General features: G+C 60.5%; 51 protein-coding genes, 1 pseudogene and 1 riboswitch (1 of these 53 only partly in view). Of the genes and pseudogenes, 21 read left to right on the top strand and 31 right to left on the bottom strand.

What is annotated here, in order from left to right; all coding sequences use genetic code 11:
- Positions 1-32: 32 nt before the first annotated feature.
- Complete coding sequence (locus tag ACK3SD_RS18895) at positions 33-200, bottom strand: con-10 family general stress protein (protein ID WP_137765566.1); 168 nt, start codon at positions 198-200, stop codon at positions 33-35.
- 422 nt (positions 201-622) lie between these two features.
- Between ACK3SD_RS18895 and ACK3SD_RS18890 the strand changes: the two genes are divergently transcribed.
- Complete coding sequence (locus tag ACK3SD_RS18890) at positions 623-820, top strand: BTB/POZ domain-containing protein (protein ID WP_481127652.1); 198 nt, start codon at positions 623-625, stop codon at positions 818-820.
- Here ACK3SD_RS18890 and ACK3SD_RS18885 read toward each other — a convergent pair whose 3' ends face one another.
- From ACK3SD_RS18885 to ACK3SD_RS18875, 3 genes are all read right to left on the bottom strand, one after another.
- Positions 821-1696 carry a PhzF family phenazine biosynthesis protein gene (locus tag ACK3SD_RS18885; RefSeq protein WP_481127651.1) on the bottom strand — a complete coding sequence of 292 codons (876 nt, stop codon included), beginning with the start codon at positions 1694-1696 and terminating at the stop codon, positions 821-823.
- A gap of 65 nt (positions 1697-1761) precedes the next feature.
- Positions 1762-4140 carry a phosphoketolase family protein gene (locus ACK3SD_RS18880; protein ID WP_481127650.1) on the bottom strand — a complete coding sequence of 793 codons (2379 nt, stop codon included), beginning with the start codon at positions 4138-4140 and terminating at the stop codon, positions 1762-1764.
- A 79-nt stretch (positions 4141-4219) separates the two neighbouring features.
- Positions 4220-4957: an SDR family oxidoreductase gene (locus ACK3SD_RS18875; protein WP_481127649.1), complete on the bottom strand. Its 738-nt coding sequence runs from the start codon at positions 4955-4957 to the stop codon at positions 4220-4222.
- Positions 4958-5119: 162 nt separating this feature from the next.
- Here ACK3SD_RS18875 and ACK3SD_RS18870 point away from each other — a divergent pair, with 162 nt between their 5' ends.
- From ACK3SD_RS18870 to msrA, 3 genes are all read left to right on the top strand, one after another.
- Positions 5120-5446, top strand: a complete 327-nt coding sequence (locus tag ACK3SD_RS18870; protein WP_481127831.1) for a winged helix-turn-helix transcriptional regulator — start codon at positions 5120-5122, stop codon at positions 5444-5446.
- Between the two features lie 42 nt (positions 5447-5488).
- On the top strand, positions 5489-7057 hold the full coding sequence (locus ACK3SD_RS18865) for a sensor domain-containing diguanylate cyclase (RefSeq protein WP_481127648.1): 1569 nt from the start codon (positions 5489-5491) through the stop codon (positions 7055-7057).
- Positions 7058-7188: 131 nt separating this feature from the next.
- The gene (msrA, locus tag ACK3SD_RS18860; protein ID WP_137765559.1) at positions 7189-7731 is read left to right on the top strand and encodes a peptide-methionine (S)-S-oxide reductase MsrA; all 543 of its coding nucleotides are present in this window, start codon (positions 7189-7191) and stop codon (positions 7729-7731) included.
- 57 nt (positions 7732-7788) lie between these two features.
- Here the strand turns inward: msrA and ACK3SD_RS18855 are convergent, their stop codons facing one another.
- Entirely contained in the window at positions 7789-10098 is a 2310-nt protein-coding gene (locus ACK3SD_RS18855; RefSeq protein ID WP_481127647.1) for a TonB-dependent siderophore receptor, read from the bottom strand.
- Between the two features lie 312 nt (positions 10099-10410).
- On the opposite strand from ACK3SD_RS18855, the gene ACK3SD_RS18850 reads away from it, so the two are divergent.
- The gene (locus ACK3SD_RS18850) at positions 10411-10803 is read left to right on the top strand and encodes an ASCH domain-containing protein (RefSeq protein ID WP_137765557.1); all 393 of its coding nucleotides are present in this window, start codon (positions 10411-10413) and stop codon (positions 10801-10803) included.
- A gap of 36 nt (positions 10804-10839) precedes the next feature.
- Here ACK3SD_RS18850 and ACK3SD_RS18845 read toward each other — a convergent pair whose 3' ends face one another.
- The gene (locus tag ACK3SD_RS18845) at positions 10840-11697 is read right to left on the bottom strand and encodes an oxidoreductase (RefSeq protein ID WP_481127646.1); all 858 of its coding nucleotides are present in this window, start codon (positions 11695-11697) and stop codon (positions 10840-10842) included.
- 151 nt (positions 11698-11848) lie between these two features.
- On the opposite strand from ACK3SD_RS18845, the gene ACK3SD_RS18840 reads away from it, so the two are divergent.
- Positions 11849-12376 (top strand): GNAT family N-acetyltransferase, encoded by a 528-nt coding sequence (locus ACK3SD_RS18840; RefSeq protein ID WP_481127645.1) that lies wholly within the window; start codon positions 11849-11851, stop codon positions 12374-12376.
- Here ACK3SD_RS18840 and ACK3SD_RS18835 read toward each other — a convergent pair whose 3' ends face one another.
- The 5 genes from ACK3SD_RS18835 to ACK3SD_RS18815 all read right to left on the bottom strand — a co-directional run bounded on the left by ACK3SD_RS18835 (position 12377) and on the right by ACK3SD_RS18815 (position 17331).
- Positions 12377-13090 (bottom strand): ABC transporter ATP-binding protein, encoded by a 714-nt coding sequence (locus tag ACK3SD_RS18835; protein WP_481127644.1) that lies wholly within the window; start codon positions 13088-13090, stop codon positions 12377-12379.
- A complete protein-coding gene (locus tag ACK3SD_RS18830; protein WP_481127643.1) occupies positions 13087-13959 on the bottom strand; it encodes an ATP-binding cassette domain-containing protein in 873 nt (290 codons plus the stop codon). Before ACK3SD_RS18830 ends, ACK3SD_RS18835 begins: the two co-directional genes overlap by 4 nt.
- Entirely contained in the window at positions 13956-15242 is a 1287-nt protein-coding gene (gene livM, locus ACK3SD_RS18825; RefSeq protein WP_481127642.1) for a high-affinity branched-chain amino acid ABC transporter permease LivM, read from the bottom strand. Before livM ends, ACK3SD_RS18830 begins: the two co-directional genes overlap by 4 nt.
- Before the next feature lie 9 nt (positions 15243-15251).
- Positions 15252-16166 carry an ABC transporter permease subunit gene (locus ACK3SD_RS18820; RefSeq protein ID WP_137765553.1) on the bottom strand — a complete coding sequence of 305 codons (915 nt, stop codon included), beginning with the start codon at positions 16164-16166 and terminating at the stop codon, positions 15252-15254.
- An 85-nt stretch (positions 16167-16251) separates the two neighbouring features.
- Positions 16252-17331 carry a branched-chain amino acid ABC transporter substrate-binding protein gene (locus ACK3SD_RS18815; protein ID WP_481127830.1) on the bottom strand — a complete coding sequence of 360 codons (1080 nt, stop codon included), beginning with the start codon at positions 17329-17331 and terminating at the stop codon, positions 16252-16254.
- Positions 17332-18120: 789 nt separating this feature from the next.
- Between ACK3SD_RS18815 and ACK3SD_RS18810 the strand changes: the two genes are divergently transcribed.
- From ACK3SD_RS18810 to ACK3SD_RS18790, 5 genes are all read left to right on the top strand, one after another.
- A complete protein-coding gene (locus tag ACK3SD_RS18810; protein WP_137765674.1) occupies positions 18121-18543 on the top strand; it encodes a YsnF/AvaK domain-containing protein in 423 nt (140 codons plus the stop codon).
- Between the two features lie 48 nt (positions 18544-18591).
- On the top strand, positions 18592-19677 hold the full coding sequence (locus ACK3SD_RS18805; protein WP_481127641.1) for a YsnF/AvaK domain-containing protein: 1086 nt from the start codon (positions 18592-18594) through the stop codon (positions 19675-19677).
- Between the two features lie 505 nt (positions 19678-20182).
- The gene (locus tag ACK3SD_RS18800; RefSeq protein ID WP_481127640.1) at positions 20183-21271 is read left to right on the top strand and encodes a hypothetical protein; all 1089 of its coding nucleotides are present in this window, start codon (positions 20183-20185) and stop codon (positions 21269-21271) included.
- A 184-nt stretch (positions 21272-21455) separates the two neighbouring features.
- Positions 21456-22160: a class I SAM-dependent methyltransferase gene (locus ACK3SD_RS18795; protein ID WP_481127639.1), complete on the top strand. Its 705-nt coding sequence runs from the start codon at positions 21456-21458 to the stop codon at positions 22158-22160.
- Positions 22161-22473: 313 nt separating this feature from the next.
- A complete protein-coding gene (locus ACK3SD_RS18790; protein ID WP_481127638.1) occupies positions 22474-24867 on the top strand; it encodes a glucose/quinate/shikimate family membrane-bound PQQ-dependent dehydrogenase in 2394 nt (797 codons plus the stop codon).
- 83 nt (positions 24868-24950) lie between these two features.
- Here ACK3SD_RS18790 and ACK3SD_RS18785 read toward each other — a convergent pair.
- Positions 24951-25165: pseudogene (locus ACK3SD_RS18785) on the bottom strand (oxidoreductase); the annotation flags it as partial.
- Positions 25166-25197: 32 nt separating this feature from the next.
- On the opposite strand from ACK3SD_RS18785, the gene ACK3SD_RS18780 reads away from it, so the two are divergent.
- Together ACK3SD_RS18780 and ACK3SD_RS18775 are read left to right on the top strand one after the other, a co-directional pair.
- Entirely contained in the window at positions 25198-25323 is a 126-nt protein-coding gene (locus tag ACK3SD_RS18780) for a winged helix-turn-helix transcriptional regulator (RefSeq protein ID WP_481127637.1), read from the top strand.
- 116 nt (positions 25324-25439) lie between these two features.
- Positions 25440-25964, top strand: a complete 525-nt coding sequence (locus ACK3SD_RS18775) for a 5' nucleotidase, NT5C type (protein ID WP_481127636.1) — start codon at positions 25440-25442, stop codon at positions 25962-25964.
- 402 nt (positions 25965-26366) lie between these two features.
- Here the strand turns inward: ACK3SD_RS18775 and ACK3SD_RS18770 are convergent, their stop codons facing one another.
- On the bottom strand, positions 26367-27791 hold the full coding sequence (locus tag ACK3SD_RS18770) for an MFS transporter (protein WP_481127829.1): 1425 nt from the start codon (positions 27789-27791) through the stop codon (positions 26367-26369).
- A 230-nt stretch (positions 27792-28021) separates the two neighbouring features.
- Between ACK3SD_RS18770 and ACK3SD_RS18765 the strand changes: the two genes are divergently transcribed.
- The gene (locus tag ACK3SD_RS18765) at positions 28022-28558 is read left to right on the top strand and encodes a helix-turn-helix transcriptional regulator (RefSeq protein WP_481127635.1); all 537 of its coding nucleotides are present in this window, start codon (positions 28022-28024) and stop codon (positions 28556-28558) included.
- Between the two features lie 72 nt (positions 28559-28630).
- On the opposite strand, the gene ACK3SD_RS18760 is transcribed toward ACK3SD_RS18765, so the two are convergent.
- The gene (locus ACK3SD_RS18760) at positions 28631-28906 is read right to left on the bottom strand and encodes a hypothetical protein (RefSeq protein WP_481127634.1); all 276 of its coding nucleotides are present in this window, start codon (positions 28904-28906) and stop codon (positions 28631-28633) included.
- Between the two features lie 2 nt (positions 28907-28908).
- Here ACK3SD_RS18760 and ACK3SD_RS18755 point away from each other — a divergent pair, with 2 nt between their 5' ends.
- Positions 28909-29238: an SDR family NAD(P)-dependent oxidoreductase gene (locus ACK3SD_RS18755; protein WP_481127633.1), complete on the top strand. Its 330-nt coding sequence runs from the start codon at positions 28909-28911 to the stop codon at positions 29236-29238.
- A gap of 140 nt (positions 29239-29378) precedes the next feature.
- On the opposite strand, the gene ACK3SD_RS18750 is transcribed toward ACK3SD_RS18755, so the two are convergent.
- The 7 genes from ACK3SD_RS18750 to ACK3SD_RS18720 form a co-directional block, all read right to left on the bottom strand.
- Positions 29379-30098, bottom strand: coding sequence for a dienelactone hydrolase family protein (locus ACK3SD_RS18750; RefSeq protein ID WP_481127632.1), 720 nt, complete (start codon positions 30096-30098; stop codon positions 29379-29381).
- Between the two features lie 120 nt (positions 30099-30218).
- Positions 30219-33824, bottom strand: a complete 3606-nt coding sequence (gene uca, locus ACK3SD_RS18745) for an urea carboxylase (RefSeq protein WP_481127631.1) — start codon at positions 33822-33824, stop codon at positions 30219-30221.
- Between the two features lie 212 nt (positions 33825-34036).
- A complete protein-coding gene (locus ACK3SD_RS18740) occupies positions 34037-34672 on the bottom strand; it encodes an urea amidolyase associated protein UAAP2 (RefSeq protein ID WP_137765527.1) in 636 nt (211 codons plus the stop codon).
- 12 nt (positions 34673-34684) lie between these two features.
- Positions 34685-35410: an urea amidolyase associated protein UAAP1 gene (locus ACK3SD_RS18735; protein WP_481127630.1), complete on the bottom strand. Its 726-nt coding sequence runs from the start codon at positions 35408-35410 to the stop codon at positions 34685-34687.
- Positions 35407-36213, bottom strand: coding sequence for an ABC transporter ATP-binding protein (locus ACK3SD_RS18730; RefSeq protein ID WP_481127629.1), 807 nt, complete (start codon positions 36211-36213; stop codon positions 35407-35409). Before ACK3SD_RS18730 ends, ACK3SD_RS18735 begins: the two co-directional genes overlap by 4 nt.
- Entirely contained in the window at positions 36210-37025 is an 816-nt protein-coding gene (locus ACK3SD_RS18725) for an ABC transporter permease (protein WP_481127628.1), read from the bottom strand. The genes ACK3SD_RS18730 and ACK3SD_RS18725 overlap by 4 nt, the downstream gene beginning before the upstream one ends.
- 23 nt (positions 37026-37048) lie before the next feature.
- A complete protein-coding gene (locus ACK3SD_RS18720; protein WP_481127627.1) occupies positions 37049-38107 on the bottom strand; it encodes a putative urea ABC transporter substrate-binding protein in 1059 nt (352 codons plus the stop codon).
- Between the two features lie 56 nt (positions 38108-38163).
- A riboswitch (guanidine-I (ykkC/yxkD leader) is annotated at positions 38164-38263 on the bottom strand.
- Between the two features lie 408 nt (positions 38264-38671).
- Here ACK3SD_RS18720 and ACK3SD_RS18715 point away from each other — a divergent pair.
- The gene (locus ACK3SD_RS18715; protein ID WP_481127626.1) at positions 38672-40732 is read left to right on the top strand and encodes an FUSC family protein; all 2061 of its coding nucleotides are present in this window, start codon (positions 38672-38674) and stop codon (positions 40730-40732) included.
- A 35-nt stretch (positions 40733-40767) separates the two neighbouring features.
- On the opposite strand, the gene adhP is transcribed toward ACK3SD_RS18715, so the two are convergent.
- On the bottom strand, positions 40768-41784 hold the full coding sequence (gene adhP / locus ACK3SD_RS18710; RefSeq protein ID WP_481127625.1) for an alcohol dehydrogenase AdhP: 1017 nt from the start codon (positions 41782-41784) through the stop codon (positions 40768-40770).
- Between the two features lie 258 nt (positions 41785-42042).
- On the opposite strand from adhP, the gene ACK3SD_RS18705 reads away from it, so the two are divergent.
- The 3 genes from ACK3SD_RS18705 (at position 42043) to ACK3SD_RS18695 (ending at position 45397) form a co-directional block, all read left to right on the top strand.
- Positions 42043-43284, top strand: coding sequence for an MFS transporter (locus ACK3SD_RS18705; protein WP_481127624.1), 1242 nt, complete (start codon positions 42043-42045; stop codon positions 43282-43284).
- A gap of 13 nt (positions 43285-43297) precedes the next feature.
- Entirely contained in the window at positions 43298-44353 is a 1056-nt protein-coding gene (locus ACK3SD_RS18700; protein ID WP_481127623.1) for a sugar phosphate isomerase/epimerase family protein, read from the top strand.
- 63 nt (positions 44354-44416) lie between these two features.
- Positions 44417-45397, top strand: coding sequence for a LacI family DNA-binding transcriptional regulator (locus ACK3SD_RS18695; RefSeq protein WP_481127622.1), 981 nt, complete (start codon positions 44417-44419; stop codon positions 45395-45397).
- Between the two features lie 4 nt (positions 45398-45401).
- Here ACK3SD_RS18695 and ACK3SD_RS18690 read toward each other — a convergent pair whose 3' ends face one another.
- The 7 genes from ACK3SD_RS18690 to ACK3SD_RS18660 all read right to left on the bottom strand — a co-directional run bounded on the left by ACK3SD_RS18690 (position 45402) and on the right by ACK3SD_RS18660 (position 51576).
- Positions 45402-45911, bottom strand: a complete 510-nt coding sequence (locus ACK3SD_RS18690) for an SRPBCC family protein (RefSeq protein ID WP_481127844.1) — start codon at positions 45909-45911, stop codon at positions 45402-45404.
- 153 nt (positions 45912-46064) lie between these two features.
- Positions 46065-46868, bottom strand: a complete 804-nt coding sequence (locus tag ACK3SD_RS18685) for an SDR family NAD(P)-dependent oxidoreductase (RefSeq protein WP_481127621.1) — start codon at positions 46866-46868, stop codon at positions 46065-46067.
- A gap of 135 nt (positions 46869-47003) precedes the next feature.
- Entirely contained in the window at positions 47004-47432 is a 429-nt protein-coding gene (locus tag ACK3SD_RS18680; protein WP_137765520.1) for a TOBE domain-containing protein, read from the bottom strand.
- A gap of 82 nt (positions 47433-47514) precedes the next feature.
- Complete coding sequence (locus tag ACK3SD_RS18675; RefSeq protein WP_137765519.1) at positions 47515-48447, bottom strand: nucleoside recognition domain-containing protein; 933 nt, start codon at positions 48445-48447, stop codon at positions 47515-47517.
- Positions 48448-48616: 169 nt separating this feature from the next.
- Entirely contained in the window at positions 48617-49909 is a 1293-nt protein-coding gene (locus tag ACK3SD_RS18670) for an NAD(P)/FAD-dependent oxidoreductase (protein WP_481127620.1), read from the bottom strand.
- A 26-nt stretch (positions 49910-49935) separates the two neighbouring features.
- Complete coding sequence (locus ACK3SD_RS18665; RefSeq protein ID WP_481127619.1) at positions 49936-50358, bottom strand: RidA family protein; 423 nt, start codon at positions 50356-50358, stop codon at positions 49936-49938.
- Positions 50359-50439: 81 nt separating this feature from the next.
- Positions 50440-51576 carry an ornithine cyclodeaminase family protein gene (locus ACK3SD_RS18660; RefSeq protein WP_481127618.1) on the bottom strand — a complete coding sequence of 379 codons (1137 nt, stop codon included), beginning with the start codon at positions 51574-51576 and terminating at the stop codon, positions 50440-50442.
- Positions 51577-51767: 191 nt separating this feature from the next.
- Between ACK3SD_RS18660 and ACK3SD_RS18655 the strand changes: the two genes are divergently transcribed.
- Both ACK3SD_RS18655 and ACK3SD_RS18650 read left to right on the top strand, forming a co-directional pair.
- Positions 51768-52598 carry an AraC family transcriptional regulator gene (locus tag ACK3SD_RS18655; RefSeq protein WP_481127617.1) on the top strand — a complete coding sequence of 277 codons (831 nt, stop codon included), beginning with the start codon at positions 51768-51770 and terminating at the stop codon, positions 52596-52598.
- Positions 52599-52750: 152 nt separating this feature from the next.
- Entirely contained in the window at positions 52751-54136 is a 1386-nt protein-coding gene (locus tag ACK3SD_RS18650; RefSeq protein ID WP_481127616.1) for an APC family permease, read from the top strand.
- 30 nt (positions 54137-54166) lie between these two features.
- Here the strand turns inward: ACK3SD_RS18650 and ACK3SD_RS18645 are convergent, their stop codons facing one another.
- Both ACK3SD_RS18645 and ACK3SD_RS18640 read right to left on the bottom strand, forming a co-directional pair.
- On the bottom strand, positions 54167-55255 hold the full coding sequence (locus ACK3SD_RS18645; RefSeq protein WP_481127615.1) for a tartrate dehydrogenase: 1089 nt from the start codon (positions 55253-55255) through the stop codon (positions 54167-54169).
- Between the two features lie 17 nt (positions 55256-55272).
- Positions 55273-56229, bottom strand: partial view of an MFS transporter gene (locus ACK3SD_RS18640; RefSeq protein WP_481127614.1) — the 3' portion only. It continues 351 nt past the right edge of the window; 957 of the gene's 1308 nt are visible here — the last part of the coding sequence; the start codon falls outside the window, past its right edge; the stop codon is at positions 55273-55275.

The following is a 56229-nucleotide window of genomic DNA, read 5'->3' as shown; positions in this document are numbered from 1 at the left end:
AGTGAGGTGGTGCCGCAGTATAGGGGCATGGTCTAGTCAGCCTGATTGCGGTGCAGGCCACCTTTTCGTCCAGCTTCGGACGCGCGAGCCGGGTCATTTTTAAAATTCCCGCCGCTGCGCTGTCCACCCTTTCTACCTGCTTCTGATGCTTTCTCTCTGTTTTCCGCAAAGTTTCCCGAACCTCCACGATGCTCGGCCATGACACCTCCTATCAGTGAGTGAGAACCAGGGAGCGGGCGAGTGGATGCTGTCATGGATACAGCAGAACCCAACAATATGCCCACCCCTTGAGCTTAGCCAATCACTTAATATTCACAAGCGGAGCGGTATGAAAAAAGCGCAGCTATTTTTCTTACCGAGGGGGATGAATAATATTTTTTATCAAGGGGGGTATCGGTTCAAGGGGTTAGCGGCAGGCGGGTTGTACCAGATTATTTCTCTGTACAACTCTGATGATAAGAAAAATAACAGGGAAAATGAAAGGCCTGACGCATCCAGAATTCTCCTAATAGTTATTTCTACTTAACCATCCTGTACCAGTGACTATTATGAATAAATTGGCGCGCCCGCTCTCATGAACTATATATAGAGGATTAAATAATAACGTGAGCAGGAGCAGATGATGTTTAAGGCCCTAATCGGCATTTTCAAAAGTCCAGACAGCTTTCTTACGATGATCTCTGGCCGCAATTTGGATGAGGATCTGGATGACAAGGGGCGCATTTTCATTGATGAGAATGGCACCGCCTTTGTTAATCCGCACAACGAGGAGGTGCAGCAGGATTTTGCGCGCCACATCGAAGTGATGCGCAAAATCTGACTACAGGGTCAGCTGGCCGTCAATCAGGGTGTGGCACTGCCCACCCACCCAGGCGGCACCGTTGCGGAAGGTGACCTCAACCCGCCCATCCCGCTGTTTGCAGGTGCCCTGCCGCACCCGGTAACCGTGGCGCAGTGCCTCATCCAAAGCGAAATCGTGGTGTTTTAGCCACTGCGCCAGACAGGCATTCGCGCTGCCCGTTACCGGATCTTCCATCAACGCGCCCTGTTCAATGACCAGCGCCCGCAGCTCAACGTGGGCCGGCTGGTCATTTGGGTGACGGCCAAAGAGCGTCACGCCGCTGGCTCCGCTCTGGGCGAGCACGTCCGCCAACGCCGAGGGATCAGCGCTCACGGCCAGGCAGGCTTCGGCGTTCGCCATATTGACCAACAGCCATTTGATGCCCATCTCCACCACCTGTGGCGCGATGGTGGTCATCTGTCCGCCGGGCAGGGCCGCGGCCAGTGCTGGCTTGATCCCCTCTGGCAGGTCACGGAACTGCGCTTCCGGCGAACGGAAGGCCAGCTGGTTGCCCTTGACCTCAATCTCCACTAATCCCACGCCGCACTCCTGCACCACCCGGCCACTTTTCGGCGCGATCACCCCTGCCTCGAGCAGCGCAAAGGCGGTGCCAAGGGTAGGGTGGCCAGCAAAGGGAAACTCGGTGTCGGGAGTAAAAATACGCACCCGGTAGTCTGCCGCCGCATCCGTCGGCGGCAGGACAAAGGTGGTCTCGGACAGGTTCGTCCAGCGGGCGATGGCGCGCATCTGCCCATCACTCAGCCCCTCCGCATTCATGATCACCGCCAGCGGATTGCCGCTCAGTGGCGCGGAGCCAAATACATCAACCTGTTTAAAACGCCGTGGGGTTGCCATGCCTGATCCTTCCGATAGTGGAAAATCAACACATTAGCCTGTTTCTTCCCCCACGGCCAGCCGCATCAGGTCACCTTGCGCCACTTCCACGCCTGCACGTCTGGCAGGTCAACGCCATGCTCGCGCACATAGTGGTAGTGCTCCTCCAGCTTGTCATTGAACAGTTTCAGCGCCTCGCCAGCCTGTGCCTCCAGCCCCGGCACCCGCTCAATGGCGGCAATCGCCAGGTGGTAGCGATCCATCTGGTTTAGCACCGTCATATCAAAGGGCGTGGTGGTGGTTCCCTCCTCCATAAAGCCATGGACGTGGAACTGATCATGGTTGGCGTGTTTATAGATCAGGCGGTGAATCATATAGGGATAGCCGTGGTAGGCGAAAATCACCGGCTTATCGCGGGTAAAGAGATCCGCGAAGAAGGCGTCGCTGTGGCCATGCGGGTGCTGATCCTCCGATTGCAGCGCCAGCAGATCCACCACGTTCACCACCCGGATGCGCAGTTCAGGCAGGTGGGTGCGCAGCAGATCCACCGCCGCCAGCGTCTCCATGGTTGGCACGTCACCGGCGCAGGCCATCACTACATCGGGTTCGCCCCCCTGTTCCGAGCCGGCCCACTCCCAAATGCCCATGCCGGCCTCACAGTGGGCAATCGCCTCCTCCATGCTTAGCCACTGCGGCTCTGGCTGTTTGCCGGCGATGATCACATTGATGCGGTCATAGGTCTTCAGGCAGTGGTCACCGACCCACAGCAGGGTATTGGCATCAGGCGGCAGGTAGACGCGCACCACGTCGGCCTTTTTGTTCGCCACCACATCGACAAAGCCAGGATCCTGATGGCTGTAGCCATTGTGATCCTGCCGCCAGACGTGGGAGGAGAGCAGATAGTTCAGTGAAGAGACCGGCTGACGCCACGGCAGGGTGCGGGCCACCTTCAGCCACTTGGCGTGCTGGTTGAACATGGAGTCGACGATATGGATAAAGGCCTCGTAGCAGGAGAACAGCCCGTGGCGGCCGGTCAGCAGGTAGCCCTCCAGCCAACCCTGACAGAGATGCTCACTCAGCACCTCCATCACCCGGCCATCATTGGCAAGCTGCTCGTCGTAGGATTTGATCTCCTCCATCCACACCCGATTGGTCGCCTCGAATACGCTGCCCAGCCGGTTGGAGGCGGTTTCATCCGGGCCAAAGAGGCGGAAATGTTTCTCCTCTTCATTCAGCCGGAAAACATCGCGCAGGTAGTCCCCGTAGATGGCGGTGGATTGCGCTGCCGTCGCGCCGCGCTCGCCAATCTCCACCGCATAGTCGCGGATGTCTGGCGTCTTCAGCGCCTTGCGCAACAGGCCACCATTGGCGAACGGCGTCGCGCCCATCCGTTTTTCGCCTTGCGGCGCCAGCTGGCGTAGCTCCTCTTTCAGCCGCCCCTGTTCATCGAACAGCTCCTCCGGGCGGTAACTGCGCAGCCACTGCTCCAGAATGCGGCGGTGGCCCTCATCATCACGGCAGTTCGCCACTGGCACCTGGTGGGCGCGCCAGAATCCCTCGGTCTTTTTGCCATCCACCTCTTTCGGCCCTGTCCAGCCCTTAGGGCTACGGAAGATCACCAGCGGCCAGTGCGGCACGCCCTGTTCCGAGGTGCCATTGCGTGCCTGCTGTTGGATGTCACGGATGCGCGCCATCGCCTGTTCCAGCACGGCGGCGGTTTGCTGGTGCATGTCGGCTGGCTCATGCCCCTCAATAAACAGCGGATGGTAGCCGTAGCCCTTGAACAGCTGCGCCAGATCCTCATCGGTGCAGCGCGCCAGCAGGGTCGGGTTGGCAATCTTGTAGCCGTTAAGGTGCAAAATCGGCAGTACCGCGCCATCGCGCGCCGGGTTGATGAACTTGTTGGAGTGCCAGCTGGCCGCCAGCGGGCCGGTCTCCGCCTCGCCATCACCAATCACGCAGGCAGCGATCAGATCCGGGTTATCGAACACCGCGCCATAGGCGTGTACCAGCGAGTAGCCCAGTTCGCCACCCTCATGGATTGAGCCGGGCGTTTCCGGCGCAGCGTGGCTGGGAATGCCGCCGGGAAACGAAAACTGCTTGAACAGTTTGCGCATCCCGTCTGCATCCTCGGTGATCTCCGGGTAGATCTCGCTGTAGGTGCCCTCAAGATAGGTGTTCGCCACCATACCCGGCCCGCCGTGGCCTGGCCCACAGATGTAGATCATATTCACATCCTGCTCGCGGATGATGCGGTTCAGGTGGGCATAGAGGAAGTTCAGGCCGGGTGTGGTGCCCCAGTGGCCCAGCAGGCGTGACTTGATGTGTTCGGCTGCAAGCGGCTGGCGCAGCAGCGGGTTATCCATCAGGTAGATCTGGCCGACGGAGAGGTAGTTGGCGGCGCGCCAGTAGCGATCGATCAGCGACAGGGTTTGCTCGTCCAGAACGGGCGAAGGGTGTTCCATGGCAAGGCTCCTCCAGGGTAGGCTTCAGGAAAGATTGCCCTAAGTCTAGTGAAGGAGCCGGTTTTATGCCTGCCGCGCCTCAGAGGTTGGCGACGCCACCATCCACTTGCAACTCCGTGCCGACCACAAAAGAGGACTCTTCCGATGCCAGAAAGAGCGCGGCATCGGCCACTTCACGCGATGTGCCGAGACGGCCCAGCGGCACCAGCGCGTTGACCTGCTCAAAGAAGCCCGCATTCGCCTGCGCCAGGTTCTCCAACGCCGGGGTGTGGATCGGGCCAGGACTGAGGCCATTGCAGCGGATGCCTCGCGCCAGTAGCTCACCAGACAGCGTGCGCGCCAATGAGAGCAGCCCGGATTTGCTGGCCGCGTAGGCACTGCTCTGCGGCAGGCCAATCCGGCTGCTGACGGAGCCGCACAGGATGATGGAGGAGGGGTTGGCCAGCAGCGGCAGCAGCGCCTGGATCAGGAAAAACGGCCCTTTCAGGTTGGTGTCCATCAGCCGGTCATAGTGGGCTTCATCCCACTCCTCAAGCGGCAGGTGCGTGACATCGCCAACATTGACGAACAGGACATCCAATTGCGGCCATCGGGTGGCGAGCTGCGCTGCCAATGCCCGCTGCCCAGCGATGTCGCCAGCATGGTGCTCCACAACCCAGGCTTCCGGCAATTGCCGCGCCGCCTCCGCCAATTTCTCGGGCGAACGGCCTGTGACGGCCACCTGCGCCCCCTCCTGTAGAAAGCGCCGGGCGGTCTCCAACCCAATGCCGCTAGTACCGCCGGTGATCAGTGCATATTTTCCTGTCAGACGTGCCATAACGCTTCTCCTCTTGGGTGGTTTAGCGGCATTATCTGAAGGAGAGTAGGCTTTGGCTAGCAGGCACCTTTTGGATACCAATGGACAAACAGGAGCGTAATAGTGAGTTTACCGGCTTCAGCGCACAAAAATAATTTTCACCCAGCGGGGCAAGCCTGCCCAATGCTGGATTTCGTCAACCTGATCGCCGGCAAATGGGCCATCCCCATCCTCTACCGGCTGATAGTGACTAATGCCCCGGTGCGCTTCAAAACGCTGCAACGTGCCGTCGCGCCCATTACCCAGAAAGAGCTGACGCGCCAGTTGCGCCAGTTTGAGCAGCGTGGGCTGGTGACCCGTACCATCTATGCCGAGGTGCCGCCGCGCGTGGAGTACCAGATCACGCCGCTGGGGCAGAGTTTGCAGCCTGCGCTCGATTCGCTGGCGGAGTGGATATGCGCGCACCGCGACCAGCTGGCCTACTCGCTGCCCACCGCAGAAAATGATTAGCTATGCTTTACTAAACGTCTTACACAGGGATGCCATCACCCTATGAGCTCAATCAACGACGCCTCACCCTCTGTTTTCCGCTCATCCTTGGGACGCTCCATCATTGTGTTTTTGGCGATCATGAGCGTCGCGGTGATTGCGATTAATGGTTGGACGCTCTGGGACTCCTACAACCGCACCCTGCGCGCCACCCACGATCAGGCCAAAAACCTCTCCCTCTCGCTGGCACGTCAGGCAGAAGACACCTTTTTGCAGGTGGAGATTTCGCTGAGTGACATTGCCCGCGAGATCAACGATCACGGCGTTGACGGGCAGAACATGGAGAGCCTGAGCAGCCTGCTGCGTGGCCGGCGGGCCGTGTTGCCGCAGTTGCAGGGGCTGTTCGTTTATGACGCCGAGGGCAACTGGTTGGCCACCTCCAACACCTACACCCCGGCACTAGCCAACAATGCCGATCGCGAGTATTTCATCTGGCACCGCACCCACGGTGACAATGAAATCCACATCGGCAAGGTGATTCGCAGCCGCTCCAGCGGCAATCTGGTCATCCCGGTCTCCATGCGGCTCACCAATCCTGATGGGCGTTTTAGCGGCGTGGTGCTGGCGACCGTCAGCGTGGACTACTTCCGCCAGCACTACAGCTACTATGTAATGAGCGAACGCAGCCTGCTGGGGCTGTTTATGGCGGATGGCACCATCCTTTACGTGCGTCCTTTCCCTGATTCGGTGATCAACACCAGCCTGTCCAATAGCCCGCTCTTCACGCGGATCTTAAGAACCTCTGACAGCGGCAGTGAGACCTGGCGCTCAGCGATGGACAATGAGGTGCGCATCTTTGGCTATGCACGGTTGAAACGCTATCCGCTGATTGTCGCGGCCGGTTACGACAAGTCTGACATTCAGGCCCAGTGGCGCAGCGATAACCTGCTGGACGTGATCCTGAGCACCCTGCTGCTGTTGGCGCTGTTTGTGCTCGGGTTCTTTGTGATGCGGCAGGTGCGGGTCAGTATGCGTAACCATCTGGAGATGACCCAACTGCGGGACAACCTGACCACTATCAACCACACTTTGCAGGCGTTGGCGCTGGTGGATGGGCTAACTGGGCTGGCGAACCGTCGCCAGTTCGACATTTTCTTGGAGCAGAGCCTGCAACGTTCGGCCCGTACGCGGGAGCCGGTTTCACTGATCATGATGGATATTGATTTCTTCAAGCGCTACAACGACGCCTACGGCCACGTTGCCGGGGATGAGTGCTTGAAGAAGGTGGGTGAGGCGCTGCTGTCGCTCTCCCATCGCCAATCCGATCTGGTGGCGCGCTATGGCGGTGAGGAGTTCGCGATGGTGCTGCCCTACACCAGCAAGGCCGACGCCGCCCGGCTGGCGCAGCGGGCGGTAGACACTGTCCGGGCGATGGGCCTGCGCCATCAGGATACCGAGATCGCGGAGCAGGTCGTGACGATCAGCGCTGGCAGCTACACCTGCATCGCCAGCGCCTCCAGCCCCGACGCCCGCACGTTCAAGGAGTCCGCCGATCAAGCGCTCTATCAAGCCAAACGCGACGGCCGCAACCGCGTCGTCTGCCGCGAGGGGGGATATGGCGGGCGAGGGTGAAACCCATTAGACCTTCGTGCCCTTTGCAGGTTAGGGGCTGGCGCTCTGTGCCATAAACGGCCACTATTAATGGTTAAGAAAATCGTTGTGCCGCCTATGGGCGGAGTGATGAACCAAGCCGAGGAGACCTTATGGCAATTGAATACGCAACACTGGGTGGTGGCTGCTTCTGGTGTACTGAGGCAGTCTTCAAAGATGTGATTGGCGTGGTGTCCGTGGAGAGCGGGTATACCGGCGGGCAGGTGGAGAATCCAACCTATCGCCAGGTCTGCTCCGGTGAGACCGGCCATGCAGAAGCGATTCGCATCGGTTTCGACCCAGAGCAGGTCAGCTATGGCGATATCCTCGACATCAGCTTTGCCACCCATGATCCTACCCAGCTCAACCGGCAGGGCAATGATATCGGCACCCAGTACCGCTCCGTTATCTTCCCGGCGACGCCAGAGCAGGAGCAGGAGGCACGCGCCGCCATCCAGCGCGCGCAGGCTAATCATGAGCAGCCGGTGGTGACCACCATCGAGCCGCCTGCCACCTGGTATCCGGCGGAGGCGTACCATCAGGATTACTGGGATGGCGAGGGCCGCCAGAACCTCTACTGCATGGCAGTGATCCCGCCGAAGCTGCAAAAGTTGCGCAAAAGCTTTGCCAACCGCACCAAATCGCTCCAGCAGTAATCGCGCGCGCATAAAAAAGGCCGGCATCATGCCGGCCTTGTGCTTTATGCCTGTCCGTCAGAAGTGGGTGTTCAGGCTCATGTAGTAGGTGCGCCCCGACTCGTTGTAGGTGTACGCGCCCGCCCCGTAGAGGTAGGACTGGGTATTGTCGTTGCCCGTGGTCTGCGCATTGCCCTCGCGGAAGTGGCGCTTGTCGAACAGGTTGTCGATGCCCAGCGTCACGCTGACGTATTTGTTCACGTCATAGGTACTGCTCATCCCCAACAGGGAGTAGGGGCTGACCTTCCACGTCTCGCTGCCCGTCACCGCTTCCCCTTTGTAGTTGTACTTCTTCGGCGTCTGCGTGCCGTACCAGGTCAGGGTGGTCTGCAAGGAGAGTTGCGGTGTGGCCTGCCAACTCAGTGTAGAGTTAAGGGTGTACTCCGGGATGATCGACAAGCGATCGCCGGTCTCCTTGTTTTTGCTTTGCAGCATGTAGGTCAGGTTGTTGTTCCACTGCAAGGTGTCAGTGAAGGGGATATTGACCGTACCCTCTAACCCCTCTACCACCGCTTTCGGCACGTTCTGCCACTTGTAAATGTCCGTTGTGCCGTTGGTCGTGGTGCCCACTGGCTGGTAGCCCGCCTCAATCTTGTTGCGGTAGTCATTGCGGAACCAGGTGATGCCCGCCTGATAGCCGTCACGCTTCCACTCCAGCCCAATCTCTTTGTTGATGCTGGTCTCAGCTTTCAACTCCTCATTGCCCAACAGATAGCAGGCACCGGTACTGGCCGCGCAGCCCTGCCCACGGCTGTAGAGGATGTAGTTCGGGTTGGTCTGGTAGAGGCTCGGTGCCTTGTAGGCGCGGGCAATCCCCAGCTTGAGCGTCACTTCATCGCCCAGCTCCTGCGACAGGTTCAGCGATGGGCTCCAGTTGTTGCCGACGATGGTATGGTGGTCAAAACGCAGTCCCGGCGTCAGCATGGTGCTGTCGGTCAGCTCAATGTTGTCCTCGGCGAACAGTGAGAAGATCTCTGCTGAGGAGTAGGGGCTGCGGCCACTGCTGGAGATGCCGGGGATCGCGCCGCCCGAAAGCGCCTGGCTGTTGGAGATGCCATCTTTCATGCGCTGCTGGTCCCACTCAGTGCCGAGGGTGAGCACTTGGTTGACGCCAAGATCCAGCGGCAAACTCACTTCGCTGTGCAGCAAGATGTCATCCAGCTGGATGCTGGAGAAGCCATCGTCGGAGAAGATCCCCTCGGTGCCGCCGGCCAGACCTTCGTTCAGGCGGGTGTTGCGGGTGTTCTCATACTGCGCGTAGCTCTTGGTGCTGATGCCGTTCTCCCAAGCGCCGTCCCACTTCACCGCAAAATTCTGGCGGTAGAGACGGTTGGTCTCCTTGCCATAGTACGCCTTCACCAGCGCGTTGGAGTTGGTGTTCTGGGTATCGCCCGCGTAGAGGTTGCCCTGGCGGCTGTAGCCAGCGCGAAACTCCAGTGACTGCATCGGCGCGAAGGCCCAGCGCAGCAGGGCGTTGACGTCCTTGTTCTCCACCCCCTCACGTCCGGCAGGCACCGATCCCGCATAAGTGCCGGTACGCGCGGCCTCATGGCCAGCGTTGATGTACTGGTCATCGGCATCGGTTTTGTTCAGGCCACCATAGAGGCGGAAGGTGAGAGTGTCAGCCAGCGGGCCGGAGAGGCTGAAGTTGGTGCGCTTGGTGGATCCCTCCTGCTTGTGCTGCGGCACGTTGAAGTAGGTGTTCCAGGAGCCGTGCCACTCTGGCGTGTCTTTTTTGGTGATGATGTTCACCACGCCGCCGGCCGCGCCGTTGCCGTATCGTGCGGCCGCCGGGCCACGGATCACTTCGATATGGTCGATGATCTCTGGCGGCACCCAGTTGCTGTCGCCGCGGGTGTCGCGCTCGCCACGCCAGCCAAGGCGCACCGAGTTGCGGCTGGTGACCGGCAGGTCATCAATCAGGATCAGGGTGTTCTCTGGCCCCATGCCACGGATGTCGATCTGGCGGCCATTGCCACGCTGGCCGCTGGTGGAGTTGCCGGTCAGGTTAACGCCCGGCATGGTGCGGATCAGCTCTGAGACATCGCGCGCGGGTGGGTGCTTGCGGATCTCTTCAGCGGTGATGGAGGAGACGCCCGGTGCCTGAAGGGTCTGGACGGCGGCGGTGACCAGCAAGGTGTCGCCGCTGTCGGTATGCTCGCCGGAGGCGCTCGCCTCGGCAGTGGCCTCTGCCTTGGCGGCCTGTCGGGTGCTGTTTTGCGTATCCGGCTTGGGGGTTTCTGCCGCCTGTGTGTTCCCTGCCAAAACCATCGAGCCAATGCCCAGTTTGATGAGCATGGCTAATGAGTGACGCGATATCGTTTGCATTGTGCTGTCCTGCCTAAATATGTCCTGACCGGCAAAAAGATCCTGCACTGGAACGGGCCGGTTCTCGCTGTTTATAAGAGTCGTGGTTTCCCGGTTAACCGGGGAGACGCTGCACCCGTGCCATTGGCCCATAGACCAACAAATTCACAGGCCGCAATACATTATTGCAAATACGAATAGTTATCAATGATGTTATTATTTACTGGCATTCACTATTTCAGAGAAAACGGAGAGCCTTTTCCGCGCCATTTCCCTACACTCTTCAGGATTATGACGGCATGATTTCAACTGGTTGACAGTAGAGAGACGAGCATGGGCGATGAGCAGTACCAGCAGGCCAACCAATGGCAATTTGGTGATTCAGCAGAGATGGCGGATGCGCTGCTGGCGCTGGTGATTGATGGTCAGAAACGCGCGACCTGTGGTTCGCTGCAATCCTATTACGATGACAATGAGCCGCTGCCGCAGGTGGATGAGATCAACATCATCCTGGATGGCCGTGGCCGCCGCGCTTGCGCCATCCGCATCACCGAGGTGGCGCTCTGGCGCTTCTGTGACGTGCCGGAGGAGTTTGCACTGGCCGAGGGCGAAGGGACGTTTGAGGAGTGGAAGCAGGAGCACCGCCGCTTTTTCAGTCGTAACGGAGAGTTCAGCGAGGAGATGAAGCTGGTCTGTTTTCGCTTCGAGCTGGTGGAAGAGTTCTAGTGAAACAGAGGGGCGTGACGCCCCTCGCAACATGTATTAGCGCAAGCCGTTAAGCCTATCCAGCGCCTCCTCCGGTAACAACAACTGGGCGCTCGCCAAATTCTCCTGCAAGTGGCGCGGTGAGGAGGTGCCGGGGATCAGCAAAATATTGGGAGAGCGCTGCAACAGCCAGGCCAGTGCCACCTGCCTTGGCGTCGCGCCCAGCGACTGCGCCACCTCGGTCAACTGGCTGGACTGCAACGGCGTAAAGCCGCCTAGCGGGAAGAAGGGCACAAAGGCGATGCCCTGCGCGTTGAGTGGATCAATCAGCCCCTCGTCCTGCCGCTGCGCCAGATTGTAGAGATTCTGCACGCAGACAATCGGCGTCATCTGTTGCGCGTCGGCGATCTGTTGGGCTGTGACGTTGCTCAGGCCAATGTGACGAACCAGTCCCCGCTCCTTAAGCTTGATCAGCGCCTCCAGGGGGGCCTCCAACGAGCCTTCCTCCGGGCGGTTCGCGTTGAACATGCTGCGCAGGTTTACCACCTCCAGCGCCTCCAGACCCAGATGGCGCAAATTGTCCTCCACCGCCTGCTCTATCTCCTCCGCGCCCAGCGCCGGCAGCCAGCCGCCACGGGCATCGCGCCGCGCGCCGATTTTAGTGACAATGCAGAGATCGTCGGGGTAGGGATAGAGCGCCTTTTTGATCAGCTTATTGGTGACGTGTGGGCCATAGAAGTCGCTGGTGTCGATATGGCGCACGCCGGCCTCTACCGCGTCACGCAATACCTGAATCGCCTGCGCCTCATCGGCGGGTGGGCCAAAAACGCCACGGCCAGCCAGTTGCATCGCGCCATAGCCAATGCGGCCAAGCGTGCGGTCACCAAGGCGATAACTCAAAGTGGGTTGGGTCATGGGCACCTCCGGGGTATGTGAGTTTCAATTGTAACGCCATTGCGGCTATGCAACGATGAAACTGCCAGGCGACGTGATGCCGCCAACGCAAATTATCACTATGCAATTATTTAGTTCCAACATACTTAGCGATGAAATAATAGGAGTTCACATGGAAAACAGTGTCCCGGTCATCACAACTGACAGGCTGATTTTGCGCGGCCACACGCTCGAGGATATGCCAGCGCTGACGCGGCTGTGGGGTGATGCGCAGGTCACCCGCTATATTGGCGGCGCGCCCAGTGGCAGGGAGGAGAGCTGGTCACGCCTGTTGCGCCATGCCGGGCATTGGCAGTTGCTGGGGTTTGGCTACTGGGCAGTGGAATCGCGGGAGAGCGGGGAGTACCTCGGTTGTATCGGCTTTGCGGATTACCAGCGGGCGCTGGAAACCGATGTTAGCAACATGGCGGAGATGGGTTGGACTTTCCTGCCCGCGTTCCACGGCAAGGGCTACGCCACGGAGGCGGTCGCGGCGGCGCTGGCCTGGGCAGCCAGCAACCTGACGCGCCCCATCTGGTGCATGATCAACCCAGAGAATGCCGCCTCACACCGGCTGGCGCTGAAAATGGGCTTTGAGCAGCAGGGTTATGACCGCTACCACGACAAGCCGGTGGTGCTCTACCGCCACCGGCCAACCTAATCAGCCGCCGCCGAGGTAAGCTTTCCGCACCTCCTCATTCTGCAATAGCTCTGAGCCGCTGCCGGTCAGCCGGATGCGGCCGTTGGCCATCACATAGCCACGGTCAGAGAGCTTCAGCGCATGGTTGGCGTTCTGCTCCACCAGAAACAGCGTCATGCCGCCCTGCGTCAGTTCTCGCAGGATGCTGAAGATTTGGCGTACCACAATCGGCGCCAGCCCGAGGCTTGGCTCATCGAGCAACAGCAGGCGCGGGCGGCCCATCAGCGCCCGCGCAATCGCCAGCATCTGCTGCTCACCGCCGGAGAGCGTCATCGCCCGCTGGGCGCGGCGCTCCTCCAGCCGCGGGAACAGCCCATACATACGCGCCAGATCCTCTTTCATATGGCGGTTGCCGATGGGGATGGTGCCCATCAGCAAATTCTCCTCCACCGTCATATCCGGGAAGATGCGCCGCCCCTCCGGCGCCTGCGCAATGCCGTTGCTGGCGATGAAGTGGGTGGAGCGATGGCTAATCGGCTCGCCCCGGTAGTAAATCTCCCCGCCGGCAATGCGCGGCTGGCCGAAAATCGACATCAACAGTGTCGATTTGCCCGCGCCATTCGCGCCAATCAGCGCCACCGTCTCGCCCTCCTGAACGGTCAACGACACCTCCTGCAACGCCTGAATCGGGCCGTAAAACACATCCACATTGCGGAACTCCAGCATCGGCGTCATGCCGCATCCTCCTCGTCAGCGCCCAGATAGGCGGCAATCACCCGGTCATCATGCTGAATCTCGCGCGGCGTGCCTTGGGCAATCACATTGCCGTGGTCCAGCACGATGACCCGGTCAGAGATCTCCATCACCATGCCCATGTCGTGCTCAATCAGCAGCACCGTGGTGCCGTGCCGCTCGCGCAAGGCGCGGATGATGCGGCTCAGCGCCAGCGTCTCCACCGGGTTGAGGCCAGCGGCCGGTTCATCCAGACAGAGGATCTCCGGCAGGGTGCACATGGCGCGGGCAATCTCCAGCCGCCGTTGCTGGCCGTAGGAGAGGGTGCCGGCCAGCCGGTTGGCGCACTCCACCAAATCCACCACCTCCAGCCAGTAGAACGCCTGATCGATCGCCCGACTCTCGGCCCGCCGGTAGCCGGGCGTATTGAATACCCCGGCCAGCAGGTTGCGGTTGACGCGCATGTGCTGCGCCACCAGCAAGTTCTCCACCACCGATAGCTCACGGAACAGGCGAATATTTTGGAAGGTACGCGCTAGCCCGGCGCGGTTCACCAGATGGGTGCCGCCGAACATTTTGTACCAGATACGCTTCCCGAGCTGGGTGGGGTGCAGCAGGTCAGCCGGGTACAGTTTCGCCCCGAGCACCTGGATCACGTCCGTAGTGCGGGCGTGGGTATGCAGCCGGATCGCGCCGCCGGTGGCGCGGTAGAAGCCGGTCAGGCAGTTGAACACCGTGGTCTTGCCCGCACCGTTCGGCCCAATCAGTGCGGTAATGGAGCCGCGCCCCACCTCGAGGCTGACGTCATTCAGCGCGCGGATGCCGCCAAAGTGCATCATTAGCCGCTCGACCTGCAAAATGGCATCACTCATGGCGCCACCCCCTTGCGGATGGCATAGCCGCTGCGGCTGGTGCGCACCAGCCCGCGTGGCCGCCACATCATCATCATCACCATCAATACGCCAAACAGCAGCACGCGGTACTCGGCGAAGCTGCGCAGCAGTTCCGGTGCCACCGTCAGCACAAAGGCCGCCAGCACCACCCCGAGGGTCGAACCCATTCCGCCGAGCACTACAATCGCCAGGATCAGCGCCGACTCAAAGAAGGTGAAGGAGGTGGGATTGACGAAGCCCTGATAGCTGGCGAAAAACACCCCGGCAATGCCAGCGGTGGAAGCGCCGAGCATAAAGGCGGAGAGCTTCACTAGCACATGGTTAAGCCCTAGCGAGCGGCAGGCGATCTCATCCTCGCGTAGCGCCTCCCATGCCCGGCCAATTGGCATCCGCGTCAGCCGGTGCTTGATATAGAGCACCAGCAGCACCACCAGACAGAGTACGGCGTAGATAAAGATAAACTTCAGGTTGGGGTTGTAGCTGATGTTGAGGAACTCATGGATTGGCGTGCCGCCCTCGCGCGCGCGGCGGCCAAACTCCAGGCCAAGGAACGTCGGGGAGGGCACCGAGATGCCATTCGGCCCGCCGGTCACTGCCAGCCAGTTGTTCAGCACCAGCCGGATAATCTCCCCAAAGCCCAGCGTGACAATCGCCAGATAGTCGCCGTGCATCCGCAATACCGGGAAGCCAAGCAGCGCCCCGGCGGCGGCAGCCATCAGCGCGCCGAGCGGCAGCATTGACCAGAAGCCCAGCCCTAGGTGCTGGTAGCCGAGCGCCAACCCATATGCGCCAATCGCATAGAAGGCGACGTAACCCAGATCAAGCAGGCCAGCCAGCCCCACCACGATATTCAGCCCCAGCCCCAGCAGCACATAGATCAGCCCCAGTATCGCCACCGTCAGCAGGTATTTGGTGGCGACGAACGGGAACAGCGCCGCCAGAAGCACCAGCAGTGGGATGATCCAGCGCAGCCGCGAGCGGTAACCCACCTGCCGCACATAGACCCCATCGCCCTCGCCCTCAAACCTGGTGAGGAAACGCCTACCACGGCGGGTCTGTAACAGCAGGCTGAGCAGCAGGCGGCCCAGCGCCACCACGGCCACAATCAGTGCCACCCGCCGTGGCTCGGTGTGGTAGCTATAGCCATCCAGCACCACGCCCACTACCGGGCCGAATACCACCAGCGCAATCACCCCGGCGACCACCGCGTCCAGCACACTCTGTTTGATGTCCACGCCTTCGGCGCGTTGATTCTGTGTCATGGCGGCTCCTTACACCTTGGCGACCAACGGCCGCCCCAGCAAACCCTGTGGACGGAAGATCAAAATCACCACCAACAGCGAGAAGGAGAAGACATCCTTGTAGTCGGAGTTGACCAGCCCGGCGAACTGCGCTTCTGACACGCCAAGCAGCAACCCGCCCAGCATCGCGCCCGGCAGTGAGCCAATGCCGCCCAGCACCGCCGCCGTAAAGGCCTTGATGCCGATGATGAAGCCCGCATAGAAATCAAAGGTGCCGTAGTTGAGGGTGATCAGCACGCCTGCCAGACCGGCCATCGCCGCGCCAATCACAAACACCAGCGAGATGACGCGATCAGTGTTGATGCCCAGAATGGAGGCCATTTTGCGATCCTGCTGGGTGGCGCGACAGATGCGCCCCAGCCGGGTATAGCGGATCACCCAGGTCAAGATCGCCATCCCGGCCAGCGAGGCGACCAGAATAAACACCTTGGTGTAGGTGAGCTGCACCACGCCATCCCCCAGTTGCAGGCGGAACACGCCGCTCAGTAGGGTCGGGATACCCTGCTGGTTCGGCCCTTGGCTAAGCTGGGCGTAGTTTTGCAGGATCAACGACATGCCGATCGCCGAGATGAGCGGTGCCAGCCGGGTGGAGTTGCGCAGCGGCCGGTAGGCGATACGTTCAATCACCCAGCCATAGACGGCGGTCACCCCCAGCGTGAAGACCAGCGTGCCAAGCATCAGCAGTGGGAAGGAGTGCAGGCCGAAAGAGCTGAGCAGCGCCAGTGCGATGGCGCACAGGTAGGCGGAGATCATATAGACCTCGCCGTGGGCAAAGTTGATCATGCCGATGATGCCGTAAACCATGGTGTAGCCGATGGCGATCAGGCCATACACCGCACCGAGCGTCAGGCCATTCAGCAACTGTTGTACAAAGAGAGCATCCATAGGGATCAGTCCGCCAGTTCAGGCAGGCCGCACGGCGCGGCCTTGAGAGGGGGGAGGCCCCGGCGGCTCGCCGGGGCGTGGCGCATCAGAGCTGGTGATAGTGGCCCTTGTCATCCCACTGGTAGACCACGTAATCCGACACCTTGAGGTCACCCTTGCCATCCCAGGCTTTTTTGCCCATCACCGTGTCAACGCTGTTGGCCTTCAGCCACTCGACGGCCTTGGCGCTGTCCTCACTGCCGACCGCATTAAACGCGGCGGCGATCGCCTGTACTGAGGCGTAGGCATAGAGCGTGTAGCCCTCCGGCTCAAAACCGCTGGCGCGGAATTTGTCGATCACTGCCTTGCCCTCGGGCAGGGTGCGTGGGTCGTTGCCGAAGGTCATCAGCACGCCATTGGTAAATTGCGGGCCGCCGGCGGCGGTGACCATCTCCTCTGTCACCACGCAGTCGCCGGAGAAGAATTTCGCCTCCACGCCCTGTTCACGCATCTGGCGAACCAGCGGGCCAGCCTCGGGATGGCAGCCGCCAAAGTAGACCACGTCCGGCTTCAGCGCGCCCATCTTGGTCACCAGCGCATTGAAGTCCTTCTCGCCACGCGACAACCCCTCATACATCACCGCCTTGACGCCGCGCTTGTCCAGCGCCGCGCGGGTGGCATCCGCCAGCCCCTGCCCGTAGGTGTCTTTGTCATGGATCACCGCCACCCGCTTCGCCTTCAGGGTATCGAGGATATAGTTGGCGGCAATCGCGCCCTGCTGGTCATCGCGCCCGCACATACGGAACATGCCGGTCATGCCGCGCTCGGTGATCTGCGGGTTGGTGGAACCGGGGGTAATGCTGATGATGCCAGCCTCGTCATAGACCTCGGAGGCGGGCATGGTGGAGGAGGAGCAGAAGTGGCCCACCACCGCCGCGACATGGGATTGATCCACTAACCGGTTGGCGACCGCCACGGCTTGCTTCGGTTCACAGGCATCATCACCCTGCACCAGCGTGATCTTCTCACCTTTGATGCCACCGGCGGCATTGATGTCTGCCGCCGCCTGCGAGGCACCTTTCCAGTATTGTGCGCCATAGGTGGCGTTTGGCCCGGAGAAGGGGCCAGCGACGCCGATGACAATATCGGCATGGGCAGGGAGTGCGCTAACTGCGGCAGAGACCATCATCACCAGGGAGAGTTTTTTTAGGGTATGGGACATTGTTGAATTCCTTAGCTCTGAAAAAAGCGGAACGCCGGAGTGCGGCGCGGAAACGTACTAATGCCATAACGCGTGCGTTGCGAGATTACGGTGAAGCGCAACGGTGAGTAAGCAAAAAGCCCGCCACCTCGTGAGCCGGGCATCACATTGCCGCCATGCAGGGCAGCAGGATGGGGCTGGAAGCAGAGGGGAAGAGTCCTGGATGCAGGAGAAGATGACCGCGTCCGTCGCAGTCCTGCCGTGGTGTCACGCCACCACAGCCTAGCCGAGTGCTGCAAAATTGTGCACTGAATAAAAACAAAAGCTTGAAGCAGGTAAAAAAACCGCTTTATTTTGGTGCGTTTTGCTACCCGCGTGACATAAAAGGGAAAAGCTGTTCCGTCATTGTAAATATAACGTCAATTTCTGCGCCGATAATGTAACCACCTTTTTCACCTTTAACGTGCCACTTGCCTCAACTGATTCCGCCAAAGCTGACAGTGCCCTCATTTATAGGGACTTTTTCGCTTGCTGCCGTTTTTCCCCGGATTCGGAATTGCCCTAAAACCGGTGTACCCGCCTTTTTTTCCTGTTGTGACACAGATCCTGTACTACAGTTAATTCTTGTGTAGGCAAGATATTAATCTGGCTTTATGTCATAAGTGCACTTTTAATTCTTCTTTCATCATTTCAGAAAGAGAAAAGTGCGTAACTGCACAAGCATTTAGTGACAGGCTGGAAGCCAGGCCAACCAATAGGACAGGGGAGTTAATGATGACTAGGCGACACAAGCAGGCTCACGAGGAGAAGAAAGCGGAGAGCCGTCTCGTTGAGGAAGCCTCCATTCCCCTTGCCCAGGAGAAGTTGGACGTCACCAAACAGCAGGTTGTCAGTGGCCGGGTCACCGTGACCCGCAAGACCGTGCACCATGAGCATCCCATCAACGAGATGCTGCGCCATGAGCAGGTCGAGGTACAACGTGTCCCAAAAGGGGAGCGCGTGGATACCATGCCGACAATCCGCGAAGAGGATGGCGTTACCATCATCCCAGTGGTTGAGGAGGAGATTGAGGTGATTCGCCGTCTGGTGCTCAAGGAGGAGCTGCATATCAAGAAAGTCGCCATACACAAGCCGTTTCAGGATAGCGTTACGCTTCGCAGTCAGGAAGTGTCTATTGATCGGCAAGAGGATGAGTAACCGGCATCTTCGTCTTACCAATCCGCTAAAGCAAAAGAGGAAACTATCATGGCACACGAAAAAATCGTTACCCTTTTTGATACGACTCAACAGGCCGAAGCAGCACGTAAAAATCTTATCAAAGCCGGTTTCCCTGATGATGATATCAACTTGATCAGTGGAGAAAACCTTCAGCACGAAGGCAAAGCTATCCGCCACCCGAGCATCTGGCAGCGCCTGTTTGGCACCGATGTTGAGGAAGATTACGCAGACGTGTATACCCGTGCGATGGATACCGGTGGCGTAATCCTTACCTTGCGCGCCGATGAAGATGATGCCGCCCGAGCGATGGGCATTCTGGATCGCCATCAGGCCGTTGATGTGCCGTCCCGTAAAACCGGTCTGGCAGATACCGGCCTGACCACAGGTGCGACCGCAGCAGCAGGCGCTGTTGGGGCCACGGGCACCGCCGCCACATCCCATACTGACGCCGTTCACACTTCCCTGACCGGGGATGAGAGTGAAGAAGAGATCCTGCGTCTGGCGGAAGAGAATCTGGAAGTCGGCAAGCGTCTGGTGAAAGAGGGTTCTACCCGCGTTCGCCGCTACGTGACCACTGAAGACGTCACTGCCGAAGTAGCGCTGCGCGAGCAGCACGCTGACATCTTCCGCCGCGCGGTGGATGAGCCAGCCTATCTGGGAGACATCGACTGGTCTGAGAAAGTGGTTGAAGTGACAGAAACCCACGAACAGCCAGTGGTGAACAAAACTGCCAAGGTTGTGGAAGAGGTGGTCGTGCGTACGGATGAATCCGAACGTGTCGAAACCATCAACGACACCATCCGTCGCCAGAATGTAGACATTGAGCATGTAGACCACACCGATAAAGATGTGCTGCACACCGACAAAACGGCGGGCGTCGCTGGCACAGCAGGCGTAAAAACCGGTGCCTCTACCACCACGGGTAGCACCACCACCGGCACCACTACGCCGGGTTCTGCTACCACCGGTACGGCTGGCTTCACTTCCGATGCCAATACCCCGCCGGCCAGCACTTCACCGGGCCTGGCAGAACCGGCAACGCCTTTTACGACTAAGTCAGATAAATCTGATCCGCTTAAATCAGATGGCGTAATCAATAATCCGAAAAAATAGGATTAGTTTTCTAATAATATCCTTCGCGATTAACCGAACCACCTCAAGCCACCCCCAGCGGGTGGCTTTTTTATGCGCGCGGTATGAATTCAGGCAATAGGGGTTATTCCGAAAATAAGCATGAAAAGTATTGCGTGATATTTTATAAATATCATTTTAATTAATGGAATAAAAGATAAGTGAAGTGAAATTTCATATTTTAAGTTGTTGAATTTTATGTCTATTCATCTGCGATTTTCACTTTTTATACGGTGAGGTAAACGGGTTTCCATTAATCACAGGTAGCGCTGGCAGGAAGTAAAAGGGCAGGGTCAAATCAGCGTGAATAACAAAGTACTTGTCAGCCCAAAGGCATCAATTTAAGTTAGCCGCCGTAATCAGTGTGGAATATTCAGGTGTACGCCGGGAGCGACCACCGTTTTTGCTATGACTGATACAAAATTGGAGGCCTTTTTGGCCTTTAAGTAACCAGGGTGATTGTCGCCATGATTGGCAAGGAAAGTATATGGATCTGAATGCAACGCTGTCAGCCGGTGCGCCGGTTTCCGAAACTCCCTCTTGGACTGCACAAAACGAGATGCCGGTTCAAACTGTCACGCCGGTATTTATTGGCAACTTCATGCGGCAGGATGGCCAGAGCGGCCCCTCCCTGACCCGCATCGCTGACTGGCAAGCGTTCAACCAACACTTCAAGGGCGCAGAGTGCCGCGACCTGATGCAGGCAGAATTCCAGGAATTCGCCATGATGGTCTCGGTCAAAAAGGATGGGCAGGACGTCAACTTCGTGATGAACCCCTACACGCTGTTTATCCAGCAGGCGATCATGAACTGGCAGGATGGCAGCCTGGCGCTTTGCTATGGCGAAGATGAGATCATGGGCATGGCGGAGCGCTCCACCTTCCCGCTGCCGGCCAACGCCGGTTTCCTGTCAGAGTTGATGGAGCAAGTGGGCACCCCGGCGCTAATCAGCTACCACGCCGTGCGCCACTACTTCGCGCAGGGCGGCAACGCCTGTTACGTGCTTTCCGTGGACGATCCGACGCAGGCGGACTGCGCCGCCCTCGCGGAGATGATCATCCACCAGCCGGAGATTGACCTCTGTTGCTCGCTGCTCAGTGCCGAATTCAATCCAGTGCTGCAACTGGCATTGCCGGTACAGGCACCGCTGTTTACTGCCGAAACCTTCCCGTATGAGCGTGCCGCCTGGTATCAGGACGAAGAGGAGATCATCCTGTTCACGCCTGACAATGCGGCAAACGTCACCCTGATGATCCTGCCAGAGGGCGAGGGCGAACCGCGCATTCTGACTCTGGCCGAGTTGCAGGCTGAACAGCCGTTGCTGGCGGAGCGGGTGCGCACGCGGCTGGCGACGGTATCACTGCCGGTTGTGCTGCCCATGCCAGCGGCCCTGCTGGGACGCTATTGCCAGTTGGCAAATGCGCTGGGCAGCCGCGCCAGTGCCGACATGGAAAAAATTGCTTTGGCAGGCTCTCCCCGCCTGTTTGACGTACAGGGCCTGCCGCTGCACCGTGGCAATGCCCTCATTGTGGAAGCCCCTCTGTTGGTGGACGCGACCTGCCACTGGGTTGCCTGAACCCTCGCCTTATCCATACAAACTATACTGATATCGGCCTGCCGCAGCGGTTTATGCTTGCGGCGGGCCTTTTTATTTCATGTAATAGCCTATTTCGTAACCAATTCGTAACAAAAAACTTGAGAACTTAAAACAGAGAGCAGACAATACCGCACACACCCAGCAGTAAACCAAGGGAAACGCCGTGAAAGCCAGGGTCGATTACGATCTTTTTGCACGTGCTTATGATGCGGACAGCCAGGCCAACCTGTGGAATGCCCACTATGAACGGCCTGAGATGCTGCGCCTGCTGGGTGATGGTGAAGGGAAGTGGATACTGGACGCGGGTTGTGGCGGCGGATTGCTGTCACAGGCGCTGCAAAACGATGGCGCGAGGGTAAGCGGCATCGACAGCAGCGGCGCGATGTTGGCCATCGCCCGGCAACGGCTGGGTGATCAGGCCGAACTGTGCCAGGGCGATCTGAACCAGCCTCTACCCTATGCTGACGGGCAGTTTGACGCGGTGGCCGCGTCACTGGTGATCCACTATGTGGATGACTGGCCAGCGCTAGCGGCCGAGTTTGCCAGGGTACTGCGTCCCGGCGGGCGGCTGGTGATCTCCACCCACAACCCCTACATGGACCATAAGATTTCAGGTAACCAGAATTACCTCTCCAGTTACACTTTTGATGACGTCTGGAACAAGGGCGGCGTAACGTGTGAATTGCGTTACTGGCACCGTCCACTGCATACCATCATGGCGCCGCTGCTTGGCGGCGAGCTGCAACTGGAGTCGTTTAGCGAGCCTTATCCGGCCGCTGAAGTACAGGCGCGTTTCCCCGACACATGGCAAAAAATCGTCGCAACGTCCCCGTTTATCTTTCTGGTTGCCTCAAGGCGACATCAATAAACAGCATAAATTCTGTTCTGGCACTCACTTAAGCCGCCATTTTGCTCAATACCGGCTAATGTTTTAGCAGGGTGGTGTTTCTTTGCCCAATGGGTGAAGTGGGTGCCCTGAACCGTTCGCCCCCTAGTGAACCGGTTCGCCACGGGACAAGCTGACATGATTGTCGCCAGCGCCGAACCAGGCGCTGACCTGACCACACTGTCCAGACGGTGCGCCAGGCGGCGCAGGGAGGAACAGCCGGGCAATTCCCGGCTGTTTGCAAGAGTTAGCTTTAACTAACTCGCTGATAAAAGTAACTTTTAAGGTTAATATTATGCAAAGTAAAGCTTCGCTATCACGTACCCTCGTGATACTTACAGCTTTGTTCGCCTTGTTGAGCGGATTGTACTTTTTGATTGGTGGGATATGGCTGGCAACCATTGGTGGCTCTCTTTACTACATCGTTGCAGGTGTGGTGATGCTGGCTACCGCATGGTTGCTCTATCGTCGTAAAACCGCGGCACTGATGCTGTATGCCGTGTTCCTGTTGGGCACGGTTGCCTGGTCCGTCTGGGAAGTAGGTTTTGACTTCTGGGCGCTGACCCCGCGTCTTGACGTGACCTTCTTCTTCGGCCTCTGGCTGGTTCTGCCGTTCATCTACCGCTACCTGACCGCGAAAAACGGCGCAGCACGCGGTGCGTTGACCGGTGTGCTGGTGCTGACCGTGCTGGTTCTGGCGTGGGCCGTCTTCAATGACCCGCAGGAGATCAACGGCACGCTGGACACGACCCAACAGCCGACCCCCGCGGCGAGCCAGGATACCTCCGGTATTCCGGCAGGCGACTGGCCGGCTTATGGCCGTACTCAGGGCGGTACCCGCTACTCCCCGCTGAACCAGATCAACGACAAAAACGTTGACCAGCTGCAGGTAGCCTGGACCTTCCGTACCGGCGACCTGAAGGGCGCGAATGACCCGGGCGAGATCACTGACGAAGTCACCCCGATCAAAATCCGTGACATGCTCTACCTCTGCACCCCGCACCAGAAGCTGATTGCGCTGGACGCGGCAAGCGGTAAGCAGAAGTGGCAGTTCGATCCGCAGCTGAAAACCAACCCGACCTTCCAGCACGTGACCTGCCGTGGTGTTTCTTACCACGAAGCGCCGGCTGCCTCTCAGGCTGCCACCGAAGGCGCTGCGCCAGCCCTGTGTGCCCGTCGCGTACTGCTGCCAGTGAACGACGGCCGCCTGTTCGCGCTGGATGCACAGACCGGTGAGCGTTGCCCGGAGTTCGGCAACAATGGTGAGCTGAACCTGCAATCCAACATGCCGGTAACCACGGCAGGCCAGTACGAGCCGACCTCCCCGCCGGTGGTGACTGACCATGTGATCGTGATCGCGGGCGCGGTGACTGACAACTACTCCACCCATGAGCCGTCTGGCGTCATCCGTGGTTTCGACGTCAACAGCGGCAAGCTGCTGTGGGCCTTTGACACCGGCGCGGCCGATCCGAACCTGGTGCCAGAGAACGACCAGAAATACACCCCGAACTCTCCGAACTCCTGGGCACCGGCGGCGTATGATGACAAACTGGATCTGGTCTACCTGCCGATTGGCGTGGCGACCCCGGACATCTGGGGCGGCAACCGTTCCAAAGAGATGGAGCGTTTCGCAAGCGGTATGCTGGCGCTGAACGCCTCCACCGGTAAGCTGGCGTGGTTCTACCAGACCGTCCACCACGACCTGTGGGACATGGACGTGCCGGCGCAACCGACCCTGGCTGACATCACCAAAGATGGCCAGACTGTTCCGGCTATCTATGTACCGACCAAAACCGGCAACATCTTTGTGCTGGATCGTCGTACCGGTAAGCCAGTAGTTCCGGCCCCGGAAAAACCGGTACCGCAGGGTGCCGCGAAGGGTGACTTCACCTCTCCGACCCAGCCGTTCTCTGACCTGACCTTCCGTCCGTCCAAGGATCTGTCTGGCAAGGACATGTGGGGCGCCACGATGTATGACCAGCTGGTCTGCCGCGTGATCTTCCACAGCCTGCGTTATGAAGGCATCTTCACCCCGCCGTCCGAGCAGGGCACCCTGGTCTTCCCGGGTAACCTCGGTATGTTTGAGTGGGGCGGTATCTCCGTCGATACCGACCGTCAGGTGGCGATTGCCAACCCGATGGCACTGCCGTTCGTCTCCAAGCTGATCCCACGTGGCCCGAACAACCCGGCTGAGCCGGAAGAGGGCAACGGCGGCACCGGTTCTGAGCTGGGCGTTCAGCCGCAGTACGGCGTGCCGTTCGGCGTGATCCTGAACCCGTTCCTCTCTCCGTTCGGCCTGCCGTGTAAACAGCCAGCGTGGGGTTACATCTCCGCGGTGGATCTGAAGACCCACGACATCGTTTGGAAGAAACGCGTTGGTACGGTTTACGACAGCACCCCGCTGCCACTGCCGTTCAAAATGGGTATGCCGATGCTGGGTGGCCCGATCTCCACGGCGGGTAACGTCTTCTTCATGGCGGCAACCGCAGACAACTACCTGCGCGCGTTCAACATGAGCAACGGTGAGAAGCTGTGGCAAGCCCGTCTGCCAGCTGGCGGCCAGGCGACCCCGATGACTTATGAAGTGAATGGCAAGCAGTACGTTGTCATCGCTGCCGGCGGTCACGGCTCCTTTGGCACCAAGCTGGGCGACTACGTGGTTGCCTACGCACTGCCTGACAGCAAATAACCGTTACCCTTAACGGCCAAAGCCCCTCCATGGAGGGGCTTTTTTTATGGCTGGCTTTCTTGCACATCATGAGAAGCGAATGCTTAGATTTGTGCAGAGCCACCACCAACAAACAGTTCGCTGCGGTTAACAAAACTGCTGTCATCCGATGCCAAAAACAGGGCGGCCGCGACCTCAGCGGGTTCAGCCAGCCCGGTGTCGAGGTTGCGCCCGGCACCAGAATGTTGACCCGGATTTTCCGCGGTGCCAGTTCCATAATCCAGCCACAGGCAAAATAGTCCACACCGGTTTGGTGAGCACAAGCGGCTTGTTGAGGGCATCAGTGAGAAAGTGTTGATCCAACAACGTAAGGATTTAACCGGAGATGGTATTTTAACCAGACACGATTTTAAGGAGGTGCCACCTAAAGTTGAGTATGCCATCACTGATTTTGGCCGGACGCTGGCACAGGCGTAGCAGTCGCTTTGCCAATGGGGAATGCCAACCGTGCAACCCTGCCTACTGGCGAGCAGCAGAAGGGTGTTTCGTAAGCCTCCGGCATCCATCACTGATCTGTAAATAGGGGGAATTCAATGAAAAGAATTGCGATCGATATGGATGAGGTAATTGCTGACTTCAACAGCAAGATGATCCCGAGTGTGAATGCCCGGTTTGCTACGCAAATCAGCCTGTCCGACCTGGAGGGCGTCACCATCCAGCAACTGCGCCCGGACATCAAAGAACAGCTTTACGACATGATCGGCGAGGCTGGCTTTTTTGCTGATCTTGACGTCATGCCGCATAGCCAGCGGGTGATTGAAAAACTGACAGAGACCTACGAGGTCTTCATCACCACGGCGGCGATGGAGTTCCCACTTTCGTTTGATGCCAAATTCCGCTGGCTAGCCGAACATTTTCCGTTCATCAGCCCGATGAATATCGTTTTCTGCGGTAACAAAAGCATCCTTAAAGCGGATTACCTGATCGACGATAATGTACGCCATTTCGAGCATTTTGGCGGGGAGGGCATCCTCTTTTCCGCACCGCACAATAAATACATCAGTGGCTTTCGCCGGGTAGATAGCTGGCTGGAGGTAGAACATATCTTTATGTCATGAACGTGGAAAAGGCGATGGCAGCCCACAGCGATCAACAGTGGGCTTGTTATCAGGCAGGATTGGGTTTCCGCTGCTGATTGCGAATCGCAAACACCAATAACAGGGGGAGCATGGCAAAAATGAAATCGAATTTAGGCCAACCCTTCTCAGGGAGGGGCCGTCAATGCACATGATGTGTTACGGACCTAGTGGTATAAGAATTGAGTTCGGGAATAATGACTGATTTTTCCTGATAAGAGCCTGTCATTGACTCTTTATAACCGTGAAATTATTAAAGGTGACCAGTTAGGTGGTCACCCAATCACATCCCGCCATAAGCGAAAACAGGCAACATCTCCTATTTCCCACTTAACAGCGCTAAATAAGCACATTTCTGTTTAACTCACAGCGATGTGCGCAAATTCAGCCCGCGCTTTGGGCATTGAATCCAGAGATCACCCTTTTTGCACTTAACAGAGAGAGCAGCGGGGCGGCGGCCATCACGGCAAACAGCAGCCATGCAGCGGATGACGCGCCCTCCGGGCCGCCGGGCATGGACAACCCACCCGCATTCGCCAGCATACCTGCGACTGCTGAACCCAGGGCGGTGGCAAACAACTGAACCGTGGTAATTGAGGTTGCCGCGGCATCCTGATCGTCAGTGGGTGCAACCTGTAGGATACGCGTCAGCAAATGCGGCCAGCCTAGCCCGATGCCAAACCCTACCAACGTCAGGCCCAGACCAATCAAGGAGAGCACTATCCACTCTCCCCCGGCAGAGCGGGGTGTGCTGAGCGCCAGTACCACCATGCCCGCCAACACCAGCATCGGGCCAATGGCGATAGCGCGTTTGATGCCACGGCCTTGCCAGCCAGAACTCCAGATTTCTGATACCGTCCAGCCTGCGGCCATCAGCGCCGCCAGGTATCCAGAGAGCAGGGGCGTCTGCCCATGCAGGATTTGCAAGAAGTAGGGGATGAAGGTTTCACTCGTCATGCCAATGATCAGCAGGCCCATAGTGATGTAGAGCGCGAGCAGAGGGGAGTTGAGCCGCAGCGCATCACGCGGCAACAGGCGAATTTCACTGGTAAACTCCCGGCGTATCAGCAACAGGACCAGCACAACCGCAACGCCTATGCCCGCCACGTTGACCGCCACGTCAGATGACATCCCCCCTGTGCTGACCGTCATGACTGCGGCGACCAACAGCAGTAACTGCATCAGCGGCAGCTTGCCTGCCGGAGGCGCGGTTTCACGTTTATGCTTAGGAAAGATCAGCCAGACCAGCAACATATAGAGCAGCGTCACAGGTATCAGTACGCCAAACGCCGCGCGCCAAATATTCATCTCCGCAAATATTCCGCCGGCGGCGGGGCCGAGCAGGGTAGCGACGCCCCACATACCGGAGATCAACGCCATCGCGCGCGGCCAGAGCTTTTCATCAAAGACCGCATAAATCATGGCATAGCAGAGCGCAAACAGAAAACCGCCGCCCAAGCCCTGTAGCGCCCGGCCAGCCAGCATAACCGGCATATTCTGCGCCAGCGCGCATATCAGGCTGCCCGCGATAAATAACAGTGCCGCGACCGAATAGGCGTTGCGCGGCCCGGTCAGGGCCAGCAGCCGGGCAGTCAGTGCGGAACCCAGAATGGAGGCCACGACAAACAGCGTGGTATTCCATGCATAAAGCTCTAGGCCACCAATTTCATTGACCACGGAGGGAAGTACAGTTGTTGCGATATAGATATTGATTGCATGTAGCGCCACCCCTCCTGAGAGGGCAATAGCGAAAAACAGGTTTCTACCACCCAGTAAATCACCCCAGCTTCCTTCCTGTACTGATGACATATCAGCCTCCCGGCATGTGTTACTCCAAATGTCCCGTTGCTGGCTGCAATGGGATCCGCTACAGTAATAAAACAAGTCAACGCTTGGATTATTAGAGAGGGTCATTTATTTTGTCAAGCAATCGCTTGTTAAATACCGTGGAGAAGGCATCCGCGACACCGGAGCGCCTGCTTTACTTGCTTAAAACGCGGGGGCCACAGCAGTCAGCGGAGGCTGGGGAAATACTGGGCATGACAGCTGAGGCGGCGCGCCAGCAGCTCACCAAACTCGCCTCGGCGGGTCTGGTGGAAACCTATTCTCAGAGCAGGGGGGTTGGCCGGCCTAGCCAGTTCTGGACGCTAACCCAAGCAGGACATAATCGTTTTCCAGATACGCACTCCACGTTGACGGTTCAGCTACTAGACACGGTGCGTCACGCCTTTGGCGAACAGGCGATTGACCGCCTGATTGACCTGCGCGAGCAGGCCAGCCGCGAGAATTACCGGCGTGCGCTCAATGATGCGCCCAATCTCAAAGAACGGGTTGCGCGTCTGGCCTCGTTACGTTCGCTGGAGGGGTATATGGCGGAGTATGAGGAGCTGGCGGATGGGACGTTACTCTTTATCGAAAATCACTGCCCAATCTGTGCCGCCGCTGCCGCCTGCCAAGGATTTTGCCGCGCTGAATTAACGGTGTTCAGTGAAGTGCTCGATGCAAAGGTAGAGCGTACCGAGCATATTTTGAACGGTGCGAGGCGCTGCGCTTATACCATTACACCCAAAATATAAAGCAACCGGGGCTGGGCTAAGCGCTGATGGAAGGTTGAATGCGAACATACTCCTGCGTGCCTTGGGCTGCGTTTATGGTTTATAAATCAAGGTGTTCTCATTCTCCTCTTTGAGGAAATCAACAAGCGCGCGCAATGGGGCAGACATAAACCGGTTGGGGAAATAGAGCCACGGCCCCCCAAAGCTGAACCACCGCTCAGGAAGTACGGGTAAAAGCGCACCTGTTTCGAAATGTGGGTGCAGCCAGTTTTCAAAGGTAGCAATGATGCCGTGGCTATCTCTTGCCAAATCAATGGCAGCAGAAGCGCCATTGACACCAATAGTCAGGTGATCAGCAGGTCGCCACAAGCGTGCAGAGTATCAATGATATTATCGAGGTATATGACACCAATGTATTTGGTGCCATCAGGGTGATGCAGCACTTTATTCCACTACTCAGGGCCGCATCTGGGGCCAAAATTATTATGGTCAGTAGTGGTTTGGGTTCGCTGGAGTGGATCTCGCTGACTCACCCTTATTCCAAAATTCAGGCAATGGGGTATACCAGTTCAAAGGCCGCATTGAATGCCATCACCGCTGCGTTTGCCAAAGAACTTATTGATGGCCATATCAGCGTGAATGTCGTTGACCCGGGATATACCGCGACTGATTTTAATGGGCATACCGGCTACAGAACATGAAGTTCGTTTGGCTTTAGTGCGCACAATCTATCTTATGTTAAATTAGCTTCGCGGAGCCGGTTGTAGCTCCTCTCCCCTTACCACCATGCAGTGGGAGCCTCTCTCGAGGCCCCCACTGTGGTGCGGTTAGATAAAACCTATCAGATCACTTCGTCCAATAGTGCGTACATGGCGTTGAATGCGCGGGTGGAGACTGTCGGGTGGAATTTCGCGACGCCTTCGACGTTGGCATTCGGGTCGGTGAAGGAGTGCACCGCGCCGCCGTAGCTGACCAGCTGCCAGTCAGCGCCCGCGTCGTTCATCTCTTGGGCGAAGGCGGTCAGTTGCTCGCGCGGCACCAGCGGATCGGCGGCGCCATCCAGTACCAGCAGCGGGCATTGGACGTTTTTCGCGTCGTGCAGGCCGCTGGCGTCGAGGGTGCCGTGGAATGAGATGGCGGCACGCAGGGCCTCGCCGCTGCGGGCGAGCTCCAGCGCGCAGTGGCCGCCAAAGCAGAAACCAAAGGCCGCGACCCGGTTGCTATCGACTGCCACAAATGCTTGATCTTTCAGTGTCGCGAGGGCTGCCGCCATCCGCACCACTTCATCAGCTGTGTCTTTAACCGCGCCCATCGCGGCGCCCGCCTCTTCCGGCGAGGTCGGGCGGTTGCCCTTGCCATACAGATCCGCAATAAACACCGCGTAACCCTGGGCGGCCACCTGCCCTGCCAGACGTACGGCGTTCTCAGTGACGCCCATCCAGTTTGGTGCCATCACCAGCCCCGGTCGGGTGCCAGAGAGTGCGGCGTCAAATACCAGCACACCCTCCATCTCTTGGCGGTTGGCGGTATAGGTGATCGTTGTGTGTTGAATGTCTGCCATGGTGGCTCCTGTTAACTGCATTGGCGGATGGCCGCTGATTCTAGGGGTTTTTTAACATGGCTTCATTACATTTTACCGGCCGTTTACTCGCCATGGTGTGCGAGGTAAACGGCTGGTCGATTACCCCACGTCCCGCTTCAGCACAAAGACGCCCTGCCCGGCGCGCACTGTGGCACCAGACGCCACCCGGATGGCCTCCACGATGCCGTCACAAGGGGCCAGCAGCGGAATCTCCATCTTCATTGCCTCAATGATCGCCAGTACGTCGCCCGCCGCGACCGAATCCCCCTCTTCGACATTAACCTGCCAGAGGTTGCCGGCGATGGCGCTCTCCACACGCTGTTGGCCGGGTTGGAGCGGTGCCTCATCGGACTGCTCAACGGCCGCCTCCTGGCTCTCAAAATGTGCCTGCCCCGAGGCTATCCAGCGCTCGCGCTCGGCACTGAAGGCGGCCTGCTGGTGGCTACGGAAGGCAGCGATGCTCTCCGCCTCCTGCGTCAGGAAGCGTTGGTAATCCGCCAGCGCCAGCTCAGTCTGCTCAATGCGCAGTGGATAACGCCCGAGCGGGAAGTCGCGGCGGATGTTTTGCAGCTCCTCCGCAGAGACCGGGTAGAAGCGGATCTGGTCGAAGAATCGCAGCAACCAGGGGGTGCCGCCAAAGTCAGCGACTTCGCGATAGCGGTTCCACATCTGTAGAGTGCGCCCAACAAACTGGTAACCGCCCGGCCCCTCCATGCCATAGATGCAGAGGTAGGCACCGCCAATGCCCACGGAGTTCTCCGCAGTCCAGGTTCGCGCCGGGTTGTACTTGGTGGTGACCAACCGGTGGCGCGGGTCGAGCGGTGTCGCTACGGGCGCGCCAAGGTAGACGTCGCCCAGCCCCATCACCAGATAGCTGGCCTCAAACAGGGTGCGGTAGACATCGCCCACTGCTGGCAGGTCGTTGATACGGCGGATGAACTCCAGGTTGCTCGGGCACCACGGGGCATCGCTGCGCACCGTGGCCATGTACTTATCAATCGCTTGCTGGCAGGCGGGATCATCCCAGGAGAGCGGCAGGTACACAATCCGCGAAGGCACGCGCAGATCCTGTTGGGCGCATACCTCTTCCCAGCAGCTGGAAACCATCGAGAGCAGTGTCGCCAACGGTAGTGCGTCGGGCCGGTAGTGAATCTGCAAGGAGCGGATGCCGGGCGTCAGGTCGAGGATGGCCGAATGCTGGCTGGCGGCCAGCACCTGCATCAGCGCATGTGCCCGGAAACGCAGCACCAGATCCAGTTCCGGGTCACCTATCTCCAGCAACAGGTGGGTGTCGCCCGCCACGCGTGCCACCAGCCGCTCGTCGGCCCTGCCCATCTCCAGCACCACCGGCGAGGTGATGGCGGTAGGCCGCCAGGTGGAGGCGACCGGGCGCAGGGTTGCCAGCGTCTGATCCTGCTCCGCGACCAGTTGCCGCGCCGTCGGAATATCCACCGGCACAAAGCGCAGGCGGTCACCGGCCTTCAGCTGGCCGAGCTGGCAGAGATCGGCCTCAATCACCGTCACTGGGCAGACAAAGCCGCCGAGGCTCGGGCCGTCTGGCCCGAGGATCACGGGCATGTCGCCGGTAAAGTCCACCGCGCCGATGGCATAGGGGTTGTCATGGATGTTGGAGGGGTGCAGCCCGGCCTCGCCGCCGCTCTCCCTCACCCACTCTGGCCGTGGCCCGATCAGGCGCACGCCCGTGCGGCTGGAGTTAAAGTGCACCTCCCAGTCGGTCTGGAAAAAGGTCTCCATATAGGCGGGGGTGAAGTACTCCGGCGCGCCATGTGGCCCATAGATCACCCGCACCTGCCGGACGGCTGGCAGGGCCGGGCACAGCGCCTCTGGCAGGCGGTCGCCGGCATGGTGCGTTTGCAGTTCCGCCAGATGGAGTACGTCGCCGGTGCGCAACGCGCGACCAGCATGGCCGCCGAACTGCCCTAAGGTAAAGGTGCTCTTACTGCCGAGGTACTCCGGGACAAGCAACCCGCCGCGCAAGGCGAGGTAACTGCGTGCGCCCGCCCCGCTGATGTCACCCAGTCGCAGCGTCTGACCAGCGGCGATGAAGAAACTCTGGTTCATCGGCTGCGCCACGCCATCCAGCTCCACCGGCAGCGTGGCCCCGGTGACCGCCGCCACTGCCGCAGTGTTGAAGCGCAGCGTGGGGCCGTTCATGGTGATCTCCAGCGCGGCGTCACTGTCGCTGTTGCCCAGCAGGCGGTTGGCGAGGCGCAGCGCCTGGCTGTCCATCGGGCCGGAGGGCGGCACGCCCACGGCCCAGTACCCCAGCCTGCCGGGAAAATCCTGCACGGTGGTCTGGGTGCCCGCAGAGAGCACCTCCAAGGTAGTGGCCTGATAGGCCAGCCCATCCAAACAGCGCGTCCATGGGTAGCCGGTGGCAAAGGGCGCATAGGCCAGAATCTGCCGCAAATAGCCGCGGTTGGTCTCCACGCCATACAGCCGAGTAGCCACCAGCGCCTGCTCGAGCGCCGCGATGGCCTGCCCGCGCGAGTCGCAGTGGGTAATCACTTTCGCCAGCAAGGGATCAAAAAATGGCGGGATCTCACAGCCTGCTTCCACCCAGCTATCGATACGCAGCGTGCGGCCATCGGCGGGCGGGAACGCCACATCGGTCAGCAGGCCCGGCGAGGGTTGGAACTGACGGCCCGGATCTTCGGCATAGAGCCGCGCCTGAATGGCGTGGCCGTGGGGCGACAGGGTCGCGGCAAGCTCGCGCAGCGGCGGCAGTTCACCCGCCGCCAGAGCGATCATCCAGCGCACCAGATCCACCCCCCATACCTGCTCGGTAACGCCATGCTCGACCTGCAACCGGGTATTGACCTCGAGGAAATAGAACTGCTCCGCCTGACTATCGTAGACAAACTCCACGGTGCCAGCGCTGCGGTAGCAGACAGCCTTGGCGAGCGTCACGGCAGCGGAGCAGAGCGCCTCCGCCATGCCGTGCGGCAGGTTGGGGGCTGGCGTCTCCTCCAGCACCTTCTGGTTGCGGCGCTGGATAGAGCAGTCGCGCACCCCCAGCGCAATGACCTCGCCCTGCCCATCGCCAAACACCTGCACCTCAAGGTGGCGTGCCCGTTCAATATATTTTTCGATAAAGACGCCCGCATCGCTGAAGTTGTTCTGACCCAGCCGCTTAACGGCATCGAACGCCTCGGCCACATCCTCCGCGTGGTAACAGATGCGCATCCCGATACCGCCGCCGCCGGCGGTGCTTTTTAGCATCACCGGATAGCCCACCTCGGCCGCCGCACCCTGCGCCTCGGCCAGGCTCTCCAGCAGGCCGGTGCCCGGCAGCAGCGGCACCCGGTTCTCCTGCGCCAGCGCGCGGGCGGTATGTTTCAGGCCAAACATGCGCAGTTGCGCTGGCGTCGGGCCGACAAACGCCAGCCCGGCCGCCTCGCAGGCTTGCGCGAAGGCCGCGTTCTCTGACAGGAAACCATAGCCGGGATGGATGGCGCTGGCCCCGCTCTGTTGCGCCGCGTGGATAATCTTCTCGGCCACCAGATAGGTGCACGCCGCCGGGCCATCGCCGAGGCTCAGGGCCTCATCTGCCTCGCGCAGGTGCAGGCTACCGGCATCGGCGTCTGAAAATACCGCCACGCTTTTGACGTCCATCTCGCGCAGCGTACGGAAAATGCGGCACGCAATCGCGCCACGGTTGGCAACCAGAAGTTTTTCAAACATGTGTCAGGCTCACAGGGGGGCGGGTCGTCCCGCCAGATTCAAGGCCGCTCATGGCCGTCCATGAGGGAGATCCGTTGGCGTCGTGCCGCTTCAGCGTGGTCGGTCGCCTTGTGGGCGCGGCTGGGTGGGCGAATAGGCATAACGCCCGGCGCGCGCGTCCAGCATCTCCACGCACCACCGCCGCAATTGCCGCCAGAAGCGGACAGAGGTTGTCAGTTCCATACCAACACCTCGGCGGCGGTTGGGTTCCAGCCATTGCAGGGGTTGTTAAGTTGCGGGCAGTTGGAGATCAGCACGATCACATCCTGTTCGGCGCGCAGCTCCACATATTTACCAGCGGCGGAGATGCCATCCTCAAAGGTCAGCTGGCCATCGGGCGTCACCGGCACATTCATAAAGAAATTGATGTTGGCCGTCAGGTCGCCCTTGTTCATGCGACCATCATGCAGGCAGGCGCAGAGGAAGTTATCGCGGCAGCTGTGCATTGAGCGCGTGTCCAGCGCATAGCGCACGGTGTTGCTCTCCTGCGAGCAGGCACCGCCCAAGGTGTCGTGGCGTCCGCAGGTGTCGGCCGTGATGGTCAGCAGCGGGTTGCCGAGGTTAGACCACAGCACGCTGCCGGTGGTGAGGTAGGCGTTGTTCTGGCGGCGCAGCGTGCGTTGCGCGTCATAGCGTTCACGCGGGTTGGCGGCGCTGTAGAACAGCGTGTCCACCGCCTGATTGCCCTCCACATCATGCAGCCGCACGGTCTGGCCGCGTTTTACCTCAAACAGGTAGGGTTCGCCTGCCGGGATGGTGTGGCGGAAAACGGCGTCGTCAGCGTGTCTGGCATGGGTAGTCACGGTCATGATCTCTTCTCCTTACAGGGTGAACCGGCGGGTGTTTTGGAAGGCGCGGGCATTCTCCGGGCGCGAGGTTTCGCACAGCGCGGCCTGCCCCTCCTCCGCCAGATGCCAGGCGAGGTGCACCGGGCGCGGCGCGTAGTGACGGGCGGGATCCATCGGGTGCGGCAGGGCGGTCAGCACGACCAGCACATCCATCGGCGCGTACAGTTCAACCGCGTCGCCCGGCTGGGAGTGGTTGGCGTGGAACTGGAAAGTGCCCTGCTCGTCCACCGTGACCTTGCTGAACAGGTTGAGCACCATTTGCAGATCCTCAATGCCGAGGTTCCACTTGCCCATCTCCACCAGCAAATTGTCCGTGCCGTTGCGGTGGAAGCCGTTGCGCAGCTCCTGATACCGCCCCGGGCCATACTTTTCTGCGGTTTCCGCGGCATTCAGCACGCCGCCAAAGCTGTCATGCCAGCCGCAACTGTCAGCGACAATCGCCGCCAGCACCCGGCCCATGTCAGAGTAGAGGCAGTGGCCTACGGTCAGTTTCGCCGTATGCTGCCCCTTCAGCGTATCCGGCAGGTTCAGCCGCTCACTCTTCTCATGGGCATTGAGCAGCATCAGGCTGACATTGGCGCCGCCCTCAATGTCGGTCAGGCGCAGCACCTGCCCGCGTTTCAGGATAAAGGAGGTGTGGCCGCCGCCGGGCAGTGTCTCTTGATGGAGGGTTGTCCGGGTTTGCGCGAAGAGCGTCATGATAGTAACTCCTGTAAAGGGGATGGTAAGGGAGCGCCCGGCTGCACGCCGGGAGCGGCAAGGACGCCGCGCTGTTGCTGTCGGTCTTCGTTCAGCGGCAGGTCATAGGTGATGCGCGCGCCGTAGGCCTCGGGCACATGGGGATCAATGCGCACCTTGTCGAACACCAGCAGCCGGGTGCCAAGGTGGAAACCCTCGGCCAGATCGTGGGTGACCATAAAGACCGTCAGCCGGGTTTCATGCCACAGTTCCAGCAACAGCTGGTGCATATCCTTGCGGATGCCGGGGTCCAGCGCGCCAAAAGGCTCATCCAGCAGCAGGATGCGCGGCTGCATCATCAGCGCCTGGGCGATGGCGAGCCGTTGCTGCATACCGCCGGAGAGCTGCGCCGGGTATTTCGCCAGCGCGTGGCCCAGCCCGACCCGCGCCAGCATCGCCTGCGCGCGCTCCCGCGCTGCGCGCTTATGCTTGCCAAACAGCCGGCCCGTCAGCGGCGCGCGGGAGAACTCAAGGCTGGCGGTGACGTTGTCCAGCACTGTGAGGTGGGGAAAGACCGAGTAGCGCTGGAACACCACGCCACGGCTGGCGTCCGGCTCGGCGGGCAGCGGCACCCCCTCGAGCGTAATCGCGCCGCGGCTTGGCCGCTCCTGCCCTAGCAGCAGGCGCAGGAAGGTGGACTTGCCGCAGCCGGACGCGCCCACCATGGTGCAAAACTCGCCCTCATTGACCCGCAGGTTGAGGTTTTCCAGCACCACGTGGTCGCCATACTGCTGCCAGATATTGTTGATCTCGATGAAACTCATGATTGGGTGGCCTCCGCCCAAGGGAAACAGCGACGGTGCAGGTAGCGCAGCGCCAGATCCATCAGCCACGCCAGCAGCGTGATCCACAGGACATAGGGCAGGATGACGTCCATCGCCATATAACGGCGCACGAGGAAGATGCGATAACCCAGCCCGGCCGTGGAGGAGATGGCCTCGGCGGAGATCAAGAACAGCCAGGCAGAGCCGAGCAGCAAACGCAGCGAGGTGATGAGCCGCGAGAGCAGTTGCGGTAGCACCACCCGCAGCACCACGATCCAGCTATTGGCCCCCAGCGTCTGCGCTTTGATGACAGTTTCCGCTGGGATCTCTCTGGCGCGCTGCTCTAGGTCACGCGCCAGCATCGGCGTTACCCCAATCACAATCAGCATGACTTTCGATAGCTCATCCAGCCCGAACACAATGAACAGGATGGGCAGAATGGCGAGGGGCGGCACCATTGAGAGCACGGTCATAAAGGTGGACAGCGGCGCGCGCCACAGGGGAAACACCCCGGAAGCGACGCCAAACAGCAGCCCCAACAGTGAGGCAATGCCCAACCCCAGCAATAACCGGCCAAGGCTGGTGGCGGTGTCCAGCCAGAACAGGTAGTCGCCGCTGCGTTTGTCCGGGGTGAAGGCCATGCGCTCCAGCGCCGCCGCCATCTGCGACAGCCCCGGCAGCAGCTTGTCGTGGGGGTTGGCCTCCATCCGCACCGCCGACCCCATGAAGTAGGCGGAAATGAGCAGGATAAAGGGCAGCAGCACTAACATCAGGTGCAGGCCCCGGCTGGGGTGGCGATTGATTTGCCGCATAGCGCTGACTCCTTCTCTCACTGTTACAGCGTGCCGTCGGCCGCCATCTTCAGGTAGCTGTCATCGAAGCGCAGCTTCACATTGCCCGCATCACCGCGTGTGACGTTGCCGGGGAATTGCAACCCGATAAACGCCGCGCTGTCGGCTCCCTCGCCCAGCAGTCCCTTGTCAAAGGAGAATTGCGCCACCCGCTGCATGGTGTCGGCCAGCGCTGGGCCAGTAACGAAGCGGAGGTTGTCGGCGGGGGTGTAGAACAGGTGGGTGGTTTTCAGCTGCGCCTGATATCCGGCGAGATCGGTGCCAGAGGCGGCGGCCATCGCACTCAGGGCCTCGGTATTGCCGGCCTGCATCAGCGACATCATCTCAAACCAGGCACCGGTCAGCGCCTTGCCCAGCGCCGGGTTATCTTTCAGCACCTCGGTGTTGACCACCATCATGTCAATCAGCTCGCCCGGCACCTGGGAGGAGTCAAACACCTCGGTGGCCTCCGGCGTCGCCTTGATGGCAGAGAGCTGGGGATTCCAGGCGACCGCCGCTTTCACATCCGGGGTAGCGAAGGCGGAGACAATATCGGCGTCGGAGGTGTTGACGACGGTCACGTCGCGCTCCTGCAACCCGGCTTTCTCCAGTCCGCGCACCAGCAGGTAGTGGGAGACGGAGAGTTCCGGCAGGTAGATGCGCATTCCCTTCAGGTCAGCCAGCGTCTTGCCCTGCCCCTTGACCACCACGCCATCATTGCCCTCGGAGTAGCTCCCTAAGATCAGCGCGGTGCTGTCAATGCCGCCCGCCGCCGGGATGGTCAGGGCATCCATATTGGTCATGGTGCAGCCGTCAAACTGGCCGGCGGTATACTGGTTTACCGATTCGATATAATCATTGAGCTGGGTAATGTGTACCTGGATGCCATATTTGGCCGCCCACTTGTCCATGATGCCGGAGGCAGCCAGGTTGCCCCACGGCATCCAGCCAGCGTAGATAGTCCAGCAGAGGTTGAACTCTTTTTTGGCGGCGGCATGGGAGGGGGGTGCGGCCAGCAGGGCCAGCGCAAGCAGGGGAACACTCAGCAGACGGAAGCATTTCATGGGAAACCTCGGGTTTTGGCGAAAATATGGGAGCAGCGCGACACCAATGGTGTGCTGTCTCCCGGGCTTTTCTCCCGCCGTGTAACCCCAGATGAGGTCGCCAGCTCTCGGACCAGCCATCCACGCCTGTGGACCGGAACCCTAGCCTGCTATTTACAGTGATCGTCGTGCTGCTCTTTGTGTTAAACGAGGCAAGAAGCGTGCCAGAAAAAATTACCATTGATAACAACGGGTTAAATTTTAATGTTCACAGCGTGCCTCAGGATGGGTCACCCGCCATACAAGAAAGCCTCAATTCGGTGCAGGCAGTTGGCAGGGGAATATGATTCTGCTGGGGGCAATTTATTTCATTCGAAACCCTGACGGCCCCTGATTGAATAGCCCATGCATGACTAATGAATTGCTCTTGCCTATATAACCAGCGAATAAAAGGCGCTATAGCGATAATTATGATTAAAATCAATGAAATAATTCATTCATAATTTGTATCATTAATCCCAGCGCGGAATGTTTCGCCTTCTGGCAGGATACGCGCCACGCAGCGTGCATGAGTACGAACTTTCAATGAAGTGGTTTACCAACAACGCCATTCTGTTTTCTGTTAAAACCTGTCTGGCGGCCTTTCTTGCCCTCTCTGTCTCTTTAGAACTCAACTTTGAAAAACCCGCCTGGTCGCTGACCACGGTCTATGTGGTGTCGCAGCTCTATTCGGCCTCGACCCTCTCTAAATCGGTGTTTCGTCTGCTGGGCACCTGGCTCGGCGGGCTGTTTATCTTTTTGATCTATCCGGCCACGGTAGAGTCGCCGGTGCTGTTCAGCCTGTGTGTCTCGCTGTGGGTGGCGGTTTGCCTCTATCTGTCGCTGCACGACCGTACGCCAAAGAGCTATGTGTTCATGCTGGCGGGTTACAGCGCGGCGATCATGGGCTTCCCCAATGTCACCTCCCCGGATGGCATCACGGAGACGGTGATCTCGCGCATTGAGGAGATCACGTTGGCGATAGTGTGCAGCACGCTGGTGCACCAACTGGTGTTGCCGGTGTCAATGCGCAGTTTGCTGGAGCAGAGCGTCAGCACCTGGTACGAAAATGGGCGCAAATTGTGCAGCGAGCTGATCACGGTGCGGCCGAAGGATAAGTCGCTGGAGCGCGAGGAGATCCTGATCCAGATGGCAAATTTCCCGCTCCAGATTGAGACGCTGATCACCCACTGCGTCTATGAGGGGGACGCGGCGCGCAAGCTGATCCGGCTGGTCAGCGTGCAGTATCAGCACCTCTCCTACCTGATCCCGACCCTGACGGCCATTGACGCGCGGCTCACCCTGCTGGCAGAGCAACAGGTGCGCTTCCCGGAGCAGGTGGCACAGACGTTGCGGGCGTTTTTGCTGTGGCTGAATGAGGGCGAACAGGCCAGCGGCGACGGCGGCATCCAAGAGGTGCTCACCACCAGCCAGACGCAATTGAAAGCGGCATGGCAGGCCGGGGAGTTACGCACCGAGGAGAGCATCCTGCTAATTGGCCTGCTGGAGCGGTTGGCAGACTTTGTGCGCATCGCCGGTGCCTACCAGAGCGTTAGCGCGCTGGTGAGCGATCTCTCTGGCGACACCAGTCTGGCGAGAAAGGCCCGCCCGCAGCGGCACATTGATAAGGGGATGCTGCTGCTGTCGGCCTCCACCGCCTTTTTGGCGACCTTTGGCTCCTGCCTGTTCTGGGTCGGCAGCGGCTGGGCGGATGGCGCGACCGCGCCGATGATGGCGGCAATTCTAGCCTCCTTCTTCGCTGGCACAGATGCCCCGCTCACGCCGATGAAGCTGTTTATCAAGGGCGTGCTGATGGCGCTGGTGATCAGCGTGCTCTACATTGCCCTGCTGATCCCACAGGCGACCACCTTTGAGGCGCTGCTGATGATCCTAACGCCGGGGCTGCTGGCGTTGGGGCTGGTGATTGCCCGCCCCTCCACCAACCTGATTGGCCTGAGCGTCGCCACCCAGATCCCCGGCTTTATCGGACTGAGCCACCACTTCCGGCCCAACCTGCCGGGCGTGCTCAATACCGCGCTGTCGGCGATGGTCGGCATTCTGTTCGCGGTGGTGGTCACCGCCATTATCCGCAACAAGCGCCCCGCCTGGACGGCCAAGCGCGCGCTGCGCAAGGGGCTGCGTGACCTGCTGCGCTTCATCAAGGAGATTGAGCGTAATGCCTCCTCGCTGCTGGCGCGCCAGCACTACATCTCCCGGACGCTCGATCGGGTGAACATCATCCTGCCGCGCAAGCGCATCGACCCGGAGCCGGACTTGCTGGCCGGGGGCGACCTGATCACCGAGGCTTGGCTGGGGGCGAACTGCTATGACTTCTACGCCCGCCACCGCGAGGTGCTGGAGCGCCACCAGATCAACAGCGCGCAGATGTTCCATGAGCTGGCGCTGTTCATTAAGGGAAAAATGAAGACGTTACAGGCTACCCCACACCCGGCGCTGCTGCGCGAGCTGGACTTGCTGCTATTGAGGCTGGAGGCGCTCGCCCGGCAGGATGGCGCGCTGTTTATGCCGCTGTTCTATCTCTCCAACATCCGGCTGGCGCTGTTCCCGCTGCACCACTGGCCGGGGCGGGTGGTGCCGACGGAGTGAGGCCGTGGCCGGGCGCGCGGCCCGGCCAACCCACCTCAGCCGCGCTGGCTGAAGTCAATCACCATCCGGCCGGTGATCTTGCCCTGTACCATCTCCTCAAAGATGGCGTTGATATCCTCCAGCGGCCGACGGGTAACCTTTGGCACCACCTTGCCCTCAGCGGCGAACTGGAACGCCTCGGCCAGATCCTGCCGGGTGCCAACCAGCGAGCCGATCACCTCAATGCCATCCAACACCAATCGCGGGATGTTGAGATCCATCGACTCCGGCGGCAGGCCGACCGCCACCACCCGCCCGCCAGCGCGCACCGCATCAATCGCCGAGTTAAAGGCCGCCTTCGCCACCGCCGTCACCACTGCCGCATGGGCGCCGCCGGTCTTCTCCTGAATGATCTTCGCCGCGTCCTCGGTGCGGGAGTTGATGGTCAAATCCGCCCCCATCTCGGCGGCGAATTCCAGTTGGGAGTCATAAACGTCGATGGCAATCACTTTGGCGTTAAAGACGTTCTTCGCATACTGCAACGCCAAATTGCCCAACCCGCCCAGGCCGTAGATGGCGATCCACTGGCCGGGGCGGATATGGCTGCTTTTCACCGCCTTATAGGTCGTGACCCCGGCGCAGGTGATGCTGCTGGCGGCGGCGGAGTCCAGCCCGTCCGGCACCTTCACCGCGTAGTCCGCTACTACGATGCACTGCTCGGCCATGCCACCATCGACGCTGTAGCCGGCATTTTTCACTTGGCGGCAGAGGGTCTCATTGCCGGTATTGCAGTAGTCACAGTGGCCGCAGCCTTGGTAGAACCAAGCAACGCTGGCGCGATCGCCCGGCTGGAGCGAGGTGACGCCCGGCCCAATCTCTTTCACCACGCCAATCCCCTCATGGCCGAGGATCACGCCGGTGCGGTCGCCAAAGTCGCCGTTTTTCACATGCAGATCGGTGTGGCACACGCCACAGCACTCCATTTGCAATAGCGCTTCGCCATACTCCAGCGGGCGCAGGGTCTTGTCTGTTACGTTGACACGATGGTCATGGGTCACGACAGCCGCTTTCATAGTCACTCCTTACTGTATGGGTGTCGCTTCACGGTAGGCGCTGTACGGAAATTGTTCAACCCAACAGCGCAGAGTCAGATAAACCTGAGGGAAATCAGCCCAGCGCCCCGCCTGCCATATCCGCCTATTTTTTGCACTCCGTTGTCATCCGTGACCCCCTTCACATATCAGGCATCGGGGGCTGGCAGCTTCTTTGTAATCGATTACTTTTTAAAGTGAACGATTTTGTAATCGATTACTTTTATCTGAGAGGCGCTTATGCCGTCCATAACAGAGAGTTCGCAACGCGTTGAAACGGGGCTGAAAATGCTGGTGCCCCGTCTGTCTTTGATGATGTTTCTCCAGTTCTTTATCTGGGGGAGCTGGTCGGTCACCCTTGGTCTGGTAATGACGCAACACAACATGTCGCTATTGATTGGCGATGCTTTCTCCGCCGGGCCAATCGCCTCGATCCTCTCGCCGTTCGTGCTGGGGATGCTGGTGGATCGCTTCTTCGCCTCGCAAAAGGTGCTAGCGGTGATGCACCTGGCTGGCGCGGCGATCCTCTACTTCGTGCCGGATGCCATGCGCGCGGAGAATGGCGTGCTGCTTATCTCCCTGCTGTTTGGCTACACGCTCTGCTATATGCCGACGCTGGCGCTGACCAACAATATCGCCTTCCACAGCCTCTCCAACAGCGAGCGGAGTTTCCCGATTGTGCGGGTGTTTGGCACCATCGGCTGGATAGCCGCTGGCCTGTTCATTGCCGCGATCGGCATTGCCGCCAGCGTTGGCATCTTCACCGTGGCGGCCATCTGCTCAGTGATCCTCGCCCTCTATAGCCTGACGCTGCCCCACACCCCGGCCCCGGCGAAAGGGTTGCCGCTCAGGACGCGTGACCTGTTCTGCGCGGACGCCTTCGCCCTGATGAAAATCCGCCACTTTTTGGTGTTCGCCATCTGCGCCACCCTGATCTCGGTGCCGCTGGGCACCTACTATGCTTACACCGCCTCTTGGCTGGCGGATGCCGGGGTGGAGAACGTCAGCGCCGTGATGTCCTTCGGCCAGATGTCCGAGATCTTCTTTATGCTGGTGATCCCGCTGCTGTTCCGCCGGCTGGGGGTGAAGTACATGCTGCTGATCGGCATGTTCGCCTGGTTCCTGCGCTATGTGCTGTTTGCCCTTGGCATGGGCGAGGAGGGGCGGCTGATGATCTATGCCGGCATCCTGCTGCACGGCGTCTGCTATGACTTCTTCTTTGTGGTCGGCTTTATCTACACCGACCGGGTGGCTGGCGAGAAGGTGAAGGGACAGGCGCAGAGCATGGTGGTGATGTTCACCTACGGCATCGGCATGTTGCTCGGCTCGCAGATCTCCGGCGCGCTCTACAACACCTTTGTGGCGGGGAGGAACACCGCCGACAGCTGGGCCACGTTCTGGTGGATACCGGCGATTGCAGCGGCAGTGATTGCCATGATCTTTATGGTCTCATTCAAGTACCGGGATGAGGATGCGGTTTAACAACGGAGATAACATGAAAACACTCAAAGGCCCCGGCATCTTTCTGGCGCAGTTCATTGGCGGGGCCGCCCCCGCCGATCTGGCAGGCATCGCGGAATGGGCCGCCGAGCTGGGCTACCGGGCGGTGCAGATCCCCTGCAACCATCCGCAGATTTTTGATCTGGCGCTGGCGGCGCGCAGCCAGACCTACTGTGATGAGGTGACCGGCCTGCTGGCCAGCCATGGGCTGGCGATCAGCGAGCTTTCCACCCACCTTGAGGGGCAGTTGATGGCGGTACATCCGGCCTATGAGTCGGCCTTTGACACCTTTGCCCCGGCGGCGGTGCGCGGTGACCGCACGCGCCGCAGCGAGTGGGCGACGCAGGTGCTGCATCAGGCGGCGGCGGCCTCCGCCCGGCTGGGGTTGACGGCCCACGCCACCTTCTCCGGTTCGCTGGCCTGGCCCTATCTCTACCCCTGGCCGCCGCACAACGCGCAGCTTTTTGAGGAGGCGTTTCGCGAGTTGGCGCGCCGCTGGCGGCCGGTGCTGGACGCCTTCGACCAGCACGGCGTTGACCTCTGCTATGAGCTTCACCCCTGTGAGGATCTGCATGACGGCGTTACCTTTGAGCGCTTCCTCGCGCTGCTGGATAACCACCCGCGCTGCAACATCCTGTTCGATCCCAGTCACTTGCACCTGCAACAGATGGACTACCTGCAATTCATCGACATCTACCACGCGCGCATCAAGGCGTTCCACGTCAAGGATGCGGAGTTCACCCCGAATGGCCGCAGCGGCGTGTATGGCGGCTACCAGCCCTGGCTGGCGCGCGCCGGGCGCTTCCGCTCACTGGGCGACGGCCAAATCGACTTCAAGGGCATCTTCAGCAAGTTGGCGCAGTATGGCTATGAGGGCTGGGCGGTGCTGGAGTGGGAGTGCTGCCTGAAGGAGAGCGAAGTGGGCGCGCGTGAGGGCGCGGAGTTTATCCGCCGTCACATCATCCCGGTGGCAGAACGGGCCTTTGATGATTTTGCCGCGGGTGGACACTCGGCCCAGCAGATCCGCCACCAGCTGGGGCTAGGGGAGTAAACTCCGGCCAGCGAAACTGTGGTAGCCTGCCGTATCGCATAACCCGCAGGAAGTATCATTGTTATGTCTATCCAGAAAATCGCGCAACTGGCCGGGGTGTCAGTGGCGACCGTCTCCCGTGTGCTGAACAACAGCGCCAGCGTCAAACCCCAGAACCGCGACCGCGTGATGGATGCCATCCGCGAGAGCAACTACCAGCCCAACCTGCTGGCGCGCCAGTTGCGCACCGCCCGCAGTTCGATGGTGCTGGTGATGGTTTCCAACGTCGCCAACCCCTTCTGTGCCGATGTGGTCAAGGGCATTGAGGAGGAGGCGGAAAAGAACGGCTACCGCATTTTGCTGTGCAACTCCGGCTCCGATACCGAGCGCTCACGCTCCAGCCTCGGGCTGGTCTCCGGGAAAATTGTCGATGGGGTGATCACCATGGACGCCTTCAGCCACCTGTCGGCGCTGACACCGCTGATTGGCGACGCGCCCTGGGTGCAGTGCGCCGAGTACGCGGACAGCGGCGAAGTCTCCTGTGTTGGTATTGATGATACGGATGCCGCGGAGTCGGTGGTGCGCTACCTGCTGGCGCGGGGACGCACGCGCATCGCGTTGATTAATCACGATCTCGACTACAAATATGCCAGCCTGCGCCAGCGCGGCTATCTGGATGAATTGGCGGCGCAGGGCTGCCAGTGGCAGCGCATCGCCTATGCCAGCGACCTGAGTTTCAGCGCGGGCAAAGCGGCGATGGAGTCACTGCTGCAACATGCCTCGCCACCGGACGCGGTGTTTGCCGTCTCTGACACGCTGGCGGCCGGGGCGATGGCGGCGGCGCGGCAGGCCGGGCTGCGTGTCCCGCAGGACATTGCCATCGCCGGGTTTGACGGCACCGATCTGGCGGAGATGGTGTCGCCGCCGCTGACCACGGTAGCCCAGCCGTCACGCGCCATTGGCCGCAAGGCGTTTGAGTTGCTGCTGCACAAGATTGAGAACCCGCACGCTACGCCACAGCGGGTGATGATGGCGTGGCAGTTGATCAGCCGCGCCAGCGCCTGACCCTCTACCGCGCCCTGGCGGCCGCCACCAGACCCTCCAGCCACGCCTGATGGCCGTTGATCATCGGGTTGGGGGTGGTGGCCGCCAGCGCCTCCGCGGGTTTGCCCCGTTGCGTCTCCTGCGTCAGGATGCGCACCCGGCCACCCGGCAGATCTTCCACCAGCCAGGCGTGGTGCACGTCCAGCCGCTCCGGCGTATTCTCCTCGCCAGCCCAACCGTGCCAGGCAACACGCCCCGCCTCACCGGCGGTGGGCGCGACATACTCCGTCACTCGTGCTTCCACCGGGAAGCCAAAGGTTTCAAAGTAGAAGCGTGCGTCCTGCGCCAGCTCTGGCCCCTTGCCGTCATAGAACCGGGGATTGGCGGAGTTGGCGTAATAGGTCGGCCATAGCTCCGGCGTTGCCAGCAACGGCCAGACGGCCTGCGCGGTTAGGCCAGCGACAATCACCTCATTGGAGGCAAAGTTCTCGGTAAAGCCAGGGACAAAGCCCTCCGGCCAGATAATGGCGTTCATTTTCATCAGGTTTCTCCACAATGTCAGCATCAACAGGAAGCGCCCGCTCCCTGAGGGATGCGGGCATGATGGCAGTGGGAAAGATATAAGTGAAATCGCCATTAATGATTTTAACTATCATCTGCGGTGATATCAGCGCGGGGGGGGTTGGGTTCAGTTACGGTAGCGTGCCGCTGGCTGGTTGCCGGAGAGCTGGTTGATCATCGCCTGACGCGCGCTTTCAAAGGCGTCCCACGGCTGCTCGGAGGGCAGTGAAGGGATGGTAATCAGTTCACCACGGTTGAACCCCACCAGTGCCGCGTCCACCATATCCTGCGCGCTCATCACAATCGACGGGTCGAGTTGCGTCAGCGGCAGGCCGCCATTGTCCCAGAATGGGGTCGCGGTGGCACCGGGCAGCACGGCCTGCACCTGGATGCCTTTATCCGCCAGCTCATGGTGCAGGGACTGGCTGAATGCCAGTACGTAGGCTTTGCTACCACCGTAGACCCCATTCAGCAATTCCGGCGCGATGCTGACAATCGAGGCGATATTGATGATGCCGCCCTGTCCGCGCGCCACAAATCCCGGCACCACGGCGTAGGTCAGGCGGGTCAGCGCGGTGATGTTGAGGCCAATCATTGCTTCCATCCGATCCACATCGCTCTCCAGCAACGGCGTGTGCGTACCGATACCGGCATTGTTGACCAGCAGGGTGATGCTGGCGTCTTGCCGGATCTTCTCCTCCAGCGCGGCCAGTTGGGCCGAATCGTTCAGGTCAGCGGCCACCACCTCCACGCTGCGCGAGGTATCGGCGGTGATATGGCTGGCCATCTGGTTCAGGCGGTTATGGTTGCGGGCAACGATGATCAGGTCATAGCCCATGCGGGCCAGCCGTCCGGCGTAGATGGCACCCATGCCAGTGGAGGCGCCAGTGATGACGGCAGTGCCGCGAGAGGTGTGGGTAGAGTGGCTCATGATGTTCTCCTGCTTGAGGTGAGTGGGGTCAGTGAGAACATCTTAAGGCAAAACAATTTGGCTTAAATGACGTACAGGGTTGTGATTCAGGACATAACGCGGCCGCCAGCTTGTCGGCGGCGACCGCCATATTACTTATTGTTTGACCGCCACCAGCACTGAGGAGGCTTTGACCAGCGCGATGACCCGCTTGCCGCTCTCCAACGCCATCTCCTCCAGGCTCTCATTGGTGATCACCGCGGTCAGCTCGAGGCCAGAATCAGTCTTCACTTTGACGTTGGCGTTAACTGCGCCCTGCTCTATCCGGCTGATTTCGCCAGTGAAGTGGTTGCGGGCAGAGAACAGCAACCCGCAGTCGGCTGATGCCAGCATCACCCATGACGCCTTGATCAGCGCCATCACCTCGCGTCCCGGCTGCAAGCCCAGCGCCTGTTGACTGTGGCTGGTAACAATGGCGGTCAGTTTGTCGCCGCCTGCCAGCGTAATTTCTACTTCGTCATTCACCGCGCCGCTGGAGAGCGCGGTGACGGTGCCGGTCAATTGGTTACGTGCTGATACGGGCATAGGAACCTCAATAAACAGGGAGTGTGCCTCTACCTTAGTCAGGCCGCCGCCGTAACGCAAAGCCGCGCAACAGGTTTGGCGGTCAAAACAGCAACATATGCAGGACGCCGCGCACCACAATTCCCACCAGCGCGCCGACGATGGCGAAGCGGGCCACCCGCGCCACGCGAAAGCCCGCGCCGAGCATGATCCCCAGCCCCGGCAGATCCAGCGTCTGTACCAGCCAGCCGGTGGAGGCGTTGAGCATCTGCGCATTGATCTTGCCACTTTGCAACAGGTCAGTGGCGACGCCCAGATAGGCAGTGCCGCCAGCGAGGCACTTCACCAGCGTCGGCATTACCAGCACGGTGGAGATGTGCAGGGTAGAGAGCAGCGGCGAGAGCGCCTGCTCCAGTAGCGTGATCATCCCGGCGGCCTTCAAGATTCCTACCACGGTCATCGAGAGGATCAGCATCGGGATGGCGCCCAGCGCCAGTGAGATCGCTTCTGAACCGCCGCTGTTGATGATGCTGATCAGCCCCTTTTTCTGCGGCGAGTGCACCTCCGCGTCATCCGGCGAGATCACCTCCTTCATCGGCAGCTTGCGCGCCAGCAGGTGCCAGGTGACCGCACCGGCCACCAGCCCGCCCGCCACTGAAATCAGGATGGCGGCCAGCCAGTGCAGCCCCATCGGCGTCAGCGGATAGAGTACGTTGGCCTGCCCCATCGCAAACAGCATCGCCAGCGTGGCGGCCAGATGGCGGTCAGAGACCCCCTTGCGCTCCATCATCGCCAGCGTCGCCACCGGCGCGGCAAAGCTGACAAAGTTGAGTTGGATCAGCGCAAACAGGCTCAGCCCGGTCAGGCCAAAGGGTTTTAGCAGCGGCGCTGTCCAGTTGATGATTCTAGCCAGCACGCCAAGGGACTCCAGGTACTTCATCAGGATCAGCATCACTACCATCACTGGCACCAGCGTGTAGAGGGCGATGTCCACGGCGGTGCGCCCGGCGTCCATAATGATCTGTATGATATTCAAAGCATTCTCCATGTGCCATGCGCGGCCGGGGGCGCGGGGGCAAAATTCCCTATGGGTGGTGGGACGGGTGGCAATTAGGTTTGGGGGAGTTCTGTTATAGGCCGCAAACGATTAAATAGCAATATGGCGATCGGGCAGACTGCGCCCCACCGGGGCGGGGCGCAGGGGATCAGAAACGGTCGAAGCGGTAGGGTGTGGGGTCAATGATCGGCGTCTGATTGGCGACCAAATCTGCCGCCAGTTGCCCGGCCGCCGGTGAGGTGCCAAAGCCGTGGCCGGAGAAGCCGGTGGCGAGCGTCAGGCCGGGCAGTGACGCCACCGGGCCAATCACCGGGTTGGAGTCCGGCGTCACATCGATGGTGCCGGCCCACGCCTGCTCCACCTCCGCCCGCTCGAACACCGGCCAGGCGGCACGCAGGTTAGCCAGCGCCTCCTGGTTCAGGGCCGGGTTAACTTGCGGGTCGAGGGTGCGTACCTGCTCAAAGGGCGAGCGCCCGCTGGCCTTCCAGCGGCGCGGCAACGCCACATCCCGCAGGAAGTTTTTGCCCAGCGAGATGCGCAAAAAATCGCGCTGGCTACGCAGTTGCGGCAGGTACTTCATCCCCAGCAGCAGGTGATCCAGCGTCAATGAGGCGTCCAGCGCGCCGCGCTGGGTAATGATAAAGCCGCCATCGTGGTGTTTGCGGAATGAGAAGTCTGGCGCGCCCACCGCAATCTCCGTCGGCCCCGCCATCGGTTTGGTGCGCAGCACCGAGCAGATCAGCGGCAGCGTCGGCAGGGAGATGCCGAGGTTGCCGAGGAAACGCCGCGACCAGAGGCCACCGGCCAGCAGCACCTGATCGCAGCGGATCTCGCCCTGCTCTGTCACCACGCCGCTGACACGCCCGGCCGCGGTGGTCAGGGTACGCACCGCGCACTGCTCAAGGATGATCGCCCCTTTCGCCATCGCGGCGGCGGCAATGGCACTGGAGGCCAGCGTTGGCTCGGCGCGCCCGTCTGAGGCGGTAAAGATGCCGCCGACCCACTGTGCCTGCCCGCCCGGCACCTTCGCTGCAATCTCCTGACGGCTCAACAGCCGGGAGTCCAGCCCCAGCGGCCCGGCCGCCTGAAGCCAGCGCTCGTGCATCGCCATTTGCGCCTCTTCACGGGCGATGAACATGATCCCCGCCTGCCGGTAGCCGACGTCGCGGCCGACGCGCTCCGGCAGCGCCGCCCACAGGCGATCGGCGGCCAGCGCCAGCGGAATGTCCTCCGGCAGTCGGCTGGTTTTGCGCACCCAGCCAAGGTTGCGCGACGACTGCTCCCCGGCGAGGCGGCCCTTCTCCAGCACCACCACCGGGATATTGCGTTCAGCCAGCGCCAGTGCCGCGGTCAGGCCGACGATGCCGCCGCCGATAATCACCACCGCCGTGGAGGCGGGGAGTCGGTCAGAGGTCTGGACGGGATGGATGACAGGGGCCATAGCATATTTCCTGTTAAAAAAGGGAGTTACAGGGCGACAGTGATCTCTTTCACCTCGGCCTGTGAGGCACCGCGCCAGGCGGTCACTTCCAGCTCGAATTTATAGAGGGTCGAGCCGAGCGGTGGGCAAGTGACGGTGGTGGCCGGGTTGATGCCGCGGAACTTCTCGCCCACCAGATCCATCACCGCTGGCACATCATCCGGGTTCTGGACATAGACGCGGGAGAAGACCACGTCCGCCAGCGTGGCGTCCACCGCCGCCAGCGTCTGCTCGACGTTGGCGAACACCTGCCGCGTCTGCTCCAGCACGTCCTCGGGGATCTCCTTGGTCTGCGGGTTGCGGCCCGCGGTGTTGGAGACAAAGATCCAGTTCTCGACCGCCACAATGCGGGAGTAGCTCGCCTGCTCCTCGAATTTGGAGCCGGTTTTGACTTTGATGATTGGGTTCATGCGCATTTCCTTGGGTGAACCGGCAGCGGCTGGCTGCCGTTGATAGGTTTCCCGGCCGCCGTGGCGGCCGGGCAGAAAGGGTTAACTCAGGACGGGGGTTTCCCACAGGTTGAGCGTGACGCCGATGCCCTTCGCCCGCGCGTTGCGGTAGACCACCGTGCCCCAGGCGACATCCTCGACCGGCATCCCGCCCACGGACATGATGATGATCTCCTCATCGTTGCGGCGGCCCGGCGCCTCGCCAGCGACAATTTTGCCGATGTCCTCCAGCTGGTCACGCGTCATCTTGCCCTCCGCCACCATGTCCATAAACCGCACGCCGATCACCGGAATGGTGTGGTGCGCGGGCTTCGGCACCTCCTCAAACCACGCCTCATACAGGCCGGTGTTGTCCAGCACCTTGCGCACGTCGGGCTGCTCCATGCCCTCGTCGATGTTGCAGAGCGCTGGCATCGCCAAAAATGCGCCGGGCTTCACCCACTCGCGCTTGACGATGGGATAGGTGGCCGGGTCACCCACCTCGCCGGAGCTGCAATAGGTGACGATATCTGCGCCGCGCACCACCTCCTCCAGCGTGTTGACCACCCGCACCGTGGTGATCTGCGGGTAGGTGGCGTTCAGCCAGGAGATGAAGTGATCGAGGCTTTTCTGGCCGCGCCCTTGCACTTGAATGGTGTCGAGTTGCGGGCAGACGGCAATGAAGGCCGCTACCGTGGTCTTGCCCATCACTCCGGGGCCGGAGAGGCCAATCACCTTGGCATCGCGCCGCGCCAGATGCCGTGCGCCGACGCCCGGCACGGCCCCGGTGCGGTAGGCGGAGAGCAGGTTGGCGGACATGTGGGCCAGCGGCGCGCCGGTGTCGGCGTCATTCAGGGTGAACATCAGGATCGAGCGCGGCAGCCCCTTCTCCTTGTTGGCGATGTTGGAGCCATACCACTTGACGCCAGCGGTACAGAAGTTGCCGCCCAGATAGGCCGGCATCGCCATCAGGCGGCGGTCAGCGGTGGGCTTGGGCATGGTGGGGAACGGCGAGTGCTCCGGGAAGGTCACCATCGCGCCGTGGGAGTCATTGTTCGCACCCGCCATGCGGTAGTCGCCGTGATAGAGCAGGCCGAACATCTCTTCCATGGTATCGACGCAAGCGGGCATGTCGGTGACGCCAGCCCGGATCATGTCCTGCTCGGACAGGTAGATAAAATCAATGTTGGTGTCAGTCATGCCGGTTGCCCTCGTGATTAAGCCAATGTTGTCCTGTCTGAAAAGCGGGATGGCAGCCGGTGCCCTCCGCTGATGCGTCTATCAATAGCGCGGGCGGCGATGGCCTGTATTGAATATTTGCGACATGGCGAAAGGGAGCTGGCACTGGCCTTGCATCCTGACATGACCCCTTACCGTTGCAGGAACTGCCGATGACCCATGCCCACCCCGCCGCGCCGCGCGCCATCCACCCGGAGCAACCCTGGTTTGTGCTGAGCGCCGCGCAGCACTACCACTATGCCGCCTCCAGCCATCCGGCGATTTCCCACTTCTACAGCTTTACGGTGGCGGAGTCGGTGAATGCCGCGCTGGCAATCCCGGATGGCTGCGTGGACATCGTGATTGACTGCGACGCCCCACGCCCGGCGGCGCGGGTGTGCGGCACCACGCTGGCGGCGCGCAGCGCGGAGTTGGTGTGCGGCCACCGCTACTTTGGCGTGCGTTTCGCACCGGGCGTGACGCCGGATTTCCTCGATCTGGTGGCAGGGGAGCTGGTGGAGCGGGAGTTCAGTTTTCTGGATGTCGCGCCGGACGCGCGCCCGGTGCTGGAGCAGATCATGCAGCAGGGGCAATTTTCGCAACAGGTGGCGCTGTTCACCCTGCACTTTACCCACCGGCTGATGCGCAAAACCTCGCCGGTGACGGCGCTGACGCTGTACGCGATGGATCAGCAGAAGGGCAATATCCGCATTGACCAGCTGGAGGGGCTGACGGGCTACACCTGCCGCACCATCCAGCGCCAGTTCCGGCAGGACACCGGCATGTCACCGAAAACCTTCTGCCGGATTTTGCGCTGCCAGTCGGCGCTCAACACCATCCACCGGCAGGCGAGCATCTCGTTTAGCGATCTGGCGCTGGATCTGGGGTTCAGCGACCAGTCGCACTTCCTGCGTGAATTCAAGCGGTTGGTCAGTGCCACCCCGGTGAGTTACCAGCGCCATATCGCTCACCACGCCTATGCCGGGCGCATATGCTACAACTGAGTGCGGCGGCATCCTTTTGGTGCAACGTTGCACCCTGAGGCTGTCCGATTTTTTCTATCGCCCCCCTGCCCGCTGGGCAATGATGCCAGGGAGTCCTCCGCCCCGGACGCGCGCCGTCTGGGTTCACTCCACCTGCATTAAGGGCATTGGCGATGAGCAACCCCACAGGTTTACGAAAAAATACCCTTGGCCTCTTCTCACTGGTCTTCTTTGTCGTCGCGGCGGCCTCACCGCTGACCGGCGTGGTGGGCGGCCTGCCGGTTGCCATCTTCACCGGCAACGGCGCGGGCATCCCGGTGATCTACATTGTCGCCTGCGCCATCCTGATGCTCTTTTCGGTGGGCTATATCGCGATGAGCCGCCACGTCACCGACTCCGGCGCTTTCTACACCTACATCTCCACCGGGCTGGGCGAAAACTGGGGCGCATCGGCCTCGGTGCTGGCGCTGATGGCCTACTTCTCCATCCAAGCGGCGGTGGTGTCGATGCTTGGCTTCTTCACCCATCTGTTTTTGGCGCAGCATTTGGGCTGGTCACTTCCTTGGTGGATGCTGAGCATGGCCTTTACCGTGATTGTCTGGGTATTGGGCATCAAACGGGTGGAGATTGGCGGCAAGGTTCTGGGCGTGCTGATGCTGGCGGAGGTGGCGATCGTGCTGCTGACCGACATCATGCTGCTGGTGAAAAAGAGCGGCCCGCTGAGCCTCGCCTCCTTTGAACCCTCGGTGTTCATGCATGGCAACCTCGGCATCGCATTTGTGTTCGCCATCGCCGCCTTTATCGGCTTTGAGTCCACGGCGATCTATGCCGAAGAGTGCCGTGACCCGAAAAAAACCGTGCCGCGCGCCACCCTCTGCGCGCTGTTGATCATCACGGTGTTCTTCTGCTTCACCAGCTGGGCGCTGGTGCAGGCGTATGGCGTCGGCCAGATTGCCGAGGTGGCACGGCAGGATCCGGGCAACTTCATCTTCACCATCACACGCCACTACGTCGGCCAGTGGGCGGTGGACACCATGTCCGTGCTGCTGATCACCAGCCTGTTCGCCGCTGCGCTGGCTTTCCACAACAACATCTCGCGCTACATCTTCAGCATCAGCCGTGACGGCCTGATCTGGAAGGAGCTGTGCGAAACCCACCCGACCAACGGCACGCCGCACAAGGCCAGCCATGCGCACAGTATGCTTCTGCTGCTGTTTTTGGCGGGAATGGGCAGCGCGAACGTTGACCCGATGGTGCACATCTTTGCCTTCGGCTCGGCCATCGCCACCCTCTGCATCATGGTGTTGCAGGTGGGCGTCTCGGCCGCGGTGATCGTCTTCTTCCGCCGCACCCCGCGCCACGGCAACAGCGGCTGGCAGGTGTTCTGGGCACCGCTGCTGGCGATGGCCGCGATGGGCGTGACGGTCATTTTGATGGTCAACAACCTGCAACTGCTAAGCGGCAGTGACTCTATACTGGTGCGCTTTATCCCGTGGCTGATCGCCGCCTGTGCGATGGCAGGCTATGTGATGTCATTGAAACGGCGGGTACGGGCGTAAAAAAGCCCCGCATGGCGGGGCGTGAAGGGGTCAAACGGTGGCGGGTTGGGTGGCGGTGGCGTCAATGTGGGCAATCACCGCCTGCGTCACCTCGGCGGTGGTGGCGTGGCCGCCCACATCCGGCGTCAGGATGCCACGGGCGCAGGCGTGCTCGACCCCCTGCATCAGGCGGGCAGCGGCTTCCGCTTCGCCCAAGTGGATCAGCATCTGGGCGGCCGTCCAGAAGGTGGCGACCGGGTTGGCGATGCCCTTACCGGTGATATCAAAGGCCGAACCGTGAATGGGTTCGAACATCGACGGGAAGCGCCGCTCCGGGTCGATATTGGCGGTGGGGGCGACACCAAGGCTACCGGCCAGCGCGCCCGCCAGATCGGAGAGGATGTCTGCGTGCAGGTTGGTTGCCACAATGGTATCCAGACTCTGCGGGTGCAGCGTCATCCGTACCGTCATGGCGTCCACCAGCATCTTGTCCCAGTGCACATCTGGGAACTCCTGCGCCACCTCGGCGGCAATCTCATCCCACATCACCATGCCATGCCGCTGGGCGTTGGACTTGGTTACCACCGTCAGCATTTTGCGTGGGCGTGACTGCGCCAGTGCAAAGGCATAGCGCATGATGCGCGTGACGCCGGTGCGGGTGAAGATGGCGACCTCGGTGCCTACCTCCTCCGGCAAACCGCGGTGCGCGCGGCCGCCGTGGCCGGAGTACTCGCCCTCTGAGTTCTCCCGCACGATCACCCAGTCCAGATCGCCGGGGCCACAGTTGCGCAGCGGCGGCACGATGCCGGGCAGGATTTTGGTCGGGCGGACGTTGGCATACTGGTCAAAGCCCTGACAGATGGGCAGCCGCAGCCCCCATAGGGTGATGTGGTCTGGCACGTCTGGCGCGCCGACTGCGCCAAAGAAGATGGCATCAAACGCCTTCAGCGTCTCCAGCCCGTCTGACGGCATCATCACGCCGTGCTGCTTGTAGTAGTCCGAACCCCAGTCAAAGGTCTCAATGGTAAAGCGCAGGTCAGAACGTTGGCGCTCCAGCGCGCGCAGCACCTCGATGCCGGCGGAAATCACTTCGGGGCCAATGCCGTCCGCCGGGATGGCGGCGATAGAGTAGTGACGCATGGTAGTCTCCTGATGGATTAAGGGGTTTTCGGGTGGGCGGCGGTCGCCTGCGGCGCGCGGCCAAGTCTGGATAGCACCAGTACCAGCACGGCGGAGAACGCCAGCAGCCCGGCGACAAAGTACAGCCCGCCGGTATAGGAGCCGGTGTTTTCGCGGATCACGCCAATCATCATCGGCCCGACAAAGCCGCCAAGGTTACCGATGGAGTTGATGGTGGCGATGCCCGCAGCGGCGGCTGGCCCAGAGAGGAACAGGGTTGGCATACTCCAGAGCGGCGGCTTGGAGGCGCTGATGCCCACGGTGACCAGTGTCAGCGCCAGAATCACCGGCAGCATGGTAGTGACGTTGCCCGCCAGCACCAGCCCGGCCGCCGCCAGCAAACAGGCACCAATCACATGCCAGCTACGCTCATTGGTGCGGTCTGAGTGCCGCGCCCAGAGGATCATGGCGATAATGCCGAACACCGCGGGCAGCGCGTTGAGGAAGCCAATCTCCAGCGAGGAGGCACCGAAGGCGTGGATAATCTGCGGCGACCAGATGCCGAGCGTATACAGCCCCGCCGACGTACCGAAGTAGACCAGCGCCAGCGCCAGTACCCGCCGGTCGGCCAGGCCGCGCCACGCGCTGCTGTGACTGTTGCCCACCGTGCGTGCCTGCTCCTCGGCCTGCATGGTGTTGTGCAGCCAGTTGCGCTCCTCCTCCGTCAGCCAGCGCGCCTTCTCCGGCCGGTCAGTCAGGAAGAACAGCACCACCACGCCAAATACCAGCGCCGGGATCGCCTCAATCACGAACATCCATTGCCAGCCAGCGTGGCCCAGCCAGCCATCCAGTTGCAGCAGCGCGCCGGAGAGCGGGGAGCCGAGCGCCGTGGAGAGCGGCGCGGCCGCCATAAAGATCGCCGTGACCTGCGCGCGCCGGGCCGCCGGGAACCAGTAGCTGAGATAGAGGATGATGCCGGGAAAGAAACCAGCCTC

This window comes from Chimaeribacter sp. YP20170169 (assembly GCF_056739715.1).
This window is presented reverse-complemented; position numbering and strand designations above follow the sequence as displayed.

Excerpts from the sequence above, each read along its gene's own strand:
- ACK3SD_RS18895 (WP_137765566.1), bottom strand. The coding sequence starts at position 200 with ATGGCCGAGCATCGTGGAGGTTCGGGAAACTTTGCGGAAAACAGAGAG.
- ACK3SD_RS18890 (WP_481127652.1), top strand. The coding sequence starts at position 623 with ATGTTTAAGGCCCTAATCGGCATTTTCAAAAGTCCAGACAGCTTTCTT.
- ACK3SD_RS18885 (WP_481127651.1), bottom strand. The coding sequence starts at position 1,696 with ATGGCAACCCCACGGCGTTTTAAACAGGTTGATGTATTTGGCTCCGCG.
- ACK3SD_RS18880 (WP_481127650.1), bottom strand. The coding sequence starts at position 4,140 with ATGGAACACCCTTCGCCCGTTCTGGACGAGCAAACCCTGTCGCTGATC.
- ACK3SD_RS18875 (WP_481127649.1), bottom strand. The coding sequence starts at position 4,957 with ATGGCACGTCTGACAGGAAAATATGCACTGATCACCGGCGGTACTAGC.
- ACK3SD_RS18870 (WP_481127831.1), top strand. The coding sequence starts at position 5,120 with ATGCTGGATTTCGTCAACCTGATCGCCGGCAAATGGGCCATCCCCATC.
- ACK3SD_RS18865 (WP_481127648.1), top strand. The coding sequence starts at position 5,489 with ATGAGCTCAATCAACGACGCCTCACCCTCTGTTTTCCGCTCATCCTTG.
- msrA (WP_137765559.1), top strand. The coding sequence starts at position 7,189 with ATGGCAATTGAATACGCAACACTGGGTGGTGGCTGCTTCTGGTGTACT.
- ACK3SD_RS18855 (WP_481127647.1), bottom strand. The coding sequence starts at position 10,098 with ATGCAAACGATATCGCGTCACTCATTAGCCATGCTCATCAAACTGGGC.
- ACK3SD_RS18850 (WP_137765557.1), top strand. The coding sequence starts at position 10,411 with ATGGGCGATGAGCAGTACCAGCAGGCCAACCAATGGCAATTTGGTGAT.
- ACK3SD_RS18845 (WP_481127646.1), bottom strand. The coding sequence starts at position 11,697 with ATGACCCAACCCACTTTGAGTTATCGCCTTGGTGACCGCACGCTTGGC.
- ACK3SD_RS18840 (WP_481127645.1), top strand. The coding sequence starts at position 11,849 with ATGGAAAACAGTGTCCCGGTCATCACAACTGACAGGCTGATTTTGCGC.
- ACK3SD_RS18835 (WP_481127644.1), bottom strand. The coding sequence starts at position 13,090 with ATGACGCCGATGCTGGAGTTCCGCAATGTGGATGTGTTTTACGGCCCG.
- ACK3SD_RS18830 (WP_481127643.1), bottom strand. The coding sequence starts at position 13,959 with ATGAGTGATGCCATTTTGCAGGTCGAGCGGCTAATGATGCACTTTGGC.
- livM (WP_481127642.1), bottom strand. The coding sequence starts at position 15,242 with ATGACACAGAATCAACGCGCCGAAGGCGTGGACATCAAACAGAGTGTG.
- ACK3SD_RS18820 (WP_137765553.1), bottom strand. The coding sequence starts at position 16,166 with ATGGATGCTCTCTTTGTACAACAGTTGCTGAATGGCCTGACGCTCGGT.
- ACK3SD_RS18815 (WP_481127830.1), bottom strand. The coding sequence starts at position 17,331 with ATGGTCTCTGCCGCAGTTAGCGCACTCCCTGCCCATGCCGATATTGTC.
- ACK3SD_RS18810 (WP_137765674.1), top strand. The coding sequence starts at position 18,121 with ATGACTAGGCGACACAAGCAGGCTCACGAGGAGAAGAAAGCGGAGAGC.
- ACK3SD_RS18805 (WP_481127641.1), top strand. The coding sequence starts at position 18,592 with ATGGCACACGAAAAAATCGTTACCCTTTTTGATACGACTCAACAGGCC.
- ACK3SD_RS18800 (WP_481127640.1), top strand. The coding sequence starts at position 20,183 with ATGGATCTGAATGCAACGCTGTCAGCCGGTGCGCCGGTTTCCGAAACT.
- ACK3SD_RS18790 (WP_481127638.1), top strand. The coding sequence starts at position 22,474 with ATGCAAAGTAAAGCTTCGCTATCACGTACCCTCGTGATACTTACAGCT.
- ACK3SD_RS18775 (WP_481127636.1), top strand. The coding sequence starts at position 25,440 with ATGAAAAGAATTGCGATCGATATGGATGAGGTAATTGCTGACTTCAAC.
- ACK3SD_RS18770 (WP_481127829.1), bottom strand. The coding sequence starts at position 27,791 with ATGTCATCAGTACAGGAAGGAAGCTGGGGTGATTTACTGGGTGGTAGA.
- ACK3SD_RS18765 (WP_481127635.1), top strand. The coding sequence starts at position 28,022 with ATGACAGCTGAGGCGGCGCGCCAGCAGCTCACCAAACTCGCCTCGGCG.
- ACK3SD_RS18750 (WP_481127632.1), bottom strand. The coding sequence starts at position 30,098 with ATGGCAGACATTCAACACACAACGATCACCTATACCGCCAACCGCCAA.
- uca (WP_481127631.1), bottom strand. The coding sequence starts at position 33,824 with ATGTTTGAAAAACTTCTGGTTGCCAACCGTGGCGCGATTGCGTGCCGC.
- ACK3SD_RS18740 (WP_137765527.1), bottom strand. The coding sequence starts at position 34,672 with ATGACCGTGACTACCCATGCCAGACACGCTGACGACGCCGTTTTCCGC.
- ACK3SD_RS18735 (WP_481127630.1), bottom strand. The coding sequence starts at position 35,410 with ATGACGCTCTTCGCGCAAACCCGGACAACCCTCCATCAAGAGACACTG.
- ACK3SD_RS18730 (WP_481127629.1), bottom strand. The coding sequence starts at position 36,213 with ATGAGTTTCATCGAGATCAACAATATCTGGCAGCAGTATGGCGACCAC.
- ACK3SD_RS18725 (WP_481127628.1), bottom strand. The coding sequence starts at position 37,025 with ATGCGGCAAATCAATCGCCACCCCAGCCGGGGCCTGCACCTGATGTTA.
- ACK3SD_RS18720 (WP_481127627.1), bottom strand. The coding sequence starts at position 38,107 with ATGAAATGCTTCCGTCTGCTGAGTGTTCCCCTGCTTGCGCTGGCCCTG.
- ACK3SD_RS18715 (WP_481127626.1), top strand. The coding sequence starts at position 38,672 with ATGAAGTGGTTTACCAACAACGCCATTCTGTTTTCTGTTAAAACCTGT.
- adhP (WP_481127625.1), bottom strand. The coding sequence starts at position 41,784 with ATGAAAGCGGCTGTCGTGACCCATGACCATCGTGTCAACGTAACAGAC.
- ACK3SD_RS18705 (WP_481127624.1), top strand. The coding sequence starts at position 42,043 with ATGCCGTCCATAACAGAGAGTTCGCAACGCGTTGAAACGGGGCTGAAA.
- ACK3SD_RS18700 (WP_481127623.1), top strand. The coding sequence starts at position 43,298 with ATGAAAACACTCAAAGGCCCCGGCATCTTTCTGGCGCAGTTCATTGGC.
- ACK3SD_RS18695 (WP_481127622.1), top strand. The coding sequence starts at position 44,417 with ATGTCTATCCAGAAAATCGCGCAACTGGCCGGGGTGTCAGTGGCGACC.
- ACK3SD_RS18690 (WP_481127844.1), bottom strand. The coding sequence starts at position 45,911 with ATGAACGCCATTATCTGGCCGGAGGGCTTTGTCCCTGGCTTTACCGAG.
- ACK3SD_RS18685 (WP_481127621.1), bottom strand. The coding sequence starts at position 46,868 with ATGAGCCACTCTACCCACACCTCTCGCGGCACTGCCGTCATCACTGGC.
- ACK3SD_RS18680 (WP_137765520.1), bottom strand. The coding sequence starts at position 47,432 with ATGCCCGTATCAGCACGTAACCAATTGACCGGCACCGTCACCGCGCTC.
- ACK3SD_RS18670 (WP_481127620.1), bottom strand. The coding sequence starts at position 49,909 with ATGGCCCCTGTCATCCATCCCGTCCAGACCTCTGACCGACTCCCCGCC.
- ACK3SD_RS18665 (WP_481127619.1), bottom strand. The coding sequence starts at position 50,358 with ATGAACCCAATCATCAAAGTCAAAACCGGCTCCAAATTCGAGGAGCAG.
- ACK3SD_RS18660 (WP_481127618.1), bottom strand. The coding sequence starts at position 51,576 with ATGACTGACACCAACATTGATTTTATCTACCTGTCCGAGCAGGACATG.
- ACK3SD_RS18655 (WP_481127617.1), top strand. The coding sequence starts at position 51,768 with ATGACCCATGCCCACCCCGCCGCGCCGCGCGCCATCCACCCGGAGCAA.
- ACK3SD_RS18650 (WP_481127616.1), top strand. The coding sequence starts at position 52,751 with ATGAGCAACCCCACAGGTTTACGAAAAAATACCCTTGGCCTCTTCTCA.
- ACK3SD_RS18645 (WP_481127615.1), bottom strand. The coding sequence starts at position 55,255 with ATGCGTCACTACTCTATCGCCGCCATCCCGGCGGACGGCATTGGCCCC.